At 60.5% G+C, this 44,061-nt stretch carries 46 protein-coding genes, 2 tRNA genes and 2 pseudogenes; 23 read left to right on the plus strand and 27 right to left on the minus strand.

Features of this window, described 5'->3' with window-relative positions; translation table 11 throughout:
- Positions 1-429 (plus strand): site-specific integrase (locus ACOYQJ_RS23905; protein WP_422908419.1); only part of this gene is annotated, 429 nt, incomplete at its 5' end.
- A gap of 157 nt (positions 430-586) precedes the next feature.
- On the opposite strand, the gene ACOYQJ_RS23910 is transcribed toward ACOYQJ_RS23905, so the two are convergent.
- The 3 genes and pseudogenes from ACOYQJ_RS23910 to ACOYQJ_RS23920 form a co-directional block, all read right to left on the minus strand.
- A complete protein-coding gene (locus ACOYQJ_RS23910) occupies positions 587-2,140 on the minus strand; it encodes an ankyrin repeat domain-containing protein (protein ID WP_422908463.1) in 1,554 nt (517 codons plus the stop codon).
- 72 nt (positions 2,141-2,212) lie between these two features.
- Positions 2,213-2,353: pseudogene (locus ACOYQJ_RS23915) on the minus strand (ankyrin repeat domain-containing protein); the annotation flags it as partial.
- A 182-nt stretch (positions 2,354-2,535) separates the two neighbouring features.
- Positions 2,536-2,853: a hypothetical protein gene (locus tag ACOYQJ_RS23920; protein WP_422908420.1), complete on the minus strand. Its 318-nt coding sequence runs from the start codon at positions 2,851-2,853 to the stop codon at positions 2,536-2,538.
- A 228-nt stretch (positions 2,854-3,081) separates the two neighbouring features.
- Here ACOYQJ_RS23920 and ACOYQJ_RS23925 point away from each other — a divergent pair, with 228 nt between their 5' ends.
- Positions 3,082-3,294: a hypothetical protein gene (locus tag ACOYQJ_RS23925; RefSeq protein WP_422908421.1), complete on the plus strand. Its 213-nt coding sequence runs from the start codon at positions 3,082-3,084 to the stop codon at positions 3,292-3,294.
- Positions 3,295-3,425: 131 nt separating this feature from the next.
- Here ACOYQJ_RS23925 and ACOYQJ_RS23930 read toward each other — a convergent pair.
- Positions 3,426-3,501 (minus strand) — tRNA-Thr (locus tag ACOYQJ_RS23930).
- 471 nt (positions 3,502-3,972) lie between these two features.
- Here ACOYQJ_RS23930 and ACOYQJ_RS23935 point away from each other — a divergent pair.
- From ACOYQJ_RS23935 to ACOYQJ_RS23945, 3 genes and pseudogenes are all read left to right on the plus strand, one after another.
- Positions 3,973-4,339 (plus strand): annotated as a pseudogene (locus tag ACOYQJ_RS23935) (IS3 family transposase); the annotation flags it as partial.
- Positions 4,340-4,497: 158 nt separating this feature from the next.
- Positions 4,498-4,800, plus strand: a complete 303-nt coding sequence (locus ACOYQJ_RS23940) for an SH3 domain-containing protein (RefSeq protein ID WP_422908422.1) — start codon at positions 4,498-4,500, stop codon at positions 4,798-4,800.
- Between the two features lie 186 nt (positions 4,801-4,986).
- A complete protein-coding gene (locus ACOYQJ_RS23945; RefSeq protein WP_422908423.1) occupies positions 4,987-5,265 on the plus strand; it encodes a hypothetical protein in 279 nt (92 codons plus the stop codon).
- A gap of 12 nt (positions 5,266-5,277) precedes the next feature.
- On the opposite strand, the gene ACOYQJ_RS23950 is transcribed toward ACOYQJ_RS23945, so the two are convergent.
- Together ACOYQJ_RS23950 and ACOYQJ_RS23955 are read right to left on the minus strand one after the other, a co-directional pair.
- Complete coding sequence (locus ACOYQJ_RS23950) at positions 5,278-5,922, minus strand: L,D-transpeptidase (protein ID WP_422908424.1); 645 nt, start codon at positions 5,920-5,922, stop codon at positions 5,278-5,280.
- A 199-nt stretch (positions 5,923-6,121) separates the two neighbouring features.
- Positions 6,122-8,374: a molybdopterin-dependent oxidoreductase gene (locus ACOYQJ_RS23955; RefSeq protein ID WP_422908425.1), complete on the minus strand. Its 2,253-nt coding sequence runs from the start codon at positions 8,372-8,374 to the stop codon at positions 6,122-6,124.
- Between the two features lie 213 nt (positions 8,375-8,587).
- Here ACOYQJ_RS23955 and aroQ point away from each other — a divergent pair, with 213 nt between their 5' ends.
- Positions 8,588-9,019 (plus strand): type II 3-dehydroquinate dehydratase, encoded by a 432-nt coding sequence (gene aroQ / locus ACOYQJ_RS23960; protein ID WP_422908426.1) that lies wholly within the window; start codon positions 8,588-8,590, stop codon positions 9,017-9,019.
- Between the two features lie 146 nt (positions 9,020-9,165).
- Entirely contained in the window at positions 9,166-9,582 is a 417-nt protein-coding gene (locus ACOYQJ_RS23965) for a VOC family protein (protein WP_422908427.1), read from the plus strand.
- A 108-nt stretch (positions 9,583-9,690) separates the two neighbouring features.
- Here ACOYQJ_RS23965 and phoB read toward each other — a convergent pair whose 3' ends face one another.
- The 11 genes from phoB to ACOYQJ_RS24020 form a co-directional block, all read right to left on the minus strand.
- On the minus strand, positions 9,691-10,380 hold the full coding sequence (gene phoB / locus ACOYQJ_RS23970; protein ID WP_422908428.1) for a phosphate regulon transcriptional regulator PhoB: 690 nt from the start codon (positions 10,378-10,380) through the stop codon (positions 9,691-9,693).
- Positions 10,381-10,384: 4 nt separating this feature from the next.
- Positions 10,385-11,125, minus strand: a complete 741-nt coding sequence (phoU, locus tag ACOYQJ_RS23975; RefSeq protein WP_422908429.1) for a phosphate signaling complex protein PhoU — start codon at positions 11,123-11,125, stop codon at positions 10,385-10,387.
- Between the two features lie 3 nt (positions 11,126-11,128).
- Positions 11,129-11,926, minus strand: coding sequence for a phosphate ABC transporter ATP-binding protein PstB (pstB, locus tag ACOYQJ_RS23980; protein ID WP_422908430.1), 798 nt, complete (start codon positions 11,924-11,926; stop codon positions 11,129-11,131).
- Positions 11,927-11,940: 14 nt separating this feature from the next.
- The gene (gene pstA, locus ACOYQJ_RS23985; RefSeq protein WP_422908431.1) at positions 11,941-13,290 is read right to left on the minus strand and encodes a phosphate ABC transporter permease PstA; all 1,350 of its coding nucleotides are present in this window, start codon (positions 13,288-13,290) and stop codon (positions 11,941-11,943) included.
- Positions 13,287-14,768, minus strand: coding sequence for a phosphate ABC transporter permease subunit PstC (gene pstC, locus ACOYQJ_RS23990; protein ID WP_422908432.1), 1,482 nt, complete (start codon positions 14,766-14,768; stop codon positions 13,287-13,289). Before pstC ends, pstA begins: the two co-directional genes overlap by 4 nt.
- A gap of 86 nt (positions 14,769-14,854) precedes the next feature.
- A complete protein-coding gene (locus tag ACOYQJ_RS23995) occupies positions 14,855-15,895 on the minus strand; it encodes a substrate-binding domain-containing protein (RefSeq protein WP_422908433.1) in 1,041 nt (346 codons plus the stop codon).
- A gap of 218 nt (positions 15,896-16,113) precedes the next feature.
- Positions 16,114-17,151 carry an ATP-binding protein gene (locus ACOYQJ_RS24000; protein WP_422908434.1) on the minus strand — a complete coding sequence of 346 codons (1,038 nt, stop codon included), beginning with the start codon at positions 17,149-17,151 and terminating at the stop codon, positions 16,114-16,116.
- 3 nt (positions 17,152-17,154) lie between these two features.
- Entirely contained in the window at positions 17,155-18,330 is a 1,176-nt protein-coding gene (locus ACOYQJ_RS24005; protein WP_422908435.1) for a trans-sulfuration enzyme family protein, read from the minus strand.
- Positions 18,331-18,448: 118 nt separating this feature from the next.
- On the minus strand, positions 18,449-18,970 hold the full coding sequence (locus tag ACOYQJ_RS24010; protein WP_422908436.1) for a gamma carbonic anhydrase family protein: 522 nt from the start codon (positions 18,968-18,970) through the stop codon (positions 18,449-18,451).
- Positions 18,967-19,608 carry a guanylate kinase gene (gene gmk, locus ACOYQJ_RS24015; protein WP_422908437.1) on the minus strand — a complete coding sequence of 214 codons (642 nt, stop codon included), beginning with the start codon at positions 19,606-19,608 and terminating at the stop codon, positions 18,967-18,969. The genes ACOYQJ_RS24010 and gmk overlap by 4 nt, the downstream gene beginning before the upstream one ends.
- Positions 19,609-19,611: 3 nt before the next feature.
- Complete coding sequence (locus tag ACOYQJ_RS24020) at positions 19,612-20,502, minus strand: YicC/YloC family endoribonuclease (RefSeq protein WP_422908438.1); 891 nt, start codon at positions 20,500-20,502, stop codon at positions 19,612-19,614.
- Positions 20,503-20,783: 281 nt separating this feature from the next.
- Here ACOYQJ_RS24020 and ACOYQJ_RS24025 point away from each other — a divergent pair, with 281 nt between their 5' ends.
- On the plus strand, positions 20,784-21,530 hold the full coding sequence (locus ACOYQJ_RS24025) for a PAS domain-containing protein (protein ID WP_422908439.1): 747 nt from the start codon (positions 20,784-20,786) through the stop codon (positions 21,528-21,530).
- 219 nt (positions 21,531-21,749) lie between these two features.
- Here the strand turns inward: ACOYQJ_RS24025 and ACOYQJ_RS24030 are convergent, their stop codons facing one another.
- Entirely contained in the window at positions 21,750-23,120 is a 1,371-nt protein-coding gene (locus tag ACOYQJ_RS24030; RefSeq protein WP_422908440.1) for a class II 3-deoxy-7-phosphoheptulonate synthase, read from the minus strand.
- A 177-nt stretch (positions 23,121-23,297) separates the two neighbouring features.
- On the opposite strand from ACOYQJ_RS24030, the gene ACOYQJ_RS24035 reads away from it, so the two are divergent.
- Together ACOYQJ_RS24035 and ACOYQJ_RS24040 are read left to right on the plus strand one after the other, a co-directional pair.
- A complete protein-coding gene (locus ACOYQJ_RS24035; protein ID WP_422908441.1) occupies positions 23,298-24,308 on the plus strand; it encodes a GlxA family transcriptional regulator in 1,011 nt (336 codons plus the stop codon).
- Positions 24,305-24,802, plus strand: a complete 498-nt coding sequence (locus ACOYQJ_RS24040; protein ID WP_422908442.1) for a GNAT family N-acetyltransferase — start codon at positions 24,305-24,307, stop codon at positions 24,800-24,802. Before ACOYQJ_RS24035 ends, ACOYQJ_RS24040 begins: the two co-directional genes overlap by 4 nt.
- Here the strand turns inward: ACOYQJ_RS24040 and ACOYQJ_RS24045 are convergent.
- Together ACOYQJ_RS24045 and ACOYQJ_RS24050 are read right to left on the minus strand one after the other, a co-directional pair.
- Positions 24,799-25,227 carry a hypothetical protein gene (locus ACOYQJ_RS24045; protein WP_422908443.1) on the minus strand — a complete coding sequence of 143 codons (429 nt, stop codon included), beginning with the start codon at positions 25,225-25,227 and terminating at the stop codon, positions 24,799-24,801. The two genes, ACOYQJ_RS24040 and ACOYQJ_RS24045, sit on opposite strands and share 4 nt — an antisense overlap.
- Before the next feature lie 69 nt (positions 25,228-25,296).
- Positions 25,297-26,385: a PQQ-dependent sugar dehydrogenase gene (locus tag ACOYQJ_RS24050; protein WP_422908444.1), complete on the minus strand. Its 1,089-nt coding sequence runs from the start codon at positions 26,383-26,385 to the stop codon at positions 25,297-25,299.
- Positions 26,386-26,535: 150 nt separating this feature from the next.
- Between ACOYQJ_RS24050 and ACOYQJ_RS24055 the strand changes: the two genes are divergently transcribed.
- The 7 genes from ACOYQJ_RS24055 to ACOYQJ_RS24085 all read left to right on the plus strand — a co-directional run bounded on the left by ACOYQJ_RS24055 (position 26,536) and on the right by ACOYQJ_RS24085 (position 32,656).
- Positions 26,536-27,732, plus strand: coding sequence for an ABC transporter substrate-binding protein (locus ACOYQJ_RS24055; protein ID WP_422908445.1), 1,197 nt, complete (start codon positions 26,536-26,538; stop codon positions 27,730-27,732).
- A gap of 94 nt (positions 27,733-27,826) precedes the next feature.
- Complete coding sequence (locus tag ACOYQJ_RS24060) at positions 27,827-28,606, plus strand: ABC transporter ATP-binding protein (protein ID WP_422908446.1); 780 nt, start codon at positions 27,827-27,829, stop codon at positions 28,604-28,606.
- A gap of 124 nt (positions 28,607-28,730) precedes the next feature.
- Positions 28,731-29,558, plus strand: a complete 828-nt coding sequence (locus tag ACOYQJ_RS24065) for an ABC transporter ATP-binding protein (RefSeq protein ID WP_422908447.1) — start codon at positions 28,731-28,733, stop codon at positions 29,556-29,558.
- A 4-nt stretch (positions 29,559-29,562) separates the two neighbouring features.
- Positions 29,563-30,048, plus strand: a complete 486-nt coding sequence (locus tag ACOYQJ_RS24070) for a hypothetical protein (protein ID WP_422908448.1) — start codon at positions 29,563-29,565, stop codon at positions 30,046-30,048.
- Positions 30,048-31,058, plus strand: coding sequence for a branched-chain amino acid ABC transporter permease (locus ACOYQJ_RS24075; protein WP_422908449.1), 1,011 nt, complete (start codon positions 30,048-30,050; stop codon positions 31,056-31,058). The genes ACOYQJ_RS24070 and ACOYQJ_RS24075 overlap by 1 nt, the downstream gene beginning before the upstream one ends.
- A gap of 2 nt (positions 31,059-31,060) precedes the next feature.
- Positions 31,061-32,341, plus strand: a complete 1,281-nt coding sequence (locus ACOYQJ_RS24080; RefSeq protein WP_422908464.1) for a branched-chain amino acid ABC transporter permease — start codon at positions 31,061-31,063, stop codon at positions 32,339-32,341.
- A gap of 81 nt (positions 32,342-32,422) precedes the next feature.
- Positions 32,423-32,656 carry a hypothetical protein gene (locus ACOYQJ_RS24085; protein ID WP_422908450.1) on the plus strand — a complete coding sequence of 78 codons (234 nt, stop codon included), beginning with the start codon at positions 32,423-32,425 and terminating at the stop codon, positions 32,654-32,656.
- On the opposite strand, the gene ACOYQJ_RS24090 is transcribed toward ACOYQJ_RS24085, so the two are convergent.
- Positions 32,653-33,273: a helix-turn-helix domain-containing protein gene (locus tag ACOYQJ_RS24090; protein ID WP_422908451.1), complete on the minus strand. Its 621-nt coding sequence runs from the start codon at positions 33,271-33,273 to the stop codon at positions 32,653-32,655. The two genes, ACOYQJ_RS24085 and ACOYQJ_RS24090, sit on opposite strands and share 4 nt — an antisense overlap.
- A gap of 66 nt (positions 33,274-33,339) precedes the next feature.
- Between ACOYQJ_RS24090 and ACOYQJ_RS24095 the strand changes: the two genes are divergently transcribed.
- The 4 genes from ACOYQJ_RS24095 (at position 33,340) to ACOYQJ_RS24110 (ending at position 37,263) form a co-directional block, all read left to right on the plus strand.
- Positions 33,340-34,851, plus strand: a complete 1,512-nt coding sequence (locus tag ACOYQJ_RS24095; RefSeq protein ID WP_422908452.1) for a class I adenylate-forming enzyme family protein — start codon at positions 33,340-33,342, stop codon at positions 34,849-34,851.
- 64 nt (positions 34,852-34,915) lie between these two features.
- Positions 34,916-35,566, plus strand: coding sequence for a DsbA family oxidoreductase (locus ACOYQJ_RS24100; protein WP_422908453.1), 651 nt, complete (start codon positions 34,916-34,918; stop codon positions 35,564-35,566).
- Positions 35,563-35,931: a potassium channel family protein gene (locus ACOYQJ_RS24105; RefSeq protein WP_422908454.1), complete on the plus strand. Its 369-nt coding sequence runs from the start codon at positions 35,563-35,565 to the stop codon at positions 35,929-35,931. The genes ACOYQJ_RS24100 and ACOYQJ_RS24105 overlap by 4 nt, the downstream gene beginning before the upstream one ends.
- 120 nt (positions 35,932-36,051) lie before the next feature.
- Positions 36,052-37,263, plus strand: a complete 1,212-nt coding sequence (locus ACOYQJ_RS24110) for a multidrug effflux MFS transporter (RefSeq protein WP_422908455.1) — start codon at positions 36,052-36,054, stop codon at positions 37,261-37,263.
- A gap of 8 nt (positions 37,264-37,271) precedes the next feature.
- Here ACOYQJ_RS24110 and ACOYQJ_RS24115 read toward each other — a convergent pair whose 3' ends face one another.
- The gene (locus tag ACOYQJ_RS24115) at positions 37,272-38,819 is read right to left on the minus strand and encodes a methyl-accepting chemotaxis protein (protein WP_422908456.1); all 1,548 of its coding nucleotides are present in this window, start codon (positions 38,817-38,819) and stop codon (positions 37,272-37,274) included.
- A complete protein-coding gene (locus ACOYQJ_RS24120; protein ID WP_422908457.1) occupies positions 38,816-39,145 on the minus strand; it encodes a hypothetical protein in 330 nt (109 codons plus the stop codon). The genes ACOYQJ_RS24115 and ACOYQJ_RS24120 overlap by 4 nt, the downstream gene beginning before the upstream one ends.
- A gap of 174 nt (positions 39,146-39,319) precedes the next feature.
- On the opposite strand from ACOYQJ_RS24120, the gene ACOYQJ_RS24125 reads away from it, so the two are divergent.
- Positions 39,320-40,534, plus strand: a complete 1,215-nt coding sequence (locus tag ACOYQJ_RS24125; protein ID WP_422908458.1) for an NADP-dependent isocitrate dehydrogenase — start codon at positions 39,320-39,322, stop codon at positions 40,532-40,534.
- 209 nt (positions 40,535-40,743) lie between these two features.
- Here ACOYQJ_RS24125 and ACOYQJ_RS24130 read toward each other — a convergent pair whose 3' ends face one another.
- Positions 40,744-40,989, minus strand: a complete 246-nt coding sequence (locus ACOYQJ_RS24130) for an EF-hand domain-containing protein (RefSeq protein WP_422908459.1) — start codon at positions 40,987-40,989, stop codon at positions 40,744-40,746.
- A 222-nt stretch (positions 40,990-41,211) separates the two neighbouring features.
- Here ACOYQJ_RS24130 and ACOYQJ_RS24135 point away from each other — a divergent pair, with 222 nt between their 5' ends.
- On the plus strand, positions 41,212-41,661 hold the full coding sequence (locus tag ACOYQJ_RS24135) for a sigma-70 family RNA polymerase sigma factor (RefSeq protein WP_422908460.1): 450 nt from the start codon (positions 41,212-41,214) through the stop codon (positions 41,659-41,661).
- Here ACOYQJ_RS24135 and ACOYQJ_RS24140 read toward each other — a convergent pair.
- From ACOYQJ_RS24140 to ACOYQJ_RS24150, 3 genes are all read right to left on the minus strand, one after another.
- Positions 41,658-42,587 (minus strand): AEC family transporter, encoded by a 930-nt coding sequence (locus ACOYQJ_RS24140; protein WP_422908461.1) that lies wholly within the window; start codon positions 42,585-42,587, stop codon positions 41,658-41,660. The two genes, ACOYQJ_RS24135 and ACOYQJ_RS24140, sit on opposite strands and share 4 nt — an antisense overlap.
- Positions 42,588-42,605: 18 nt before the next feature.
- The gene (locus tag ACOYQJ_RS24145; RefSeq protein ID WP_422908462.1) at positions 42,606-43,475 is read right to left on the minus strand and encodes a glycosyltransferase family 2 protein; all 870 of its coding nucleotides are present in this window, start codon (positions 43,473-43,475) and stop codon (positions 42,606-42,608) included.
- A 509-nt stretch (positions 43,476-43,984) separates the two neighbouring features.
- A tRNA-Met gene (locus ACOYQJ_RS24150) sits at positions 43,985-44,061 on the minus strand.

Raw genomic sequence — 44,061 nt, forward strand, 5'->3', positions numbered from 1 at the left:
GCTACCGACCGTCCTCCGCTTCATCCCGCCGCGACACCGAGCAAGTGCGAAATCAATGGGGCGTGGCCGTCGCTTACCAAGGGGTCTGCACGAGAAAAAGCCGAAGATCCGGCCCTTCTCGTTGAGAAGTTCGGAGAACGCTTCGACGATCGTTGGCGCAAGTCCATGGGAATTTCGCTGGATGGCAACCCGCGAAAGCTGTGCATCCACAGCCTGCGCCATTTCGCCAACAACACTCTGATCCACATAAAGGAAATCCATGAGGTCACCAGATATGACCTCTTCGGACATGTGGAAGGCGCCGAAGCTCAGAACACCAACACGTCCACATACCGGGATGAGACGCCCATGGCGATCAAACTGTCGGCGATTGAGACATTGCCCCGGCTGGAAGTGAGTTTGTCGGCATGGGGGTCGCCGGGGTTGTAGGATACTCAGCCTAGCTAGCCTGTTCAGGTCAGAGCCATGGTTCCAAGGGAAACCACGCCACCGCATCTCATGGTGTTGGTCACCTGTGTTGCACAGTGCGCCTGACGTCAAGAATGCGATCTTCGACGCACTGTGGACAGGCAATCCATGGAGAGTTTCATGCCTCCTGCATCTGGCGGAGTTCCGGCACCATCTCGGACAGCTCAGGGTACTGCGCGGCCTGCACAGCTTCCCATGTGGCCGCACGCTTTGCTAGTTCCGAGAACTGCGTCCCGGAGCCGACGCGGGTGAAGACCGAGTTCACGACGCAGGCCCACTCCCACAGGAGCCTCGACAGAGGGCCGGATGTATCCTGGCGCTGCCACACCTGCATCAAGTCCAGCCTGTCTCCGAGGCGCTGCCCCACCTCAAGGAGCGTCTGGTAACCGACGAGATAGGACAGCGCCGCCGACAGCACTTCGCCATCCGGCGTCTGCCGCCGATGCTGGATCTCCAGGTCGGTCAAAAGGCTGGGGGCAGCAGCGCCAGTATCGACCCGCTCGCCCAGCATGACGACGACAGAAACCAGCATCGCGTCGCTGACGAGCGTCCGGCAGATTTCCTGCTGGCAGGCAGCCAGTTCCCGGAACAGACGCGCTTCTGCCCGAGCGGACAGCGGTTTGAACTCCATGCCCGGGCGCATGTTCGAACCATTGCAGATGCACGACAGAAGATCGTCAATATCCTCGGGATCAGGCACCTCGCCAGCGACAAAGGCCCCGTCAGCGTCATCCTCGATCACCAGCAATCCAAGATTGGTCAGCTCATGAACCAGATTGGCCCTGACGATTTCCGGATCGAAACTGCCACGGATCTCCCCGATCAGCGCGTTGACATCCTCTTCCGTGCAGGCTTCCGCAATAACGGCATTCTCGACCCATTCCAGCAACGCGGTCTCGGAAATGGCGTGGTATCGCGTCGACGGTGCCGTCGCTTCAACAGTTGACCTGCGTCCCCTGTGAACGTCGAGGAACGATCTGAAGGTAGCGCCGTCCGCATTCTCGGCTGTCTGCGCCAACGGTCCGACGATATCGTCGGCATCGATCCGAAATCCGGTGTCGCCGACATCATCGAAGTCGAATTCAGCGTCATCGTCGTCACCCAGACGTGTGACCCGCCCTTCTACTGCGTCGAAGGAGGCCGTGTAGTCATCCCGCTCGATATCGTGGTGGAACTCCTCTGCTTCTTCCTCGCCTTCGAAGTCGAGATCGAAGTCATCGAAATCGAAGGATGCTTCGATTTCCTCCGCGATCGGCTGTGGTGCAGCGGGCTTGGCCCTTGCGGGTTCAGGTTTCCTTTCCTGAGGTATCGCAGCTTCCGGGGTGGCATCCGGCAGCAAGCTGCGCAACAGACCTGCCACCATGGCATGCCCGTTCTCCGCGGCTCGATCATGCGGCTTCCTGCGCTCGAAATTCTTGGCCGCAGGATCTGCACCGGCCTTGATCAACTGGTCGCAGAACTTAAGCTGCCCCTGCACTGCGCAGATATGCAGCGCTGTATCCCCTTTGCCGTCAATGGCATGGACACGTCCTGCGGAAATCATTTGGGTCACGGCATCAGGCTTGCCCTGAACGAGACCGATTAACTCCTTGATGGAAAGGCGCTCAACCTCGGCATGCACAGAAGTCGTCGACAGGCTCTCAACCTCTCGATCCTCCAGCTCGTCAGCCAATGCGTGATGCCCGGCCCGACGCGCCCTTTCGGACGCCCGCAGACCCTCGGAATCCAGTAGGGTTGCGCTGTGTCCACGATCCAGCAGAAGTCGCACAACACGAGGCCGACCTTCGCTGGCAGCGTCATGGAGCGGAAAGGAAGCATTCTTCAGTGCGGCCGAGACATTGCCCTCGCCGCCAGCCCGAATAATGCCTTCACTCGCCAAACCCATGAAATACCCTGCCAATCCAAACTATTGTTAACCAATTGATAGACGATGTGAAGCCGGAAAAAGGCGAATTGAAAACCACATCAAGGAGATTTCGTGCCATATTTTTCGCTTGACTCATCCACCATTTCGTCTGCCACACGCCGCCATTCCTGAAATCACTGTATTCCCTTCAATAGCCCCGTTCAGACGGACCCGATTTCCCGGCAACGAATCTCATGATGCACGCTGCCAATGACAAAAGCTGTCACCTCGTCCAGCACGGGCTCCGACAGTCCCGGCGTCATCGCGCACTCCCACACGATCAGCACACGCCAACCGGCTGTCAGAAGGGCCTCGACATTCGCTTCGTCACGACGGACGTTCGCATCAAACTTGTCCTGCCAGAAATCGGGCCGCGTCGCAGGCGTCGTAGCCTTGGGACAGTCCCTGTGCCTGTGCCAGAAGCATCCACGCACCTCGATCACCACACGCCACTTCGGTAGGACTAAGGCGTCTGTCATGGAGGCAAAACCGGAAGCAACGCGCGTGCAGAGCGCGCCTGAGCATCATCTCCGGCTTCGTGTTCGCCCCCCTGATCGGCGGGCAGATCTTTGGTGAGCAACTGGCACCGTCGGACTTCTTGGTGACCGAGCTGGCCATCCAATCACGACCCGGTAGCCACGCGCGCTTCTTTGTGGATCTCTACCAGGCGGCACGAGACGCCATGCGTTTCTTCGAGAAAACCAGGCATGACTATACCCATCGAGTTGCTCTTTGCAGATGCACCTGGCTTGGAAGAGTACTTCGTCCCAGATGCAGATAGGCCGGGTAACTGCATAAAATTTCAAGGGAACAAGGTGGCCTTCGCTAAAGACGTCGTGGCAGGGTTAGGTGCCGAGTGTTTCGAGCATTTCCGCCCGATCTTCGATTTTGTTGACGGGGTCATCGATCAGGCCAAGTGACATCGCAGCAGACCTTAGCGAGGCCTATACAGCGTTGCGAGGTTTCTGTCTTGTCAGGGAGGTGCCAAGTCTAGGCCTGTATGCAACTCGGGAACTCTTGGAGGTACAAGTGGTTGTTTTCTTTATAGAATTGGTGCCGCTGAAGGGACTCGAACCCCCGACCCCATCATTACGAATGACGTGCTCTACCAGCTGAGCTACAGCGGCTTTCCGGACCCTACTTTGGCCCTACCAGTTCTTCTCATTTGCCCCGCATTCTTTGGCTTTGCAAGTCATTCGAGCGGCGACCCGCCAATTACGAAAAACCTGCTCTACCATCTGAACTATTGAGGCAATGCGACGCTCGTTTAGACGCATCCAGCCGACTGTTCAAGACTGAATCAGAGCGGAGTTTTTCGTCGCGATCTTTCTCAGTGCCGCTCGTCTCAATCGGTCTCTCCCTTTGCATGCAAACAGTGGACCTGTCGCGGAAATGTTCCGCTCATTTGACTTGGTATTTTGCCACAAAGGAGAAAGAAAATGGCATCGAAACCAATCCCGGGAGTCCGCGGCGAAGCTTTGCGCTTGGCTTTGACAGGCAAGCTGCCGCCCAAGCAGGTTACCGGAGATTTTGGGATCATCGTCTGGCCCCCCTATCGCGTGACATTGCTGCGGAATGCGCTGGCCGGGCCGTGGTACAGCAACCGGATGAACCGTGATCTCGTAGTCCGGGCCCTGAACATGGCCATCGCCCTGCACAGAACGCACTTGGGGGTGCATCCAGCGCACTGATCGTGGCAGCCAAAATGGCTGCGACGACGACAAGGTTCTGCGCCAGCGCGGCTTCAAGATGTCGATGAGCGGAACCGGCGATTGCTGCTTCAACGCGACCGTCGAGATCTTCTTCAAGACAATCATGGCCAAGCTGCATTGGCACGGTCACGCGGACACGCCGCGTTGCTGAGGTCGTCGTCTTCGAATATTTAAATAGCGTCTAAAATCAACTCCGTAGACACTCAGCCCTCGGATGAAAAACCCATCGGTTTTCGAAAGAAGGGTCGCTTAAGTGAGCAATCAGAGCGACATAAAACCGCGACAGGTCCACGAAATGCTACCTTGCTAAGCGGGGTCGCACCTCTGATGTGCGGCTTGCCGCTATCTCCCGTTCCTTTCGGCCGTCCAAATGACTAAACTAAGATCCGAGGCAGAAAACAGGAGAGAACCATGCGCGCAACATTCTTGACTGCGCTGATGACCGGTATTTTGGCAACCGTTCTGATGAGCGGACCCGCAGCTGCGGGCTGGCGCGACCGATATGAGGTTTACGGGGTCGAGGACGACGACATGTTGAAAATGCGCGCCGGTCCCGGGACCGGCTACATCGTGATCGTGGGCCTTCCGAACGGCACTGTTGTGCGCATCGACAGTTGCGAGCAAACCGGAAGCACCCGTTGGTGCAAAGTGTCTTTGGATCGGGCGCCCGGGCTGAAGGGATATGTATCGCAGGCCTATTTGCGCGAGATGTGATCAGGCAATGATCCAGCGCGGGGACAAAGGGCGCAGACGGTCGTTCGGCCTTTGCTCCTGCCACGCCTTGTTTCATGCCCGCGACAGCTTTGCCCCTTCTGTCCCTCAGCCGAAACGACGGGCTTGCGGCGCTGGTCATAGAATGCAACTTTGCATCGCAGAACGACTTACCGGAGTGGGTGCAACATGATCAGTTTCAAGGCTTTTCTTGCAGGTTCGGCAATCTTCCTGGGGCTTGCAGCCTGTGAGCCGGTGCCAGCCACGGGCGATGCGAGCTCGGCAGGTCTTGTGACCGTGCCAGAGTCGGTGTCCTCGATCGCAGCGTCGTATCAGGATCTTTCTACAGCCCGCATTCGGGCCGAGGATGGTTGTTACTGGTACACCCATCGCGGGCCGGTCGAGACCACCCAATTGCCGTTGCGCACGGCGGCTGGCAATCCGATCTGCACAAGACCGCAAAGCTGATCAAAAAGCGCGTTACAGCGCGCTTCCGTCAGTCGGATAAAGGTAGGCGGTGACGCCCGTGTCCACCTGATCATACAGCGTGTTGATATGTGCCATCACCATGCGCACACAGCCCGAGCTTGCCCGTGTCCCGATAGAGCGCGGCGCAGGTGTGCCGTGGATACGCAGATATGTGTCGCGATTTCCGACATAGAGATACAGCGCCCGTGATCCCAAGGCATTCCCCGGACCCGGAGGCATGCCCTCTTCCCAGCGGGCGTATTTATCGGGCTCGCGCTTGATCATGGTCGGCGTCGGGGTCCAACCGGGCCACTTCGACTTGCGCTTGATCGTATAGACGCCGGGTTCATACAGCCCGTCGCGCCCGATGGCCACGCCGTAACGCATCGCGCTGCCGTCGTCCTGAATGTGATACAAGTAGCGTGCAACAGCATCCACATGGACATCGCCCGGCTTCAGCCCCGGGTTCGCCTTCACCCGCACCGGCAGCAATCGAGGATGCAGTCCCCAAGGATTGCTGGTGCCCAGATCGAAGTTCGCAGGCGTCACCTCGGCATCCCAAGCGTCCCAATCGCTGGGGGCGGCAAAAGCGGGCCGGACAAATGCGGGCGCCGCCAGCGACGACAGAGCAGCAATCATGTAGCGTCTGGTAAACATGTGAGACCCTTCCAAACTTTCAGACAAGTATTCAAGGCGGCCACAGGAGGCAGGCCAAGCGTCGTTTCCCGAACATGAAAACGCTTAATCAGACCTGCGTTCAAACGTAATCAACCCTGCCCACAAAAATTTTTTCAAGGTGAGGTCTTGAGGCTGCGCATGGCACCAAGGGCGGTCAATTGTGGGGCCAGATGCGGCGTCACCTCTCAAGTTTGGCCACCTCGACCAGCGCTGTATGTGCGCTGCACCCCTGCCCCAACCGCGATGTGCCCACGTCCAGGGTCAGGACATTTGGATTCCCATGCGGATCAATATTGTCGTCGGGATCGCCAAACCATGCGCCTGTCGGCAGGGCCACGACGCCTTGATGGATCTCGTCCGAAACGGCAGCCCGCGCCCGGCAGGCCCCGCGCGCGTTGAATACCCGCACCAGGTCACCAGACGTGATGCCACGTTCGGATGCGTCCTGCGCATGAATGACAATCGTTTCGGGCCGTGAACCATCGACATCCGCAAGCGCGCTTTCCAGCTGGCTGTGCAGCTTGTCGCCCGGTTGCGGCGAGACAAGGTGCAATGGACAGGCCGTCGTCGCTGTACCCAACCATTCAGCTGGTGGCAGCCAGACTGGGTGGCCGGGACAATCGTCGTAGGCGAAACCGTCAATGGTTTGCGAGAATATCTCGATCTTGCCCGATGGCGTGCCAAGTGGCGCGCTTTCGGGATCTTCCCTGAACGGTGCGAAAAGTGTCCGGTTCGGTCCATCCACGCGGATTGGCAGGCGGACCCAGTTCTGCTCTTTCAGGCTTTCCAGTTCCGGCACCGGCACGTTCTGCGCCGCCGCGCGATCACGGAAATCGGCGTAAAGCTGCGCGATCCACTCCGTAGAGCTTTTGCCTTCGGTGAACTCTGTCTCGATACCAATGCGCCGGGCCAGACCGGAAAAGATGTCATAGTCGTCCCGGGCCTCGCCAACCGGCGGGATCAATTGCGGCATGTGGAACAGATAGTCGTCAAGGTTCGTGCGACCGATGTCCTCACGCTCATACGGCGTGGTCGCCGGAAACACGATGTCGGCGCGTTTGGCGGTTGCTGTCCACCACGGCTCGTTCACGATGATCGTGTCCGGCTTTTGCCACGCCTCGTGCAACCCGTTGAGATCCTGATGATGATGGAACGGATTGCCCCCCGCCCAATAGATCAGCTTGATGTCCGGATAAGGGCCACGTTTGCCGTTGAAATCGTAAGGCTTCCCGGGATTGCGCAGCATATCCCCGATACGGGCCACCGGGATCACGGTTTGAACCGGGTTGTCAAACTGCGAAAAGGTCATACCCCTCAGCCCGGCCAGCGATTTCCCGATCCCGCCAATGGCGCCATAGCCATATCCGACACCGCCGCCCGGCAGTCCGATCTGACCCAGCATCGCCGCGAGTACGGCAGACATCCAATAGGGTTGTTCGCCGTGTTCGCCGCGTTGAAGCGACCACGCCAGAGTGATGAGCGTGCGAGTCCCCGCCATGCGCCGCGCCAGTTCTCGGATGGCCTCCGGCGCGACCCCGCAAAGCTGGCTTGCCCACTCGGGCGTCTTGGGCTGGCCGTCGGTTTCGCCCAGCAGGTAGGGTCTGAACCGCTCATACCCGACGGTGCAGCGCGACAGGAACGCCCTGTCGGTCAGACCCTCGCTTTCAAGCACATGGGCCAGTGCCAGCATCAGCGCGGTGTCCGAGGCGGGCTTCAAGGGAAGCCATTCGCAGTTCGCCGGCGCATCCGTCCGTTGCGGCCCGACATTGATGCAGCGCATCCCCTTTTGGGCAAACCTGTCGAACCAGCCGCCGGTTTCATGTTCGGTGATCCCGCCCATGCTGACCTGAGAATTCTTCGGGTTGATCCCGCCGAACATCACCAGTGTTTCGGTATGATCAAAGATGGTCTGCCAGCTGTCCTGATGTTCATAGAGAAGCGTCAGGAAATTCGTGCCGAAGACATGCGGCATGATCGATTGTGCGCAGCCGGTCGAATAACTCCCGAAGGAAGCGACATAGCCGCCAGCACAGTTGAGAAAGCGATGAACCTGGCTTTGCGCATGGTGAAAACGCCCGGCCGAGCCCCAGCCGTATGATCCGCCGAAAATCGCCTCGTTGCCGTGGGATTTCCGAACCCTGTCGATTTCGGCCCCGGCAATGTCCAGGGCTTCGTCCCAAGGCAGTTCGACAAACCCCTCCGATCCCCGCCCCAGACGGTCGCGGGTTTCCAACCAGCCGCGCCGAATGGACGGACGTGCAACCCGGGACCGGTGGTGGACCGCAGCAGGCAGGATTGCCGGGATCGCCGAAGGATGCGGGTCCTGCGAAAAGGGCCGGGTTGCAACGATCCGGTCGCCCTCGACATCAACCTCGAACGCCCCCCAATGGCTGGAGGTCACATGTGTCCTCTTTTCAGTTCCAGTCGCCATTGGCCCCTCCGGTTTCGTGGTTCAGACAGCTTGGCGCAGCATAGGTGAAGCTGCGGGAAAAGTGCAGTTTTTTCACCCGGCGCTCCCGCCCTTTGGACGGACAACAAACCCTGGCAGCCCGATGATCTGCGCCAGCCCCGGATGCGCCTTGCTCTTTTCTTTGCCAAGCACCTCGGGTAGGTCCAAGGAAAGCCAATCCAAGCGAGAAATGCGATGAAAACCATCTATGTCCTGAACGGTCCCAACCTGAACCTGCTGGGCAAGCGTCAGCCCGACATCTATGGACATGACACGCTGGACGATGTCGCCGCGCTTTGCCGCAGTGTTGCCGACGACGGCTTTGACATCCGGCAGCTACAATCGAACCACGAAGGCCAGATCATCGACTGGATTCACGAGGCCCGCGAGGACGGCTGCGGAATCGTGATCAACGCCGGAGCTTTCACCCATACGTCGGTGGCCATTCTGGATGCGCTCAACACCTTCGAAGGCCCGGTGATCGAGGTCCACATCAGCCAAGTGCACAAACGCGAAAGTTTTCGCCACCACTCATTTATCTCGATGCGCGCGGACGGCGTAATCGCGGGGCTCGGTCTGGAAAGCTATGCCGCAGGGGTCCGGCGTATTTGCCAATTGGTCAAATAACCCCCTGCCCGCTGCGGCGATTGGTTTGAATGGCCGGGCATGAGCCGATGCATTTGTGCGGCATCTTGAGCCGCATGAGACGTTTGTCTAGAAACGTCAGGCAGACCCGCCCGCAATGCCCGAACCTTCGGCAAAGGACCATTCGCATGATCAGCTATGTCACGGTCGGAGCCGACGATATCCCGCGTGCAAAGCGCTTTTACTCGGCGTTCATGTTGGCCCTTGGCTACGGGTTAAAGGAAGGCCCGGAGGGCTTGAGCTATATGCTGCCCGGTCATCAGGGCCAGCCTGCCGTTTCACCTGACTACTACGTCAAGCCGACCTTCGACGGACGACCAGCATCGGCAGGAAACGGTGCAATGGTCGCGTTCCAGGCGCAAGACCAGCAACAAGTCCGCGACCTTCACGCCGCCGCACTCGCCGCTGGCGGCCGAGACGAGGGCCAACCGGGCTTCCGCGACGCCTATGGGCCCAATTTTTACGTTGGCTACCTGCGCGATCCCCAAGGCAACAAGATCGCGCTTTTTTCAAGCAATCCGAACGACCCGGGAAGGGATCAGTAGCTGGCCACCGGTCCGGTGGTCTGAGGCATGGCACAATTCGCGCTGGCCTGATGAAAGATCACGCTGTACCGCAGTCTGAAAGGCCCGCATAGCCACCAGGCTGCACCTTCAGCCAAGGGCGTAGCCAGCCCCGCGCACGGTGCGCAACGGGTCTTCGCCGCCGTGTTTGCACAATGCCTTGCGCAGACGGCCGACATGGACGTCAACGGTACGCGTATCCACATAGATGTCGCGCCCCCAGACCCGATCCAAAAGCTGTTCGCGTGAAAACACCCGTCCGGGCTTTTCCATGAAGGTCGACAGCAGGCGGAACTCGGTCGGGCCAAGCTTCAGTGCTTCGGTCCCGCGCGTCACTCGGTGGGTCTCGGAATCGAGGCGGATGTCGTCGTATTCCAGCACCAGCCCGGCGGTGGCAGGCCGCGCGCGGCGCAATTGCGCGCGCACCCGCGCCATCAGTTCGACCACCGAATAGGGTTTGACCACATAGTCATCGGCGCCGGTTTCAAGCCCCCTCACCCGGTCCACTTCTTCTGAACGGGCCGAAAGCATGATGATCGGAACCGAGCGCGTTTCCGGCCGGGTCTTCAACTGACGGCAGACCTCAATCCCCGAAACCTTGGGCAGCATCCAGTCCAGCACGACAACATCGGGGCATTCCTCGTCCATCAACATCAGCCCCTCTTCGCCGTTCTCGGCGCAGGCGACGCGAAAGCCCTCGGCTTCGAGATTGTACCTCAGAACCTCACGCTGGGCGGGCTCGTCCTCGACCAGCAGAACCGTCGGTTGATCGGCTGACATGGGATCAATCCTCGCTCTCGTCGATCTTCAGGCTCATATCGGCATCGCTTGAGGTGATGTCCTTTTTCACCCGTGCCTCTTCGGGTTTCTTGCCCGAAGTCAGGAAAACCACCTGTTCGGCGATCGAGGTCACGTGATCCCCCATGCGCTCGACGTTCTTGGCGATGAAATGCAGGTGCATGCAGGCAGTGATGTTGCGCGGGTCTTCCAGCATGAAGGTCAGGAATTCGCGGAACATGGTGTTGTACATCTGGTCGATTTCGCGGTCGCGGTCGATCACGTCCAGCGCCAGCGCCTCGTCGCGCTGGATATAGGCGTCCAGCGCATCCTTGAGCATCAACTCGACCTCGCGGGCCATGCGCCGCAGCGACGTGGCCGAGCCGTTGATCGAGGGCATCTGAACCAGAACGCCGGTCCGCTTGGCCATGTTCTTGGCCAGATCGCCGATGCGTTCAAGATTGGCCGACATCCGCATGACCGACAGGATCACCCGCAGGTCAATGGCGGTGGGCGCGCGCAGGGCAATCACCCGGGCCGCTTCGTCGTTCAGCGACTCTTCCAGCGCGTCGATCACCTTGTCGCCCTTGCGGACCTGTTCGGCCAGCTCTTCATCGCGGCTTTCGAGGGAAATGGCGCTGTCGCGGATCGCAACCTCGACCAGCCCACCCATCTTGAGGATTTTTGCCTGAATCCCCTCAAGGTCGCGGTCAAAGGCCGAGGAGATATGCTGATGTGTATCCTGCATGGCTTATCCAATCCGTCCGGTGATGTAGGACTCGGTGCGCGGGTCCTCGGGGTTGGTGAAGATCTTGGCGGTGTCGCCGAATTCCACCAGATGCCCAAGGTGGAAAAAGGCAGTGCGCTGGCTGACCCGGGCCGCCTGCTGCATCGAGTGTGTGACGATCACAACCGAATACTGCTGGCGCAATTCGTCGATCAGTTCTTCGACCTGCGCGGTGGCAATCGGGTCAAGCGCGCTGCACGGCTCGTCCATCAGCAGCACTTCGGGTTCGGTGGCAATGGCGCGGGCAATGCACAGGCGTTGCTGTTGACCACCCGACAGGCCGGTACCGGGGGCGTTCAACCGGTCCTTGACCTCGTTCCAGATGGCGCCGCGGCGCAGGGCCTTTTCGACGATCTCGTCAAGGTCGGCCTTGTTGCGGGCAAGACCGTGAATGCGCGGGCCATAGGCGATGTTGTCATAGATCGACTTGGGAAACGGGTTGGGTTTCTGGAACACCATCCCGACCTTGGCGCGCAGCTGCACCGGATCAACGCGCTTGTCATAGATGTCTTCGCCATCAATGCGGATATCGCCTTCGACGCGGCAGATGTCGATGGTGTCGTTCATCCGGTTCAGGCAGCGCAGGAAGGTCGACTTGCCACAGCCCGAGGGGCCGATGAAAGCCGTCACCGTCTTGTCTTCGATATCGACATTCACGTCCTTGATGGCATGGGTGTCGCCATAATAGACCTGAACGCCACGTGCGCCGATCTTGATGGTGTCTGTGGCCACGAGTCTCTCCGTTCCGGGTGCGTCAAACATGTTGTGTACCTTACTTACCAGCGGCGCTCAAAGCGGCGGCGCAGGATGATGGCGATGATGTTCATGGTCAGCAAGAACACCAGAAGAATGATGATCCCGCCCCAGGCCCGTTCGTAATAGGCCGGGTCAGAGCGTTTCGCCCATTCATAGATCTGCGCCGGCATGGCCGAGTTGGGATCAAGAAAACCGCTGGCGATGCCGTCGGGATAGTTGGTGGCGATATAGCCGACCATGCCGATCAGCAGCAGCGGCGCGGTCTCACCCAGCGCCTGCGCAAGGCCGATGATGGTACCGGTCAGAATGCCGGGCATGGCCAGGGGCAAAACGTGATGGAACACCGCCTGCATCTTGCTGGCTCCGACCCCCAGCGCCGCATCGCGGATACTGGGCGGCACCGATTTCAGCGAAGCCCGTGTCGAGATGATGATCGTCGGCAAGGTCATCAGCGTCAGCACCAGACCGCCGACCAGCGGCGCCGATTGCGGCAGGTGGGCGAACTGGATGAACACCGCCAGACCAAGGATACCAAAGACGATGGAGGGCACCGCCGCGAGATTCGAGATGTTCACCTCGATCAGATCGGTAAAGCGGTTTTGCGGGGCGAATTCCTCAAGGTAGATCGAGGCGGCGACCCCGATCGGCAAGGACAGCACCAGCACCACCAGCATCATGAACAAGGATCCCAGCATCGACACGCCAAGGCCCGCCTGTTCGGGCCGGCTTTCCGAGGCATCGGCCCCAAAGACAAAATCCATGTTGAAGGACCGCTTCAGCGCCCCGGCGTCGCGCAGCGCGTCGACAAGATCCAGATGCTCGGGTGCGATCTTCTTGTCGCGGGCAATGCTGTCGCGGCTGACGCGGCCTTTGATATAGCCATCCACCCGCGACGAGGCGAGAATGCGGAATTCAACCGTCTGACCGATCAGGGACGGGTCGTCGATGACCACGTCGCGCACCTGCGCCGCCGCCGAGGCCGAGACCAGCGCCTTCATATCCTTGTCTTTGGTCAGCGGCGTTTCAATTCCCAGATCCTGCACCTGCGCGAACAGGGCCTTCTCGATCAGCGGGCTGTAGCCAAAGGTCGAGACCTTCTTGATGTCCTCAATGTTGCCTTCCCCGTTCTTGTCCAACTTGGCCGGATCCAGATAGACCGGCGTGGTGATAAAAGTCTGTTGAAAAGCGCCAACCCCGTTGGACAGGATCGCGGTCAGCAACACCACAAGGAAAAAGATTCCGGTCGCGATGGCGGCAATGCCATAGGCGCGAAAGCGACGCTCGGCGCGGTTGCGCTTGACGGTGCGGGCGTCGGCATCGGTCAATGATGCGCGCCGCCGGTCGGGGGCATTCATGCTGGCATCGGTCATTCGTACTGCTCCCGGTATTTGCGCACGATATAAAGGGCAAAGATGTTGAGCCCCAAAGTCAGGACAAACAACGACATGCCAAGGGCAAAGGCCACCAGCGCCTCGGGGCTGGCAAAGTCGGCATCCCCGGTCAGCTGGGAAACGATCTTGGCGGTCACGGTGGTCATGGCGTCGAAGGGGTTCATCGACAGCCGTGCAGCGGCCCCGGCCCCAAGCACGACGATCATCGTCTCGCCGATGGCGCGGCTGGCGGCCAGTAGGATGGCGCCGACGATCCCCGGTAGGGCTGCGGGCAGGACCACCTGCTTGATGGTTTCGGATTGCGTCGCGCCCAATCCATAGGATCCATCGCGCATCGCCTGCGGCACCGCATTGATAATGTCATCGGACAGCGAGGACACGAATGGGATCAGCATGATACCCATCACCAGACCTGCGGTCATCACCGCCGTTCCGGCCTGCATCCAGCCCAGCCCCCCATCGCCGAAGACGCTCAGCAACATCGGCCCAACCGTCAGCAGGGCAAAAAGGCCGTAGACGATGGTCGGGATGCCCGCCAGTACTTCGAGCAATGGCTTGGCGATCGCGCGGGTCTTGGGCCCAGCGTATTCCGACAGGTAGACCGCAGCGAACAGGCCAATCGGCACCGCCACGGCCAGCGCGATCACCGAAATATAGAGTGTGCCCCACAGCAGCGGCAGGATGCCCAACTTGGACAGCGGGTTGCCATCCGAGTCGACACCGCCGCCAAACGAGGGCAGCCAGGTGCCCGAGCCAAAGAACTGGCTGGCCGGATACAGTTCGAAAAAGCGGATCGTGTTGCCGATCAACGACAGGACGATCCCAACGGTTGTCAGAATGGCGATGGAGGCGGCGAACAGAAGGATGCCCCGCACTCCTTGCTCGACCACGTTGCGCGCCCGGTAGTCTCCCTTGGACTGGAGCAGGCCAAATCCAAGGCCAAGGACCGCCACGGCCACCGTGGCAATTGCCATCCAAAGGCGCCCGGTCTCGGTCATGTCCCGGTAGACGCCCGCTGCGGTCAGCACCTCGTTGCTGACTTCGGCGCCCAGGGCAACGCCCGCATCGCCCAGAACCTTCTTGACGTCCTCGGCGGCAATCTCGCCCGACTGGCGGGTCGTCAATAGCCCCTGCCCGACCGCCAGATCCAGACCATCGGCCACCCGTCGCACGTCGGACATCACCAGACCGCGCGTGCTGCCTTCGGAAATGGCACTGTCGGGGACAAGCGCGGACACCTGCGAATTCACCAAAAGCGGCTGGACCAAAAGCCAAACCACCAGCAGACCAAAGGCAGGCGTCGCCACCTTGAGAAAAACGTTCCAGCCGTAATAGTTGGGCAGCGAGTGCAACTTGCGGCGGTCATTCCCAACCGAGGCCATCGCCTTGAAGCGTCCAAGGGCGAAGCCAAGGACGCTGAGCGCGATCAGTAGTGCAGCAAGCCATAGTAGCGGCATGTATCCCCCGGGGCGTTTTGAAAAGGTCCTAAAAGGAAAAGGGGCGGCGGAATATGCCGCCCCTGTCGTGTCAGGCCGGGGCCTGATTACATGTCGGCGCCCATGGTTTTCTCGTCGGCAACCAAAGTCTGCGTGTCGGCCAATTCGGGATCGGACACCAGACCGTACTCGGACAGCGGGCCATCGGGGCCGGCGATCTCGTCGGCGACAAAGAACTCAGCGTATTCTTTCAGGCCGGGGATCACGCCGATGTGGGCCTTCTTGACGTAGAAGTACAGCGGACGCGACACCGGGTATTCGCCGGTTGCGATGCTTTCGGTCGAAGGGGCAACGCCGCCCATGGTCGCGACCTTCAGCTTGTCGGTGTTGTTCTCGTAGAAGGCCAGACCGAAGACGCCGATGGCATTGGCGTTGCTGTCGATGCGGGCCAGCGTTTCGGTGTAGTCGCCGTCGATGTCGACCGATTTGCCGTCGGTGCGCACTTCGAAGCACGCGGCCTCGGCGGCTTTCTTGTCGCCACCATTTTCCGCCATGTACAGATCGAATGCGCCAGCTTCCTTGCAGCCTTCGAACATCACCTTGGTTTCAAACACTTCGCGGGTGCCGTGCTTGGTGCCCGGGATGAAGGCGGCGATTTCGACGGCCGGCAGGTCGGCGTTGAAATCGGACCACATGGTGTTGGTGTTCTCGACCAGCGCGCCGTCTTTGGCGACCTTGGCGCCCAAGGCGTTGAACAGGTCAACCGGCTGGAACGCAGTGAAGGCCGGGCCATCGATCTGGCTGGCAAAGACGATGCCGTCATAGCCGATGCGGACTTCGATGATGTCGGTCACGCCTGCGTCGGCGCAGGCCTTGATCTCGCTGTCCTTGATCTTGCGCGACGCGTTGGCAATGTCGATGGTGTTCTCGCCCACGCCTTCGCAGAACCGCTTGAGACCAGCCGAGGAGCCGCCCGATTCAACAACCGGTGTCGGGAAGTCAAAGTTTTCACCAAAGGCTTCGGCCACGATCGAGGCATAGGGCAGCACGGTCGAAGACCCGGCAACCTGAACATTGTCGCGCGCGGCGGCAGTAGTGGCGGAGACAGCAGCAATCGCCAGAGCAGAGGCGGTGAGTTTCACGTTCATATCGAACTCCTGATTTCTCGATGGCGAATGTCCCTGTGACATCCGCCTTGAGACCGGGTGCTAAGGGTCTTGGGCAATGCTTTTGTGACAGTTGTGTAACTGTTTTATGACAAGAGGCTTTTGCCGCTGGAAATATTCTGAATGCAGGAAAAACAATAGCATGCCCCATGAAGGTTGCGCCTGAGAAACCCCCGGCAACACCCTGACTCAAAACGATTTTACTTGACCGGCAAGGTCACGCGAAACAGGCTGCCTTTGCCCAAGGCGCTTTCGATATTCAGCCGCCCGCGATGACGCGACACGATATGTTTGACAATCGCCAGCCCCAGCCCCGTCCCGCCTTTTTCGCGGGACCGATGGCTGTCGACACGGTAGAAACGCTCGGTCAGGCGCGGAACGTGCAAAGGGTCGATGCCCGGTCCGGTATCCTCGACCTCGATGCGAATCCCTTCGCAGCGCAGGCGCGGCCGGTATTCGGGCGCGGACAGCCGAACGGTGACCTGCGTTCCGCTCCCGGAATATTTGATCGCGTTCTCGATCAGGTTCGTCAGCACCTGACGCAACTGGTCCGCATCGCCCATGATCTCGAACCCCTGATCGGGAAGCTCGGTCCGTATCGTCACGCCCGCCTCTTGTGCCAGTTGATCCAGCCCGTGCAACGTGCTGCGGATCAGATCGGCCGGGTCCAACCGTCCCGTCGGGCGCACCCGCTCTTCCTGTTCGACCCGGCTGAGGGACAGCAGATCCCCGACCAGCCGGTTCATCCGCGAGGCTTCCCGCTCCATGATGTCCAGAAACCGCATCCGCGCCGGTGCGTCGTTCAGCGCAGGCCCCTTGAGCGTTTCGATAAAGCCCATGATGGCGGTCAAAGGCGTGCGCAATTCATGGCTGACATTGGCCACGAAATCGCGTCGCATCCGGTCCGACTGCTCCAGATGGGTCACGTCCTGAAAACAGGCCAGCGCGCCGATGTCGCCGTTCGCCAAAGGCACCGGACGCACGGTGACGAAATAGGTGGTGTCCTGATCGCCGTCGCTGGTCAGATAGTCGGCCTCGCGCGGGCTGCGCTGCGCAAGACATCCCTCGATGGCGTCCAGCAGCCCCGGTTGGCGCAAGGCGTTGATAAAATGCCCGCCCGTCAGCCCTGCCCCCAAAAGTGCCGTTGCAGGGGCATTCACCCCTGCAATCCGTTCGTCCGGACGGATCAGCACCGCAGGCAGCGGCAGCGCATCCAGATAGGCTTGCGGGGCAGACACGGCTCAGACTTTCCGCGCAGCGGCAAGCCCGTCGTCAAAGCAGGCGATCAGCGCCTCTGGGTCTTCGAGCCCGACTGAGACACGGAAAAACCCCTCGGATATACCTATCGCGTCACGCCCCTCGGGCGTCAGGGCGCGGTGCGAGGAGGACGCCGGGTGCGACAGCGTCGTGCCCACATCTCCAAGTGTCGGCGCAAAGGCGATGCCCTTGGCAGCCTCGGCAAAGGCATTGGCCGCGGCGCGCCCGCCCTCGATCTCAAAACTGACCATGTTGCAGCCCTGCCCTTGCAGCAACCCCTGCGACCGCGCGGCGTCGGGGTGATCCGCACGTGTCGGATACAGCACCCGGCGAACCCCGGTCTGCCCCGCCAGATGCGCCGCGAGCCGCTCGGCGGTCTCCTGCGTGCGGGCAAAGCGCAAGCCAAAGGTCGCAAGGCCGCGCTCGGCCAGCCAGCAGTCAAAGGGGCTGGCTGTCAGCCCCGTGGTCACCGCAAAGACGCGCATCTGCGCCGCCAGTTCCGGATCCACAGCGGCAACCCATCCCAGAGTGACATCGGAATGCCCCGCCAAAAGCTTGGTCACGGACTGGATCACGATATCCGCGCCATGCTCGACCGGACGCACAGCCGCGGGTGTGGTAAAGGTATTGTCCACCGCCAAAAGAACGCCGCGCGCCTTGCACAGCGCGGCAATCCCGTCCAGATCGGCCACCCGCAATGTCGGGTTCGACACAACTTCGATCAGCACCATCCGGGTCTCAGGTCGCAGGGCCGCCTCGATCGCTGCCACATCCGTGGGATCAGCCAGGCTCGTCTTGATCCCCAACCGCGGCAGATCCTCGGACATCATCCGCAAGGACCGCCCATACAGCTGATTGCCACCAACCACATGATCGCCCGCCTTGCACAGCCCCAGCAGGACCGCCGCAACCGCCGCCATGCCGGACCCCATGACGATCCCGCCGCTCATACCTTCCAGCGCATCAATCCGCGCGGCCAGAACATCGGCATTGGGATGCCCTTCACGCGCGTAAGTGTGCCCATGCACCCGCCCTTCATACTGCGCATCCAGCGCATCCGGGCTGTCAGAGGCATAGACCACGGACGGCATGATCGGCGTGACCACGGGGCGCGACGCCCCAACCAAAGGCACGACAGGTCTTTGCAATGTCGGTTTCATCCCACTCTCCTGATTTCACTGGTCCAAAAATATCCCGGGGGAGCGCCAAAGGCGCGGGGGCAGAGCCCCCAACAAAATTTTCCCTGAAAAATTTTCCCTGAAAAATTTTCCGATTCCCTCAGAGCGCGCGCAGCCCCTTGGCATAGCGCGCCGCGTTGTCCTGATAATGCCGAGCCGAGGCGCGCAGGCCTTCGATCGCGGCCTCGTCCAATTGCCGTACGACCTTGCCCGGCATCCCCATCACCAGACTGCCGTCGGGTATTTCCTTGCCCTCGGTGATCAGGGCCCCTGCTCCGATCAGGCAGTTCTTGCCGATCTTCGCGCCGTTCAAAATCGTCGCGCCCATGCCGATCAGCGTGTTTTCTCCGATCACACAGCCGTGCAGCATGACCTTGTGGCCAATGGTACAGCCCGCTCCGATCACCAGAGGATAGCCCATATCCGTATGGCAAACGACATTCTCCTGCACGTTTGACCCCGCCCCGACGCGGATCTCTTCGTTGTCGCCGCGCAGAGTGCAGCCGAACCAGACACTGGAGCGTTCTTCCAGAACCACTTTGCCGATCACATTGGCATCCGGCGCCACCCAGGCATCTGCCGCCACAACCGGGTCGATCCCATCCAAAGAATACAGTGTCATGACAGCTCCTCGAATTCCGTTTGAAGTTTGCGCACATGTTCCACAAGCATTGGCTGTTGCAAACGCCGAAGGCGCGTTGCCGTCACGATGGTCTGCAAATCGCCGAAGGTCCGGTCCAGATCATCATTGACCAGCACATAGTCATAGCTGCCCCAATGGCTGATTTCATCCCAGCTTTTCTGCATCCGCTTCGCGATCACCTCGTCGGAATCCTGCCCTCGGCTGATCAACCGGCGCCGCAATTCCGAAATCGAGGGCGGCAGGATAAAGATCGACAGCGTGTGACGCCCCAGAGCCGAGTTCACGATCTGCTGCGCGCCTTGCCAGTCGATGTCGAACAGCACATCGTTGCCAGCGTCGATGGCCTCTTGTATCGGCGCGCGCGGGCTGCCGTAGAAATTGCCGAACACATGCGCGTGTTCCAGCATCCCATCGTTGTTCACGTCGCGCTTGAACTGGTCTTCGCTGAGGAAATGGTAATCCGTCCCGTCCACCTCACCGGGGCGCGGGGCGCGGGTGGTGGCCGATACCGAAAAACTCAGCGACGGGTCCCACTCCAGCAGGCGTTTGGACAGGGTGGATTTGCCGGCACCCGAAGGCGACGACAGAATGATCAAAAGGCCGCGGCGCCGCGTCATATCTTACTCCACATTCTGAACCTGTTCACGCATCTGCTCGATCACCGTCTTGAGCGCCAGCCCCGTTCGGGTCAACACCGGATCGCCGGATTTGGAACAAAGCGTGTTGGCCTCGCGGTTGAACTCCTGCATCAGGAAGTCCAGCTTGCGCCCGACCGAGCCCGCTTCGGCCAGAAGATCACGCGCGGCCTGCACATGCGCGCGCAGGCGGTCGATTTCTTCTGTAACGTCTGACTTGACCGCGATCAGCGCCAGTTCCTGCGCGATGCGCCCCTCGTCCACGGTGTCGCTGTTGTCCATGACCCGCGCCAACTGGGTCTTGAGGCGCTCGGCCTGCGCCACCTCACGCGCTTTGGCCTGCTCTTCGGCTTCATCCACAAGCGCGGCGATGTCGCTGGTTTGCCGGGTCAGAACCTCGGCCAGTTTCGCCCCTTCGGCCCGGCGCATCTGGACAAAAGCCTCAAGCGCCTTGGCGAAATCGTCCAGCAGCGCCGCGTTCAGCGTCTTTTGGTCCACCTCGGCGGCCTCCGAAGTCATCACGCCGCGCAGCGCCACGATATCCGCCGCCGTTGACGGCGCCAGTGACAGGCCAATGCTCATCGCTTCGTGTTCGATCCGGGTCATCGCATCCAGAACGGCGCCCAGTTGCCCTTCGTCCAACCGCAAGGCCCCTTCGTCCCCCGAAGTGGCGATCCGCAGCGCGATCTGTACATTGCCGCGTGTCAGCGCCTTTGCGGCCAAGGCCCGTACCTGCGCCTCCAGCCCGTCGATCCAATCGGGCAGCCGCGTGCGCAGATCCAGCCCCTTGCCGTTGACGCCGCGTAGCTCCCAGGTCCAGGAATACGTTAACCCTTTGCCTTGCAACGCGGCAAAACCTGTCATCGATTGCCGCATTCCGGCCTCCTTTATGCTTAATGCAAACGGCCTATCGGCAGATCGCAGGCAAGGCAAGCCGCAGAGGCGTTAAGAAAGGTTAACATGCTGACCTTGCGCGATATTATAGGATGACCCCCACCCCCTCTGATTGGGCAAAACATAGCCCATCATTAACCTTTTGGACACAAATGAGGCGAAATTAGGTCAGAGTTTTGCTAGTAAGGACTCAGCAAGAATGATTAAGTTGCTTTGGTGGAAGGGGGCTCCTACCAAGCGATCAAGCGCTAGGAGCGAAGACAATGCTGGGTAATGGCGGAAAAGGTCGGGACGTGGTGTCGATGACGGAACGGGAAAAAGCAAAGCGGCTGGCCCCGATCAGGGCGGTTGAAAGCTATTGGTTGGGCCTGTGCGGCGAAGATCAGGTTCCACTGCGCAGTCAGGTCGATCCTCGCGGCATGGAAAGTGCGCTGGAAAACGCCTTCCTGATGGAAAAGATTGCCCCCAGCATGGGCAAGGTCCGCGTCGCGGGTACCCACCTGTCCGATTTGATGGGCATGCAGATCGCCGGGATGCCGCTGTCAACACTGATCGCCCCGGCAGATCGCGAGAAATTCGGTCAGGTGATCGAACAGCTTTTCGCCCAGCCTGCGGTGATCCGCATCGAGCTGCGCGGCGAAGGCGGTTTTGGCAAGCCTGACATCGAAGGCCATATGATCATCCTGCCGCTGCGCTCGGACTTTGGCGATATCAGCCGGGCGCTGGGCGCTTTGGTCACGCAAGGCCGCATTGGCCGCACCCCGCGCCGGTTCAACATCACCCATATCGATGTGAAGCCTGCACTTGGGGCAAGGACCTGCGAACCACGGCCGATCGCGCCTGCCGATCAGGGTGATAAGGCGCCCTTGCCTGCCTTGGGGCTGACCACCCCCAAGCCAAAACCCGAATTTGCCGAGACCCGCACCGCCTATCAAGGCAAGCTGGAGGCGCCGAGCAAACCAGAGGCCCCGCACCGCGGTCATCTGCGGCTGGTGGTTTCCAACGACTGATACGACATGCGTGGCCGCGTCAGGGCCGCGAATGTCCTTGCGCCCAGGACAGAGAAGACCTCTCTGTCCTGTTTCTGTTCCCACAGAGGAAACACAGGCCGCATATCTGTTTGCAACGCACCGGCCCGACGCTCTGAACGGCCGAGTGGAACCCGAACATGAAAAACCCCGCCGTGCGTTTGGCACAGCGGGGTTTTCTTTTTTAGTGGAGCTGTTGGATTAGCCGTTGGCTGCCTCAGCCGCCGACTGACGACGGTCGGTCAGCTCTTCTGCGACAAGGAAAGCCAGTTCCAGCGCTTGCGAAGCGTTCAGACGCGGATCGCAAGCGGTGTGGTAACGATCGCTCAGATCCTCTTCGGTCACGTCGCGCACGCCGCCGGTGCATTCGGTCACGTCCTGACCGGTCATCTCGAAATGCACACCGCCCGGGATACTGCCCTCGGATGCGTGCACCGCAAAGAATTCGCGCACTTCACGCAAGACCGCGTCAAACGGGCGGGTCTTGTAGCCGGTGGCCGATTTGATCGTGTTGCCATGCATCGGATCGCAGACCCAGGTGACATTGGCGCCCTCTTCCTGCACCGCCTTGATCAGGCGCGGCAGGTTTTCCGCCACCTTGCCCGCGCCAAAGCGCGCGATCAGGGTCAGCTTGCCTTCTTCGTTGCTCGGGTTGAGCTTGGAAATCAGCAGCTTGAGATCTTCGGCAGTGGTGGTCGGGCCGCATTTCAGACCAACCGGGTTCAGCACGCCGCGGGCAAACTCCACGTGTGCCCCGTCGGGCTGGCGCGTGCGGTCGCCGATCCAGATCATGTGACCCGACCCTGCCAGCCACTTGCCCGAGGTCGAATCCAGACGGGTCAGCGCCTCTTCGTACTCCAGCAACAGCGCCTCGTGCGAGGTATAGAAGTCCACCGATTGCAGCGTGTGGGCCTGATTGCCGGTGACTCCGGCGGCCTTCATGAAGTCCAGCGTATCGCTGATCCGGTTCGCCATATCGCGATACTTGGAGGCCTTCTCGCCTTCGGTAAAGCCCAGCGTCCACTGGTGCACCTGATGCACGTCGGCATAACCGCCGGTCGAAAAGGCGCGCAACAGGTTCAGCGAAGCGGCGGCCTGTGTGTAGGCCTGAAGCATCTTTTTCGGGTCGGGAATGCGGGCCTCGGGAGTGAAGTCAAGCTCGTTGATGATGTCACCGCGGTAACTGGGCAGCTCGACGCCATCCTTGACCTCGGTGGGGGCGCTGCGCGGTTTGGCGAACTGGCCCGCCATGCGGCCAACCTTGACCACGGGCACCTTGGCGCCATAGGTCAGAACCATCGCCATCTGCAGCATCACCTTGAAGGTGTCGCGGATGCCATCGGCGCTGAACTGCTCAAAGCTTTCGGCGCAATCGCCGCCCTGAAGCAGGAACGCCTCGCCGCGGCCAGCAGACCCGAGTGCGGTTTTCAGTTTGCGCGCTTCGCCGGCAAAAACCAGCGGCGGATACTTGGAAAGCTGCGCCTCGACGGCATTCAGCGCGGCCTCATCCGTATAATCAGGCATCTGCACCCGAGGTTTTTGGCGCCAGGTCGATTTCTGCCACTCGGTCATTGGTCTTCTCCGGTTTCTCAACAGTGAGCGTTAACGTCCACGCTCTATAGCGAAAGGTGCGGGCCAGCCCAACCATGAAATTCCGCCCTGTCTCTTGACGTGCCGAGCCGCATCTGACCAAGTCGGTGTCGTAAGACGACTGATCGTGTCGTTTTGAGCCGAGAAGGACGCCACCAGATGCTGCCACCCGCACAGCGCCAAATTGTCGAACTGGAAACAGTTCCGAGCAAACCGCGCCGCTTTGTGTTTGTGCTCTTGGACAATTTCACGCTGCTCAGTTTTGCTGCGGCGCTTGATTGTCTGCGCCTGGCCAACCGGATGTCGGGCAAGAAACTCTATTCTTGGCAGATCGTTGGCGAAACTGGCGACACCGTGGCCTGCTCTACCGGGACCGAATTCAAGCTGGACGCCGCCTTGGAAGAGTTGCACCGCGATGATACTGTCGTGGTCTGCGGCGGGGCGGATGTTCAGGACGCTTCGACCAAGAAGCTGCTGAACTGGATTCGCCGCGAGGCGCGCAAGGGCGTTGCTTTTGCCGGGTTGTGCACCGCCGCCCACACTCTGGCCAAGGCCGGGCTGCTGGATGGCAAGCGCGCGACGATTCATTGGGAGAATCAGGACAGCTTTTCCGAGGAATTCGAAGACGTCATCCTGACCAAGTCCGTCTTTACCATTGATGGCAACCGGCTGACCACCGCCGGGGGGACATCGTCCATCGACCTGTTCTTGCAGGTCATCGCCAATGACCACGGCGAAGAACTGGCCAGCGCCGTGGCGGACCAGCAGATCTACAGCTCGATCCGCACCGATCAGGATACCCAGCGGCTGTCGGTTCCGACGCGCATCGGCGTGCGTCACCCCAAGCTGAGTCAGGTCATCCAGCAGATGGAAGCCAATATCGAGGAACCGATCAGCCCGTCGATCCTCGCCAAGGACGTGGGCATGTCGACCCGGCAGCTGGAGCGTCTGTTCCGACGCTACCTGAATCGGTCCCCCAAGCGCTATTATATGGAACTGCGTCTGCAAAAAGCGCGCAATCTGCTGATGCAGACCGACATGAGCGTGATCAACGTGGCACTGGCCTGCGGCTTTGCCAGCCCGTCGCATTTCTCGAAATGCTACCGGGCGCATTATGACACCACGCCCTATCGGGAACGCGGCGCCCATGCGGCGCGCCTGTCGGTGTGATCCAGACCAAGCGATTGATCCTGCGCGAGGCGCAGACCAAAGACCTGTACGATCTGCATGCGATCTTTTCTGATCCCAGTGCCATGCGCTATTGGTCCCACGCCGCCCATGACGACATCGATCGTACCGAAAAATTCCTCGAATGGTTCATCAACCGCGATCTGGACAAGCGGGTCGATTACATTCTGGAGTTCGAGGGGCGGTGCATCGGCAAGGCCGGCATGTGGAAAAAGCCCGAGGTCGGTTATCTGCTGCACCCAGATCACTGGGGCAAAGGGCTCGCCTTCGAGGCGATGCAGGCGATCCTGCCGATGTGTTTCGCCAAGTTCCCCGACATCCCTGCCGTGACCGCCGAGGCCGACCCGCGCAACATCGCCTCCATTCGCCTGCTCGGGCGGTTGGGCTTTGAGCAGGTCGAGCTGCGCGAGAAAGACTTTCTTTATGACGGCACCGAATGGTGCGACACGGCGGTCTTTGCCCTGCCCCGGCCCTAAAACAATCCGCTGAGCGTCGCGAAGTCGCTGTTGAAACGGAAGTTGATCGAGATGACCTCATCGCCGCGATCATGGTAAAAGACATAGGCGTAGAGATAGCTGTAGCCGGTCCAATAGGCCAAAAGTTCCTGACTGAACCCGTTTTCAAGCGTCACCCTGCGGATCACAGCGACATTCTGGAAGTCATCCGGGTACAGGCGGTCCACCTGTGCGTCGAGATTGTCCAACTGCTGAATGGTCATTTCGTCGGCGCCACCAAAGCGCAGCATCAGATCCTGAATATTGCGCCTTTGGATCAGGCGATCCATTTCGCTGCGCATCGCGTTGTAGTCGGCAAAGATCGCATCCTGCTCCTGCGCGGCGGCAGGCACGGCCAAAAGCAGGCCGGACAGGGCATATGCAAAGAGTTTGAAAACAGGGCGCATGGCATACTCCGAACAAAGGTTTTCGCTCAGAGTGGCATTGCACGCGTTGCTTGCCTAGTCGCGCATTCCCTATTCAAGCCGGTAAAGCGCACCGTTGTAGACCGACAGGAACCACAGCGCCCCGTCCAAGCCTTGCGCCACGTCGCGCACGCGCTGGGTCTCGGGGCCCTCGATCCGTTCAACCTCGCGCAGCGGATCGCCGGACAGCCGCGAGATCATGTTGAACTTGAGTGATCCGACAAAGGCATCGCCGCGCCAGTCGGCAACTTTGCCGTCATAGAACGTCATGCCCGAGGGGGCGATGGAGGGATCCCAGTAATGCTCGGGCTGGGTCATGCCGTCCTTCCGCGTACCTTCGCCGATCTTGCTGCCGTTGTAATTCACCCCGTAGGAAATCACTGGCCAGCCGTAGTTCATGCCGGGGGTGATCTTGTTCACCTCGTCTCCGCCCCGTGCGCCGTGTTCAACAGTCCAAAGCTGCCCCGACCCGTCCAAAGCCGCGCCTTGCGGATTGCGGTGACCATAGGACCAGATTTGCGGCTGCGCGCCACCAGTGCCGACAAAGGGATTATTGGCCGGCGCTGCCCCGTCCCGCGTGATCCGCAGAACCGAGCCATTATGCAGCGCAAGGTTCTGCGCCTTTTCCCCATCGCCGCGATCACCGACGGTGACGTACAGCGTGCCATCCGGTGCCTCGACCAGACGCGAGCCAAAGTGAACCCCGCCGCCAGAGCCCCGCGTCATCTCAAATATCGTCTTGCCGTCTTTCAGACTGCGACCGTCATCAGACAGCCGGGCGCGAAAGACAGCGGTTCCGGCGCCAAACAGCCCCTGTTTGCGAGCATAGGTCAGGAAAATCTCGCGGTTTGTGGCAAAATCATCGGGCACCAGAATGTCAAGCAATCCCCCCTGACCATCGGAATATACCCGCGGAAGCCCATTTACCTGCCAGCGTTGCCCATCGCGCACCGCGATCAACGCGCCATCACGCTCGGTGATCAGGATTGTGCCATCGGGCAGAAAGTCAAAAGCCCAGGGCGTCTCGAGCCCATCCACAACCGAAACCGCCTGCAGGGTTCCGGCGTTGGTCTCGATCGGGCCAGCCTGAGCTGCGCAGGCGAAACCGACAGAAAGAATAATGGGAATTGAATTTCGCATTATGGAACCTCCTGTGAGGAATATGGTCTCATGCCCCTGACGGACAAGGCGCAGTGACCCGGCGGCAGGGCTGGTGAAGCCTCTTTTCTTTTGCATTTGCCGCACGTAGTCTGACCGCTGGACACAAGTTCCAACTAGGGAGTTTACCGAATGAAAAAGCTACTCATGGCCACAACGGCCGGTGTCATGCTTGCTGGCGCGGCTTTTGCCGAAAGCCACGGAAATGAAATCAAACTGGGTGTGATCCTGGGCTTTACCGGCCCCATCGAATCCCTGACCCCAGCGATGGCGGCAGGCGCTGAGATGGCGATGAAAGAAGCCACCGACAGCGGCAAGCTGATGGGCGGCGCCATGGTCACCCCGGTGCGCGCAGACAGCACCTGCGTTGATAGCGCCGCGGCCACCTCGGCGGCGGAACGCCTGATCACCAGCGAAGGTGTCAAGGGCATCATGGGCTCGGACTGCTCCGGCGTGACCGGTGCCATTCTGGCCAACGTGGCCGTGCCCAACGGCATGGTCATGATTTCGCCCTCTGCGACCTCTCCGGCGCTGAGCGCAGCAGAAGACAACGGTCTTTTCTTCCGCACCGCCCCGTCTGACGCACGTCAGGGCGCGGTTCTGGCCCAGATCCTTCTGGACAAGGGCATCACGTCGGTGGCCGTGACCTATACCAACAACGACTACGGCAAGGGCTTTGCCGACGCGTTCAACAGCAACTTCACCGAAGGCGGCGGCGAAGTGACGCTGACTGCGGCGCATGAAGATGGCAAGGCGGACTATTCTGCCGAAGTCGGCGCGCTGGCCTCGGCGGGCGGCGATGCGCTGGTGGTTCTGGGCTATGTCGACCAAGGCGGCGCAGGCATCATTCAGGCCTCGCTGGATTCGGGCGCCTTTGACCTGTTCGCGCTGGGCGACGGGATGATCGGCGACTCGCTGACCGAAACCTTCGGCAGCGACATCGATGGCGCCATTGGCACCATTGCCGGGTCGGAAAACGAAGGCGGCACCAAGTTTGCCGAAATGGCAAGCGCAGCTGGCATCGACGGCACCGCAGTCTATGCGGGCGAAAGTTATGACGCGGCGGCGCTGCTCCTGCTGGCGATGGCGGCTGCCAATTCGACCGAGCCGGGCGACTATGCCGGCAAGGTCATGGACGTGGCCAACGCACCGGGTGAAGTGATCCTTCCGGGTGAGCTGGGCAAGGCGCTCGACATTCTCGCGAATGGCGGCGAAATCGACTATGCTGGCGCAACTGGCGTCGAACTGGTCGGACCGGGCGAAGCGGCGGGCTCTTACGCGGAATACACCGTGGAAGACGGCGCGCTGAAAGTGGTCGGGTACCACTGAGCGCAGGCGCAAACCAAGACATCAGGCGGCGCGAAGCGACCTTCGCGCCGTTTGCCATAACCAAAGAGAGCAAAATGCTCCGAGGGGATAAGCTGTGATCCGGGTTGATAATCTTCACCGCCATTTCGGCGGCTTTCACGCCGTGGACGGTGCATCACTGGAAATCGCCGAAGGCTCGATCACCGGGCTTGTCGGGCCGAACGGTGCGGGCAAGACCACGCTGTTCAACGTGATCGCGGGCGCTTTGCCGCCGACTTCTGGCCGCGTCTTCATGGGTGATGAGGATATCACCGGACTGCCGCCGCATGAGTTGTTCCACAAGGGGCTGCTGCGGACATTTCAGATTGCGCATGAATTCGGTTCGATGACCTGCCGCGAGAACCTGATGATGGTGCCGGGAGGACAATCGGGCGAGACGCTTTGGAACACATGGTTCGGACGCAAACGGATTGCCGATGAAGAACGCGCGCTGCGGGCCAAGGCCGATGAGGTGCTGGAATTCCTGACGGTCGAGCATCTGGCAGACCACCCGGCGGGCGCCATTTCGGGCGGTCAGAAAAAGCTGCTGGAGCTTGGGCGGACCATGATGGTCGACGCCAAGATCGTCTTTTTGGATGAGGTGGGGGCTGGTGTGAACCGGACCTTGCTTAACACAATTGCCGACGCCATTCGGCGCCTGAACACGGAGCGCGGCTATACCTTTTGCGTGATCGAACACGACATGGATTTCATCGGGCGCCTGTGTGATCCGGTGATCGTCATGGCCGAAGGCAAGAAGCTGGCCGAGGGCAGCTTGGACGAGATCAAGGCCAATGAGGCCGTGATCGAGGCCTATCTCGGCACCGGGTTGAAGAACAAGGATCAGGTCGGATGAGGTTTTGCGCTGCCTTGCGGCATCGCCCGGGCGCGCGCCTGCGGCGCGCTGTTGGGGGCTCTGCCCCCGTCGCTGCGCGACTCCCCCGAGGTATTTTGAGCCCAAAGAAACACCGGAGCATGGCATGAGCGCTGGCAGATATGATGATCGTGGCAACAAGGACATGAGCCTGGGCAATGCACAGGGCATGGGCACGGTCGATGGCTATCGCGGGACCGGCAAGGCACGACCCGGTGCGCCAGGGCCCTTTCTGATCGGCGAGACGATGACCGGGGGATATGGCAAATCCGGGCCGGATATCCTGCACGACTGCACGATTGCCGTGGAGAAAGGTCAGATCGCCGTGATCGTCGGGCCAAACGGCGCGGGCAAGTCAACGGCGATGAAGGCGGTTTTTGGGATGTTGGATCTGCGTCAGGGGCGCGTGATGCTGGACGGCGAGGATATCACCGATCTCAGCCCTCAGGCGCGGGTTCGGCAGGGCATGGGCTTTGTCCCTCAGACGCACAACATCTTTACCTCGATGACGGTCGAAGAGAACCTTGAGATGGGGGCTTTTATCCGCGGGGACGATTTTCGCCAGACCATGGCGCAGGTTTACGACCTGTTCCCGATCCTGAAGGAAAAACGCCATCAGGCGGCAGGCGAACTGTCGGGCGGCCAGCGCCAACAGGTGGCGGTGGGCCGCGCCCTGATGACCGAGCCCAAGGTGCTGATGCTGGATGAACCCACCGCAGGCGTGTCGCCCATCGTCATGGACGAGCTGTTTGACCGCATCATAGAAGTGGCACGGACCGGGATTTCCATTCTGATGGTCGAGCAGAATGCCAGACAAGCGCTTGAAATTGCGGATAAAGGCTATGTTTTGGTGCAGGGTGCCAATGCCCACACAGGAACGGGCAAGGACTTGTTGGCGGACGACGAGGTTCGCCGGTCCTTTCTGGGGGGATGAGCGCGTGACGAAGTTGAATATGCGATTGAGAGTGTGTGATCTGCTGCGGGCCTTGGTTCTGACGTTCGTGGCGGGCGGGGCCATAGCGCAGCACGCCGATCATGACGACGGCGCAGAGACGAGTGACGTCGAACAGTTGACGCTGGACACCGCCCCGGTTCAGGAGGTGGTCGCGCTCAGCTGTGCCTTTGCGACGGAGTGTTACGAGGCCGAAGCCTGTCAGGAGTCCGGGTTCGGCGTGATCCTCAGCGGCAAGGCCGGCGGGATGGATGCGCAGACGCTGTTTGTCGATGCCGCGATGTCGTCGGACAGTGGCGATGTGGGAATGGTCGGAGCACGCGATGGCGGCAATTACGTCTTGTCGGGCGGCGGCTTTGAAGGACGGCATATGCTGACCATCGCGCAGGGCGGCACCGCGCGGTACACCGTGCACTACACCGATCCGGTCATGATGATTTCATATAGCGGCCAATGTCTGGAGACTGAGTGATGGATCTTCTTAACGCCCTTGTGGCGCTGGCCAATTTCGTTCTGATCCCCGCCGTTGCCTATGGCAGCCAGTTGGCACTTGGGGCTTTGGGCGTCACACTGATCTATGGCATCCTGCGGTTCTCCAACTTTGCCCATGGCGATACCATGGCCTTCGGCACCATGGTTGTAATCCTCTTCACGTGGTGGTTTCAGAGCATGGGGATCTCGCTTGGGCCGCTGCCCACGGCGCTGCTGGCGATCCCCTTCGGGATTGTGGCCACTTCGATGCTGGTGCTGGGGACGGACCGGGTGATCTATCGCTTTTACCGTGCGCAAAAGGTCAAACCCGTGATCCTTGTCATGGTCTCGCTTGGGGTGATGTTCGTCTATAACGGCATCACGCGGATCATCCTTGGCCCGGACGACCAACGCTTTGCCGATGGCGAACGGTTCCTGATTTCCGCGCGCGATTTCAAGGAAATGACCGGGTTGGAAGAGGGGCTGGCGATCCGCACCACGCAGGCGCTGACGGTTGTGATTGCGGTCATCGTCGTGGCCGCGCTGTTCTGGTTCCTGAACCGGACCCGTACCGGGAAATCCATGCGCGCCTATTCCGACAACGAAGACCTTGCGCTGCTGTCCGGCATCAATCCCGAGAAGGTCGAGCGCGTGACCTGGGTGATCGTGGCGGCGCTGGTGACAATTGCCGGAGTGCTTTACGGGCTTGATAAATCATACAAACCCTTCACCTATTTCCAGCTTTTGCTGCCGATCTTCGCTGCGGCCATTGTCGGCGGGCTTGGCAGTCCGCTGGGCGCTATCGCGGGGGGCTTTGTCATCGCCTTTTCCGAGGTTGGCATCACCTATGCCTGGAAAAAAGTGCTGGGCCATGCCCTGCCAGACAGCCTTGAGCCCGATGGACTGGTTCAGCTGCTGTCCACGGATTACAAATTTGCCGTCAGCTTCATGATCCTCGTGGTCGTGCTGCTGTTCAAACCCACAGGATTGTTCAAGGGGAAATCGGTATGACGATGCGGACCGTGGGACTGTTTGCGCTGGTCGCAGTGCTGATCCTTGGCACTGGCTTTCTGCAAAGCTGGAACGCCGCTCTTTTGATCCTGAACATGGGGCTGGTCAGTGCGGTGATGGCGTTGGGGGTGAACCTGCAATGGGGCATCGCCGGGCTGTTCAACGTCGGGATCATGGGCTTTGTCGCCTTGGGCGGTCTCGCCGTGGTTCTGACCGCAATGCCGCCCGTCCCCGAAGCCTGGAGCGCGGGCGGTTTGCGCGTGATTGGAGCGCTGGTTCTGGGCGGCGCGGCGCTGGTGGCGGCGGCCAAGGTCTGGACGCGGTTCCACAAGGCCTGGAGCGTGGCGCTGATCCTGATCGCGGGCTTCATCCTGTTCCGCGCCCTGCTTGACCCCGGTGTCGAGGCGATCGAGGCGGTCAATCCGGCGCTGGCCGGCTACCTTGGCGGCATGGGCTTGCCGGTGCTGGTGGCCTGGCCTGTCGGCGGGTTGCTGGCTGCAGGTGCGGCCTGGGTCATTGGCAAGACGGCGCTTGGGTTGCGCAGCGACTATCTGGCCATTGCCACGCTCGGGATTGCCGAAATCGTCATCGCCGTGATGAAGAACGAAGACTGGATGGCCCGCGGCGTCAAGAACGTCATCGGCCTGCCCCGGCCCGTTCCTTACGAGGTTGATCTGCAAAACGACCCGGGCTTTGTCGATGCCGCCGCTGGCTGGGGGCTGGATGCCACCACGGCCTCGACGCTGTATGTCAAGCTGGAGTATTCGCTGCTGTTCGCCGTGGTGTTGGTGATCCTTCTGGTGCTGGCGCAACTGGCGCTGAATTCGCCCTGGGGCCGGATGATGCGGGCGATCCGCGACAATGAAACCGCCGCACGGGCCATGGGCAAGGACGTGACCTTCCGACATTTGCAGGTCTTTATCCTGGGCAGCGCGATCTGCGGCATTGCCGGCGCCATGATGACCACGCTGGATGGCCAGTTGACCCCAAGCTCCTACCAACCGCTGCGCTACACCTTTCTGATCTGGGTAATGGTGATTGTCGGCGGTTCGGGCAACAACCTTGGCGCCGTTCTGGGCGGCTTCCTCATCTGGTTCCTTTGGGTGCAGGTCGAACCCATGGCGCAGGGCCTGATGGCGCTTATCACCTCGGGCATGGCCGAAGGCTCGGCGATCAAGGCGCATCTTCAGGACAGCGCCCAACATCTGCGACTGCTGACCATGGGGGTGATCCTGCTGTTGGTGCTGCGCTTCAGTCCAAAGGGGCTTTTGCCGGAAAAGTAAGCCGTGCGGGCCGCTTACGCGTTTGTACACGATTTATAGAGAGTTTGCGCAGACCATGAGCGGGATAGAAGGAGACATACCATGCCTTTGAAACACCTCTCGACGAACTGGGCAAACTTTCTGGACCGTTTGCAGCACCGCTTTCCACATGTGGACCCCGCGCGACTTGCCGACCCGGTAAGCGATCCGCAAACGCTCAGCCTGCATCTGGCCGAACAGCATGACCTGACCCCGATGGAAGCCAGCGAGGAGCTGCGCGATTTTCTTGGGCTCGAAGATCTGGCGCGTCAGGCGATGGAGCTGCGGGCCGGTTAGCCCAGGGACGTGACCCAAAGGATCGTGGCATCTTCGTCGCTGACCGAAATGACGTTGTGCCCCATGGTGCTGTCGTAATAGGCGCTGTCGCCCCGGCGCATCTCCACCGGTTCATAGAATTCTGTATACAGCCGGATCACCCCGGTCAGCACATACAGGAATTCTTCGCCGTCATGGCGCACCCAACCGTCGAATTCTTCCATCGCGCGCGCACGAACGCGGGCGCGATAGGGCAACATCTTCTTGCGGGTCAGCGTTTCGGCCAGCAACTCGTGCTCATAGGTGGCAGTGGCATGACTTTGCCCCTCGCCGCTGCGGGTCACGGTCATGCGGCCGTTGACCTTTTCCTGCTGCGGCGGTGTGAACAGCTGCGGCACTGAAATCTCAAGCCCGACCGCCAGCTTTTTCAAGGCATCGTAGGTCGGCGACATCTGCCCATTCTCGATCTTGGAAAGGGTCGAGCGCGCAAGTCCCGCCTGCTTTGCGGCCTGTTCCAGCGTCCATTCCTTTTCCTTGCGCAGCTCGCGCACGCGCTGGCCAAGGTCAAGCGGTTCGGCGCCATGTTCAGCGCCGTTTTCGCGGGCAATGCGGATCAGGGATTTGGGATCGCGTGTCATGCCAATTGCTATAGGCCGCGGCCCGCCCCCTTGCAAGCGCGCCCGGCGCGGCCTAATCCACTGACTATGCTGTCGCTCTTTGATCAGGGGGCCTTTGCGCCCTGCCCCGCACCGTTCAATCTTGCCGCTCATGTGTTGCAGGCGGGGTCTGCCACGCCCGACAAGATTGCCCTGGCCATTGTCAAACCCACCGGCGCCGAGCGGTGGTCTTATGCCCGGTTGATCGCGGCGGTGCGCGGCACCGCCACCGGCCTGTTGCAAAGCGGGCTGAAACCCGGGGACATCCTGCTGATGCGCCTTGGCAATACAGTGGATTTTCCGATTGCCTATCTGGGCGCCATCGCGGCGGGCATCGTGCCGGTCCCGACCTCGTCGCAACTGACGGAACCCGAGGTTGCCAAGATCATCGCGCATCTGTCACCCAAGGCCATCCTACTCGGCGCTGGCGTTGCCTGTCCGGAGACCGAGCTGGCGACCTATGGCCCCGAAACCTTTGAAGCTTGGCACAGCCTGCCGCCCGCCGACTTCGACATGGGCGATCCCGAGCGGCTGGCCTACATCGTATACACCTCGGGCACGTCGGGGACGCCGCGGGCCGTGGGGCATGCCCATCGCGCCATCTGGGCAAGGCAGATGATGATGCAGGGCTGGTACGGGTTGCAGCCCTCGGACCGCTTGCTGCACGCGGGCGCGTTCAACTGGACCTTCACGCTTGGCACGGGACTTATGGACCCCTGGACCAAGGGCGCGGCTGCATTGATCCCCGCCGCTGGCACCGATCCGGCGCAGCTTGCGCTGCTGATGAAGCGCAACGATGTGACGATTTTTGCAGGTGCACCGGGCGTTTACCGACAAATCCTCAAGTACCCTCTGCCTGTTCTACCGAAGCTGCGACACGGCCTTGCCGCCGGGGAAAAGCTGCCGGACACCGTCCGCGACGGCTGGCGCGAAGCCACCGGGACCGAGATTTTCGAAGCCTATGGCATGTCTGAATGCTCAACCTTCATCTCCTCTGCGCCGGGCCGCCCCAATGCCGCCGGCACCCTCGGAGCGCCTCAGCCCGGGCGCCATATCGCGCTGATCGACGACACCGGCGCACCAGTGCCCTTGGGCTCGGAAGGTGTGATTGCCGTGCACCGCAACGATCCCGGTCTGATGCTGGGTTACATCGGCGCGCCAGAGGCCACTGCCGAAAAATTCGCCGGAGATTGGTTCCTGTCCGGGGATCGCGGCGTAATGGATGGCGATTTCCAGATCACCTACCTTGGTCGCTCGGACGATATGATGAACGCCGGCGGCTATCGCGTGTCCCCGCTGGAAGTCGAGTCCGCGCTGGCCGGTCTGCCCGGTGTCACCGAGATTGCCGTGACCGACATCGCCGTGAAATCCGATGTGCGCGTGATTGCCGCCTTTTACACCGGCCCCGTTGCGCTGGACGAAGAGGCGCTGAAGGCCGAGGCCGCCACCCGCCTTGCCCGCTACAAACAGCCCCGCGCCTATGTCCATGTGGACAGCCTGCCGCGCAATCCCAACGGCAAACTGCTGCGCCAGAGGCTCAAGGATATCGCGCCGTTTTAGATGCCGCTCACTCTCGCATTTCCATGCAAAGATCGCTATATGAAGGCGGAACGAAAGGACCGACATGATCCAGCTTGATATCTTCTCAGACCCGATCTGCCCGTGGTGCTACATCGGCAAGGCAAATCTGGATCGCGCGCTCGAAGCCAACCCCAACCATCCCTTCAAGGTGCGTTGGCTGCCCTTTATGTTGAATCCGGATATGCCCAAAAGCGGGATTGATCGGCGCGAATACCTTGAGACCAAGTTCGGCGGCAAGAAGGGCGCGGTCGAGGCCTATATGCCGGTCACGCAGCACGCTGAAGCGGTTGGACTGAAGATCAACCTCGACAACATTCAAAGGACGCCCTCGACAATCGACGCGCACCGTTTGATCCACTGGGCCGAGCTGGAGGGCGTGCAGACCCCCGTGGTCTCGGCCCTGTTTCGCGCCTATTTTGTCGATGGCCGGGACATTGGACAAGCCGAAGTGCTGGCCGATATCGCCGATGGCGCGGGCATGGATGCCTCGGTCGTGTTGCGCCTTCTGGCGACGGACGAGGACAAGCGCGAGATCGTCGAACGCGATGCTGCGGGGCGCGGCATGGGCATCAATTCCGTGCCGACCTTCATCGTCGATCAAAAGCACGCCGTCCCCGGCGCCCAGCCCCCTGAACTGTGGGCGCAGGTGATCGAGGAGCTTTTGGCGCACCCTTCCGAGGCTGGTCAAGGATGACCAAGATCAAGATCTTCACCCTGATCGCGACGCTCGCGGGGATCATTGCCAGCGGAACGGTGTTTTTCCGACTGGTCGAAGGGTGGAGCTGGCTTGATTCCTATTTCTTTACCGTGGTGACGATTTCGACCGTCGGCTATGGCAACCTTGTGCCGATGACCGCCGCCGGCAAGATTGGTACGACGCTGTTTATCCTGCTTGGCCTTGGCATCTTTGCGGCCGCGATCCAGCAGTTCGGCCATTTCGCCATGCGCAAACGCGAAGAACATACCGAATGGCTTTTCGCGCAACTTGGCGAAGACGAAGAGAAACCTGCCAACAGCGACGACGCTCCTCGCAGCGGCGCACCGCAAACCGAAGCCTGATCTTCCGTCAGGTCAGATCAGCTTTGCGCCTCGGCCCCTTTTCCTCTCCCGCCCTTCGGGTGTAGAGCTTGGGCACCGCGCCGGGCATTGCAGCCCGCGTCCGGAAATCCCGAGGTTCCAATGTCCAAGCTGCCCAGCAAAGGCGAATTTGTCGCTATTATTGCAATGCTTACGGCGACCATTGCATTTGCAATCGACGCCATGTTGCCCGCCTTGCCGGAACTGACGGCCAGCTTTTCCCCCAATGATCCGAATCGCGTTCAACTGGTGGTGACGATATTTGTCCTGGGAATGGGGCTTGGGACGCTGTTCACCGGGCCGCTTTCGGATGCGTTTGGCCGCAAACCCGTGGTGCTGGGCGGCGCGGCGCTTTATATCGCGTCGTCGTTGTCCGCCATCTGGATGCAAAGCCTTGAGCTGTTGCTGGTGGCGCGGTTCTTTCAGGGGCTTGGCGCTGCTGGTCCGCGGGTCGTGGCTCTGGCGATCGTGCGCGATCTGCACGCCGGGCGCGGCATGGCCCAGATCATGTCCTTTGTGATGATCGTCTTTACAGTGGTGCCTGCAATTGCGCCGCTGTTGGGATCGCGTCTGATCATTCTGGGGGGCTGGCCTGCGGTTTTCTGGGCCTTTGCGATCTTTTCACTGATGACGTCCACATGGCTTGCCATACGTCTGCCCGAGACTCTGGCCCCGGAAAACCGGCTGCCTTTTCGGTTCTCCAAGCTGCGCGCCGCGCTGACCGAAGTTCTGTCTCACCGGGTCGTGCGCCTGTCGATAATCGCGCAGGCGTTTTGCTTTGCTGCGCTTTTCAGCATGATCTCGACCGTGCAGCCGATTTATGACGGCTTCTTTGGCAGGGCAGAAACTTTTCCGCTGTGGTTCGGCGCGATTGCCATTGCGTCAAGCTCGGCCAGTTTCTTGAACGCAGCTTTGGTGATGCGGATCGGGATGCGCCGTCTGGTGGTCGGTATGCTCAGTGCGCAGGTGTTGTTCAGCACGATGATGGTTCTGCTGATCAGCTTTGGACTGTCTGGCAACGCGCTGTTTGCGGCATTTGTTCTATGGCAGGCGACGGTATTCTTTCAGGCGGGTATGACATTGGGCAACTTGAACGCGCTAGCGATGGAGCCTATGGGCCATATCGCGGGTCTAGCCGCGTCGGTCATCGGAGCCTTGGCAACCGTCGGCGCCGTCATTCTGGCCGTCCCGGTCAGCCTGATGTTTGACGGCACGCCGCTGCCCGTAGCCATTGGCATTCTGGTTCAGGTCATCGGAGCCTTGATCGCCATGCAACGGCTGGGCCGCGCCGAACTGGCGCAGCCGGCGATTTGAGCCCCCCGTCAGGCGATGCGTTCTTGCTTTTCGCCGTCGACGCCTGACAGTTTGAATTCCGCCATCACGCGCGCCAGTTCATCGGCGTGGTTGCGCAGCCGGTGTCCCGATGCCGACATTTCCGAGCTTTGGGCCAGGATTTTTTGTGCCTCGCTGTCCAGTTCGGACATTTCCTGGGAAACGCGCCCCATTTCGGCGGCACGGCTTCCGGCATCTTGGCGAATGTCTTCGATCATGCCGTTCACCTCGTTGACGTGCTGCACGATCATCGACAAACGTCGCCCGGCTTCATGCACCAGCTTGGCACCCGAGGCGACCTCCTGCTCGCTGCTTGCAATCAGTTCCTTGACCCCGCGAGCAGCTTCGGCGGTGCGCTGCGACAGCGCCTGGACTTCACCGGCGACGACCGCAAAACCCCGGCCAGAGCTTCCGGCGCGAGCGGCCTCAACCCCGGCATTCAGCGCCAGAAGATTGGTCTGAAAGGCAATGTCGTCGATCAGGTCCATGATGTTGCCCACCTCGCCCGAGCTGCGCTCGATCCGCTCCATTGCGGCGACCGCCTCTTTGGTGATTTCGCCGCCTTGATCCGCCTCCGCCCGCGCGGTGGAAACGCGCTGCGCCGCCAGCTCCGCCTGCGAAGCCGAGGCTTTGAGGCGCGCGCTCAGCTGTTCGACCAGTTCGGACTGTGTTCCAAGTCCCGAGGCCTGTGCATTTGTCCCCTGCGCCAGCGTTTCCAGAAACTGGCCCAAAAGCTGCGCCTCACCGTCAAAGCTGCGTGCCATGCTCTGCGCCTGACCAAGCGCCGCGTCCAGCCGCGTCACCGCAAGGTTGAAGTCGCTGCGAAGATCCTCGAAGGCTTCGGGCATGTCTTCCTGGATTTCGCAACGCAGGCTGCGATCCGCGAGATGATGCAGGTTCGTGCGCAGCAAACCGATAGCCTGCTCGGCCTCGTCCACCATGCGCCGAGCTTTGCTTTCGGCCACTTCTGCCCGGTGCGATTGGTCGGCTACAGATTCAGACTGCTCGACAATCCGGGTCATCAAGCGGTTGCTGCGGGCGATCGACATTCCAAGAATGACGGTTTCAAAGACAACCACCGACCCGTGCAAAACCGTCCGCTCGATGTTGGTCATGAGATCAAGCGAGGGATAGACAAGCGCTGGCATGAACATCGTCAAGCCGAGGTGATGCACCGCCGTGACCCCTGCCCCGACCAGCAGCGCGCGAATATTGCCCAGCGTCGAAATTCCCGCCAGAACAACGAAATACACCATATGCGTGTCAATCTGCCAGGGATGGCCGCGATAGCTGGCCGTCAGGACAGCGACCTGCCCAACCAGACAGACTGCGATCACGTCATTCGCCAGCCGCGATGCACGCCGCGCCGACCAAGTCGCCATCAAGGCCAGAACAACAGTCACCGCGGTGCCCTCAAGAAACCCGCTCTTGAGCATGCCATCCGACAGCACCTGCACGATCACCATCGCATAAGCCAATGCCAGAACGGCCTTGCCAGCTTCGCCAGATAGGTTTGCCTTGTTCGTCTCGTCCATCATTCTTTCCATTCTCCGCAGAGGGTCGCCACAAAACGACCGTCCCGCACCATCCATGCACCAAGCGAGAGCAGCTCTTCCCTTGGCTCCGGATCGTCAAAAACAGCGAGCGCACTGAAAGGTGCCTGATAAGGCCCCACCAACCGCCCACCGGCCTGAATTACCAGTTGCGCCGCGCCCAGCCCCCAAGGCGACGCAACCACAAGAACGGGGGTTCCAGCGCCCCCCGGCAAGGGACCAACAAGCCCTTTCACGGAAATCACCGCCGCCAGAAAAACGGCGGTCAGCGCCATGCCGGCATCAAGGGCTTCGTCGCATCCAAACTTCATGCGACAAGCACTAAACGCTGGCTGGTTTCAGAGTTGTTAGTTTTCGCTTCAGTTTTAACGACTATTCGATGAAATATGCAGCAAGACTGTATACATCTGCATACAGCGTTTGAGGCCCGGAAGAAGATGGGCTAGACAGGCCGCAACAGGTGCCAGCGATCAAAGGAACAGGTGATGTCAAAGATCAAGGTCGAGAACCCGATTGTCGAAATGGACGGCGATGAAATGACCCGCATCATGTGGGATTTCATCAAGAAGAAGCTGATCATGCCCTATTTGGACGTGGATCTGCTGTATTATGATCTGAGCATTCAGGAACGCGACCGCACCGACGATCAGATCACCATCGAAGCCGCCGAAAAGACCAAGGAAGTCGGTGTTGCGGTGAAGTGTGCCACCATCACTCCGGATGAGGCGCGGGTCGAAGAATTTGGCCTGAAACAGATGTGGCGCAGCCCCAACGGCACCATCCGCAACATCCTTGGCGGCGTGGTGTTTCGCCAGCCGATCATCTGCAAGAATGTGCCGCGCCTTGTGCCCGGCTGGACCGATCCCATCGTGGTCGGCCGCCATGCCTTTGGAGATCAATACAAGGCCACGGATTTCCATTTTCCCGGCAAAGGCCAACTGACGATGAAATTCGTTGGCGATGACGGCACCGTGATCGAAAAGGTGGTCTATGACGCCCCTTCGGCGGGCGTTTACATGGGGATGTATAACCTTGACGATTCAATCTGCGACTTTGCCCGCGCCTCGCTCAACTATGGTCTGAACATCGGCTGGCCGGTCTATCTGTCGACCAAGAACACCATTCTCAAGGCCTATGACGGGCGCTTCAAAGATCTGTTCCAGCAGATCTATGAAGAAGAGTTCGAAGAGAGGTTCAAGGCCGCGGGTATCTGGTATGAACACCGGCTGATTGACGACATGGTGGCCTGTGCGTTGAAATGGAACGGTAAATTCGTCTGGGCCTGCAAGAACTATGACGGCGACGTCCAGTCCGACACCGTGGCGCAGGGCTTTGGCAGCCTCGGGATGATGGCCAGCCAGCTGATGACCCCCGACGGCAAGATCGTCGAGGCCGAGGCCGCCCACGGCACCGTCACCCGCCACTATCGCCAGCATCAGAAGGGCGAGGCGACCTCGACCAATTCGATCGCCTCGATCTATGCCTGGACCGGAGGCCTCAAGCACCGCGCCAAGCTGGATGAAAACATCGCCCTGCGCGCCTTTGCGGAAACCTTGGAGCGCGTTGTGGTCGAAACCGTGGAATCTGGTCACATGACAAAGGATCTGGCGCTGCTGGTCGGCCCGGATCAGGGGTGGCTGACAACGATGGGCTTCCTTGAGAAGCTCGACGAGAACCTGAACAAGGCGCTGAACGGCTAGGGTAGGCTTTCGACAAAAGACCACCTGCCTATTCAGCACAAGGGGGCCACGTGGCCCCCTTCTTTGTGCCGCGGCTTACCCATCGGCCCCAGCGCCTCGAGACCCGGAGGATCACCGCGCGGGTAAATATATAGTAATTCAATTCAATACGATAAACGACTTTCTTAAAGCTCCGCCCCCGGCGGGAAACCACCGGGGGCGGGCAAGAATCAGCTGGCCTCTTCGGGCACGAGGCCTGCATCGCGCGCGGCGGCCAGCTCTTCGGCGCTCAACAGCCCGTCACCATCGACGTCGATCTCAAGGAAGATGTCGGTCGATACTTCGGGATAGACCGCTTGGATTTCCTCGACCGAAACCATGCCGTCGCCGCTGGTGTCCAGTGCGTCCTGGGCCAGGGCCATCCCAGCGGGCAGAGCAGCGACAAGAGTGATCGCGGTGAGCAGTGACTTGGTCATGTGGTGTCTCCTTTTGGTTTTCACATGTGCAAAGAGCCACGCCCCTTGCACAGAGATAGAGACGCCAATCGGTTTTCGCGTCCCGCGGGCCAAGTGGACGCGCGCGCCTTTGCCGAAATACCCAGTCCGCTCAGGCAAGCCGCCGCCGAAAAAGCCCCCATCGGCCCGGTAGGCGAAAAGCCCCCGTCTGGTCGGGGATTTTCCCGCTGTCATGCTGGCGACATGGACAAAGAAACTATGAATCGGTTGCGCGCCCGTGCCGCCCGCCTTGGTCATAGCGGCCCCGCTGGCGAAGATCTCGCGCAAGAGGCCGTTCTGGGCTATCTGGAACGGCTCAAGGCCGGTGGCGCGATAACAGCGCCTCTGCCCTATATGATGACAAGCCTGCGCCATGCGGCGCATCTGGCGCATCGGTATCACGCCAATCAGGCGCCGCTTGAAGAGGCACCCGAACCGATCGTCCCGGACGCCGAGACGACCTGCCTGTTTCACGAGGTTGAAAAGGCGATCACGTCCCTGCCCGAAGCGGATCGCGCGCTGTTGAGCCATGTTGTCGCCGGGACAACGCGCCCAAGCGAGCTGGCCGCGCTTTACGGCGTTCCCGAAGGCACGATCAATTCGCGCCTCGCCCGCGCCCGGCAAAAGCTGCGCCGCGTTCTGGGCGAGACCTAGATGACCAAGACAAGGGCGCTGACCGTCACGGCGCCCAGCAAGGTCGTGACCACCAAGGCTGACGAAGCGATCTCGGCCCCGCCGTACCGCGAGGAAAGGATCGGGAAGATGGCGAACATCGGCATGGCGGCAAAGACCATCCCGGCGGTGGCCTGCGCAGGCGTAATGCCGGGCAAAAGGCTCAGCACCGCGAGCGCCAGCAAGGGATGCGCCACCAGCTTGCCAAAGGATACCGCCAGAACCGGCGCTCCGGTTTCGCGCCATTGCGCATTGGCCACCGTGCCGCCGACAAAAAACAATGCAATCAAAGGCGCAGCAGCCGCGACCAACCCACGCGTCTTGTCGACGGGCCCGGGTAAATGAATGTCGAAACCAGAGATCACCAGCCCCGCAACCAGCCCGATCAGCACCGGGCTGCGGGTCATCTGCCCGAAAGTCTGGCGCAGAGAGGCGGAGAACCCGCGCCCCTTTTCGCCCGCCAGCACCTCGGCCGCGATGATGGCTACCGGGATCACGGCCAGATTTTCGGCGACGATGATCCAGGCAAATAACCGGTCCACTTGATCAGGGAAAAGAACCAGCCCGACAGGATAGCCCAGAAAGATCGTATTGGCGCTGGACATGCCCATGCCCATCATCGCGGCCAAAGCGCCGGGAAGTCGGAACACCCGTGCCATGATCCAACTGCCGAGCCCCAGAAGGATCAGCGCCGCCACCGCATATCCCGCGATAAAACGCCAGTTGAATTCGGTCAGATCACCCGAGCGCATCACCGCCGAGGCAACGATCACCGGCATGCAGATCACCAGCGCAAAGCGACTGAGGTGCGGCAGCGCGTCTGCAGGAACCAGCCGCGTCTTGATCGACACCGCCCCGACCAAAAGCAGGAAATAGATCGGCAAGAGAGAGATCAGAGGATCAAGCATATCGGGCCTTTGTCACAATCACCCCTGCGCGCCAAAACGTGCAGGCAATTCGGTGCGGAAGGGCATTTTGAGCGCGCGTGTCTTCACGACCGAAGATCTTTCAATCCGCGCTGGTTTGATGGACAGCGCATCATAAGCCTCTTGCTCGGCCCGCTCCCATTCGATCCATTTCTTGGCTTGAAAGCTTTCCTGAAACTGCGCGGCATCGGCGTCCGCGTCTTTCCATCCCGCTCCGGGCACGCCCGGCGCATCCATACCGCCAACTTCCATGCGAATTGCATTGGCCTCATCCAATGCAGACCGATTGGCGTATTTGAGATGTGCCAGGTAAAGCCCCCTCGGCATGACAAAAGGAAAGCTCTCCAGTCTTCGCGGTGCGACGCGGACACCGTGCAAGAGAAAATCTATCGCCCGTCGTGACGCAATCGCCTTGGAGTAATGGCCAGAAAAGGCAATGTTTCGCCTCTCCGACAATACTGGTGCTCCTGTCAGCTCCGGATCTTCCGACATTTCCACCAGATCAAACCCCAATGCCGTCAGAACCGGGTTATCATCAATACTTTCAATGACTTGATGTATCGAGCTAAAGTAAACCGGATCAAAACAGACCAATTCATCGGCATCCGTCCGGATCACCCAGTCATAGACCTGCGACAGCCCGGCGTGAATGCCATTCAACAAGGCAGCCCGATTGCGGTCGAAGTTCTCAAACCCATCACGCGGAATGGTGATGATCGAGGCTCTTGGACAGATGTCTTGTATTCTGGGATCTGCGCCATGCGCGACGACAAACAGGTGTTCCGGTCCGATCTGCGTGCCATGATGGGCATACCAGTGCGACAACGCCCAGTAATCTCGATAGACCATTGTCAAAGCACAGATTTTCATGGCGCTCCCCTGTCTCTCCCGAGTTGCCGTAGACCGCATGGTCTGTCAAGGACTGGCGGCACGTGACCCGCCCGCCTGCCGGTCCCTTTTTCGTAAGGGGACCTCGCCGCAGCCTGACAGGCCAGCCGCTTCACCAATAACGACACGACCCGAAAGAGGCCTGGAGGACATTCCTCCCGGCCTCTTGCATGACCCGCGATCGGTCCGGCGGAAAAAACCGCAGATTACCAAACCGTAATGTTCCGACAACGCAAACCAGCGGTCGGCCCTGTTATTGAGCCGCCAACCGAAAGCAAACGGAGCCTCCGATGACCGACGACGCACCCGACACATCCGCTATCACCACGCGCGGCCTAAACTGCATGGCCTGATCGACCGTGTGGTTGTCACGTGGGCCGCCGATCAGGAGCATCATGAGCTGGATGTGTCTGGCAAGTTGTTGGAGATGCTTGCAAAAGCAAAGCCCGCCTTGGGGGCGGGCTTCGTTTCGAACAGTTGTTCGCTAAAACTGGTTGCGGGGGTAGGATTTGAACCTACGACCTTCAGGTTATGAGCCTGACGAGCTACCGGGCTGCTCCACCCCGCG

Source organism: Pacificoceanicola algae, assembly GCF_049341065.1.
Taxonomy (GTDB): Bacteria; Pseudomonadota; Alphaproteobacteria; order Rhodobacterales; family Rhodobacteraceae; genus Pacificoceanicola.

What these genes read in the sequence shown, in the direction of transcription:
- ACOYQJ_RS23920 (WP_422908420.1), bottom strand. Translation starts at nt 2,853, where the DNA reads ATGACAGACGCCTTAGTCCTACCGAAGTGGCGTGTGGTGATCGAGGTG.
- ACOYQJ_RS23925 (WP_422908421.1), top strand. Translation starts at nt 3,082, where the DNA reads ATGACTATACCCATCGAGTTGCTCTTTGCAGATGCACCTGGCTTGGAA.
- ACOYQJ_RS23940 (WP_422908422.1), top strand. Translation starts at nt 4,498, where the DNA reads ATGCGCGCAACATTCTTGACTGCGCTGATGACCGGTATTTTGGCAACC.
- ACOYQJ_RS23945 (WP_422908423.1), top strand. Translation starts at nt 4,987, where the DNA reads ATGATCAGTTTCAAGGCTTTTCTTGCAGGTTCGGCAATCTTCCTGGGG.
- ACOYQJ_RS23950 (WP_422908424.1), bottom strand. Translation starts at nt 5,922, where the DNA reads ATGTTTACCAGACGCTACATGATTGCTGCTCTGTCGTCGCTGGCGGCG.
- ACOYQJ_RS23955 (WP_422908425.1), bottom strand. Translation starts at nt 8,374, where the DNA reads ATGGCGACTGGAACTGAAAAGAGGACACATGTGACCTCCAGCCATTGG.
- aroQ (WP_422908426.1), top strand. Translation starts at nt 8,588, where the DNA reads ATGAAAACCATCTATGTCCTGAACGGTCCCAACCTGAACCTGCTGGGC.
- ACOYQJ_RS23965 (WP_422908427.1), top strand. Translation starts at nt 9,166, where the DNA reads ATGATCAGCTATGTCACGGTCGGAGCCGACGATATCCCGCGTGCAAAG.
- phoB (WP_422908428.1), bottom strand. Translation starts at nt 10,380, where the DNA reads ATGTCAGCCGATCAACCGACGGTTCTGCTGGTCGAGGACGAGCCCGCC.
- phoU (WP_422908429.1), bottom strand. Translation starts at nt 11,125, where the DNA reads ATGCAGGATACACATCAGCATATCTCCTCGGCCTTTGACCGCGACCTT.
- pstB (WP_422908430.1), bottom strand. Translation starts at nt 11,926, where the DNA reads ATGTTTGACGCACCCGGAACGGAGAGACTCGTGGCCACAGACACCATC.
- pstA (WP_422908431.1), bottom strand. Translation starts at nt 13,290, where the DNA reads ATGACCGATGCCAGCATGAATGCCCCCGACCGGCGGCGCGCATCATTG.
- pstC (WP_422908432.1), bottom strand. Translation starts at nt 14,768, where the DNA reads ATGCCGCTACTATGGCTTGCTGCACTACTGATCGCGCTCAGCGTCCTT.
- ACOYQJ_RS23995 (WP_422908433.1), bottom strand. Translation starts at nt 15,895, where the DNA reads ATGAACGTGAAACTCACCGCCTCTGCTCTGGCGATTGCTGCTGTCTCC.
- ACOYQJ_RS24005 (WP_422908435.1), bottom strand. Translation starts at nt 18,330, where the DNA reads ATGAAACCGACATTGCAAAGACCTGTCGTGCCTTTGGTTGGGGCGTCG.
- ACOYQJ_RS24010 (WP_422908436.1), bottom strand. Translation starts at nt 18,970, where the DNA reads ATGACACTGTATTCTTTGGATGGGATCGACCCGGTTGTGGCGGCAGAT.
- gmk (WP_422908437.1), bottom strand. Translation starts at nt 19,608, where the DNA reads ATGACGCGGCGCCGCGGCCTTTTGATCATTCTGTCGTCGCCTTCGGGT.
- ACOYQJ_RS24020 (WP_422908438.1), bottom strand. Translation starts at nt 20,502, where the DNA reads ATGCGGCAATCGATGACAGGTTTTGCCGCGTTGCAAGGCAAAGGGTTA.
- ACOYQJ_RS24025 (WP_422908439.1), top strand. Translation starts at nt 20,784, where the DNA reads ATGCTGGGTAATGGCGGAAAAGGTCGGGACGTGGTGTCGATGACGGAA.
- ACOYQJ_RS24030 (WP_422908440.1), bottom strand. Translation starts at nt 23,120, where the DNA reads ATGACCGAGTGGCAGAAATCGACCTGGCGCCAAAAACCTCGGGTGCAG.
- ACOYQJ_RS24035 (WP_422908441.1), top strand. Translation starts at nt 23,298, where the DNA reads ATGCTGCCACCCGCACAGCGCCAAATTGTCGAACTGGAAACAGTTCCG.
- ACOYQJ_RS24045 (WP_422908443.1), bottom strand. Translation starts at nt 25,227, where the DNA reads ATGCGCCCTGTTTTCAAACTCTTTGCATATGCCCTGTCCGGCCTGCTT.
- ACOYQJ_RS24050 (WP_422908444.1), bottom strand. Translation starts at nt 26,385, where the DNA reads ATGCGAAATTCAATTCCCATTATTCTTTCTGTCGGTTTCGCCTGCGCA.
- ACOYQJ_RS24055 (WP_422908445.1), top strand. Translation starts at nt 26,536, where the DNA reads ATGAAAAAGCTACTCATGGCCACAACGGCCGGTGTCATGCTTGCTGGC.
- ACOYQJ_RS24065 (WP_422908447.1), top strand. Translation starts at nt 28,731, where the DNA reads ATGAGCGCTGGCAGATATGATGATCGTGGCAACAAGGACATGAGCCTG.
- ACOYQJ_RS24075 (WP_422908449.1), top strand. Translation starts at nt 30,048, where the DNA reads ATGGATCTTCTTAACGCCCTTGTGGCGCTGGCCAATTTCGTTCTGATC.
- ACOYQJ_RS24080 (WP_422908464.1), top strand. Translation starts at nt 31,061, where the DNA reads ATGCGGACCGTGGGACTGTTTGCGCTGGTCGCAGTGCTGATCCTTGGC.
- ACOYQJ_RS24085 (WP_422908450.1), top strand. Translation starts at nt 32,423, where the DNA reads ATGCCTTTGAAACACCTCTCGACGAACTGGGCAAACTTTCTGGACCGT.
- ACOYQJ_RS24090 (WP_422908451.1), bottom strand. Translation starts at nt 33,273, where the DNA reads ATGACACGCGATCCCAAATCCCTGATCCGCATTGCCCGCGAAAACGGC.
- ACOYQJ_RS24095 (WP_422908452.1), top strand. Translation starts at nt 33,340, where the DNA reads ATGCTGTCGCTCTTTGATCAGGGGGCCTTTGCGCCCTGCCCCGCACCG.
- ACOYQJ_RS24100 (WP_422908453.1), top strand. Translation starts at nt 34,916, where the DNA reads ATGATCCAGCTTGATATCTTCTCAGACCCGATCTGCCCGTGGTGCTAC.
- ACOYQJ_RS24105 (WP_422908454.1), top strand. Translation starts at nt 35,563, where the DNA reads ATGACCAAGATCAAGATCTTCACCCTGATCGCGACGCTCGCGGGGATC.
- ACOYQJ_RS24110 (WP_422908455.1), top strand. Translation starts at nt 36,052, where the DNA reads ATGTCCAAGCTGCCCAGCAAAGGCGAATTTGTCGCTATTATTGCAATG.
- ACOYQJ_RS24115 (WP_422908456.1), bottom strand. Translation starts at nt 38,819, where the DNA reads ATGATGGACGAGACGAACAAGGCAAACCTATCTGGCGAAGCTGGCAAG.
- ACOYQJ_RS24120 (WP_422908457.1), bottom strand. Translation starts at nt 39,145, where the DNA reads ATGAAGTTTGGATGCGACGAAGCCCTTGATGCCGGCATGGCGCTGACC.
- ACOYQJ_RS24125 (WP_422908458.1), top strand. Translation starts at nt 39,320, where the DNA reads ATGTCAAAGATCAAGGTCGAGAACCCGATTGTCGAAATGGACGGCGAT.
- ACOYQJ_RS24130 (WP_422908459.1), bottom strand. Translation starts at nt 40,989, where the DNA reads ATGACCAAGTCACTGCTCACCGCGATCACTCTTGTCGCTGCTCTGCCC.
- ACOYQJ_RS24135 (WP_422908460.1), top strand. Translation starts at nt 41,212, where the DNA reads ATGGACAAAGAAACTATGAATCGGTTGCGCGCCCGTGCCGCCCGCCTT.
- ACOYQJ_RS24140 (WP_422908461.1), bottom strand. Translation starts at nt 42,587, where the DNA reads ATGCTTGATCCTCTGATCTCTCTCTTGCCGATCTATTTCCTGCTTTTG.
- ACOYQJ_RS24145 (WP_422908462.1), bottom strand. Translation starts at nt 43,475, where the DNA reads ATGAAAATCTGTGCTTTGACAATGGTCTATCGAGATTACTGGGCGTTG.